Annotated in this window: 52 protein-coding genes and 1 riboswitch (1 of these 53 only partly in view); of the genes, 25 read left to right on the forward strand and 27 right to left on the reverse strand. The window is 47.3% G+C overall.

Annotation, left to right across the window (positions count from 1 at the left end):
- The first annotated feature begins 146 nt into the window (after positions 1-146).
- Complete coding sequence (locus H065_RS0119630; RefSeq protein ID WP_017814794.1) at positions 147-344, forward strand: hypothetical protein; 198 nt, start codon at positions 147-149, stop codon at positions 342-344.
- A 13-nt stretch (positions 345-357) separates the two neighbouring features.
- On the forward strand, positions 358-675 hold the full coding sequence (locus H065_RS0119635) for a spore coat protein (RefSeq protein ID WP_017814795.1): 318 nt from the start codon (positions 358-360) through the stop codon (positions 673-675).
- A gap of 192 nt (positions 676-867) precedes the next feature.
- On the opposite strand, the gene H065_RS0119640 is transcribed toward H065_RS0119635, so the two are convergent.
- The gene (locus tag H065_RS0119640) at positions 868-1,704 is read right to left on the reverse strand and encodes a YitT family protein (RefSeq protein WP_026136348.1); all 837 of its coding nucleotides are present in this window, start codon (positions 1,702-1,704) and stop codon (positions 868-870) included.
- Positions 1,705-2,196: 492 nt separating this feature from the next.
- On the opposite strand from H065_RS0119640, the gene H065_RS0119645 reads away from it, so the two are divergent.
- Together H065_RS0119645 and H065_RS26435 are read left to right on the forward strand one after the other, a co-directional pair.
- Positions 2,197-2,670, forward strand: a complete 474-nt coding sequence (locus H065_RS0119645) for a nuclear transport factor 2 family protein (RefSeq protein WP_017814797.1) — start codon at positions 2,197-2,199, stop codon at positions 2,668-2,670.
- 2 nt (positions 2,671-2,672) lie between these two features.
- Positions 2,673-3,536, forward strand: coding sequence for an NAD(P)H-binding protein (locus tag H065_RS26435; protein WP_017814798.1), 864 nt, complete (start codon positions 2,673-2,675; stop codon positions 3,534-3,536).
- A 392-nt stretch (positions 3,537-3,928) separates the two neighbouring features.
- Here the strand turns inward: H065_RS26435 and H065_RS0119660 are convergent, their stop codons facing one another.
- The 3 genes from H065_RS0119660 to H065_RS0119670 all read right to left on the reverse strand — a co-directional run bounded on the left by H065_RS0119660 (position 3,929) and on the right by H065_RS0119670 (position 6,700).
- Positions 3,929-4,522: a TetR/AcrR family transcriptional regulator gene (locus tag H065_RS0119660; RefSeq protein WP_017814800.1), complete on the reverse strand. Its 594-nt coding sequence runs from the start codon at positions 4,520-4,522 to the stop codon at positions 3,929-3,931.
- Between the two features lie 36 nt (positions 4,523-4,558).
- Positions 4,559-5,716, reverse strand: a complete 1,158-nt coding sequence (locus tag H065_RS0119665; protein ID WP_017814801.1) for an N-acetyldiaminopimelate deacetylase — start codon at positions 5,714-5,716, stop codon at positions 4,559-4,561.
- A gap of 126 nt (positions 5,717-5,842) precedes the next feature.
- Positions 5,843-6,700: a LysR family transcriptional regulator gene (locus tag H065_RS0119670; RefSeq protein ID WP_017814802.1), complete on the reverse strand. Its 858-nt coding sequence runs from the start codon at positions 6,698-6,700 to the stop codon at positions 5,843-5,845.
- Positions 6,701-6,823: 123 nt separating this feature from the next.
- On the opposite strand from H065_RS0119670, the gene H065_RS0119675 reads away from it, so the two are divergent.
- Complete coding sequence (locus H065_RS0119675) at positions 6,824-7,564, forward strand: SDR family NAD(P)-dependent oxidoreductase (RefSeq protein WP_017814803.1); 741 nt, start codon at positions 6,824-6,826, stop codon at positions 7,562-7,564.
- Positions 7,565-7,686: 122 nt separating this feature from the next.
- On the opposite strand, the gene dapD is transcribed toward H065_RS0119675, so the two are convergent.
- Positions 7,687-8,400 (reverse strand): 2,3,4,5-tetrahydropyridine-2,6-dicarboxylate N-acetyltransferase, encoded by a 714-nt coding sequence (dapD, locus tag H065_RS0119680; RefSeq protein ID WP_017814804.1) that lies wholly within the window; start codon positions 8,398-8,400, stop codon positions 7,687-7,689.
- 268 nt (positions 8,401-8,668) lie between these two features.
- Complete coding sequence (locus tag H065_RS0119685) at positions 8,669-9,610, reverse strand: NmrA/HSCARG family protein (RefSeq protein ID WP_017814805.1); 942 nt, start codon at positions 9,608-9,610, stop codon at positions 8,669-8,671.
- A gap of 187 nt (positions 9,611-9,797) precedes the next feature.
- Here H065_RS0119685 and H065_RS0119690 point away from each other — a divergent pair, with 187 nt between their 5' ends.
- Together H065_RS0119690 and H065_RS27170 are read left to right on the forward strand one after the other, a co-directional pair.
- Positions 9,798-10,385, forward strand: a complete 588-nt coding sequence (locus tag H065_RS0119690) for a TetR/AcrR family transcriptional regulator (RefSeq protein ID WP_017814806.1) — start codon at positions 9,798-9,800, stop codon at positions 10,383-10,385.
- 41 nt (positions 10,386-10,426) lie between these two features.
- Positions 10,427-11,671, forward strand: coding sequence for a S41 family peptidase (locus tag H065_RS27170; protein ID WP_017814807.1), 1,245 nt, complete (start codon positions 10,427-10,429; stop codon positions 11,669-11,671).
- 34 nt (positions 11,672-11,705) lie between these two features.
- On the opposite strand, the gene H065_RS0119700 is transcribed toward H065_RS27170, so the two are convergent.
- Together H065_RS0119700 and H065_RS0119705 are read right to left on the reverse strand one after the other, a co-directional pair.
- The gene (locus tag H065_RS0119700; RefSeq protein WP_017814808.1) at positions 11,706-13,043 is read right to left on the reverse strand and encodes a hypothetical protein; all 1,338 of its coding nucleotides are present in this window, start codon (positions 13,041-13,043) and stop codon (positions 11,706-11,708) included.
- A gap of 216 nt (positions 13,044-13,259) precedes the next feature.
- Complete coding sequence (locus H065_RS0119705; protein WP_017814809.1) at positions 13,260-13,910, reverse strand: hypothetical protein; 651 nt, start codon at positions 13,908-13,910, stop codon at positions 13,260-13,262.
- A 487-nt stretch (positions 13,911-14,397) separates the two neighbouring features.
- On the opposite strand from H065_RS0119705, the gene H065_RS0119710 reads away from it, so the two are divergent.
- Positions 14,398-14,895 carry a hypothetical protein gene (locus H065_RS0119710; protein ID WP_017814810.1) on the forward strand — a complete coding sequence of 166 codons (498 nt, stop codon included), beginning with the start codon at positions 14,398-14,400 and terminating at the stop codon, positions 14,893-14,895.
- 162 nt (positions 14,896-15,057) lie between these two features.
- The gene (locus H065_RS27735; protein ID WP_152425939.1) at positions 15,058-15,240 is read left to right on the forward strand and encodes a hypothetical protein; all 183 of its coding nucleotides are present in this window, start codon (positions 15,058-15,060) and stop codon (positions 15,238-15,240) included.
- Positions 15,241-15,354: 114 nt separating this feature from the next.
- Here H065_RS27735 and H065_RS0119720 read toward each other — a convergent pair whose 3' ends face one another.
- Together H065_RS0119720 and H065_RS0119725 are read right to left on the reverse strand one after the other, a co-directional pair.
- On the reverse strand, positions 15,355-16,425 hold the full coding sequence (locus H065_RS0119720) for a branched-chain amino acid aminotransferase (RefSeq protein WP_017814812.1): 1,071 nt from the start codon (positions 16,423-16,425) through the stop codon (positions 15,355-15,357).
- A 221-nt stretch (positions 16,426-16,646) separates the two neighbouring features.
- Positions 16,647-17,384, reverse strand: coding sequence for a cyclase family protein (locus H065_RS0119725; RefSeq protein ID WP_017814813.1), 738 nt, complete (start codon positions 17,382-17,384; stop codon positions 16,647-16,649).
- A gap of 434 nt (positions 17,385-17,818) precedes the next feature.
- Here H065_RS0119725 and H065_RS0119730 point away from each other — a divergent pair, with 434 nt between their 5' ends.
- Positions 17,819-18,649, forward strand: coding sequence for a class I SAM-dependent methyltransferase (locus H065_RS0119730; RefSeq protein ID WP_017814814.1), 831 nt, complete (start codon positions 17,819-17,821; stop codon positions 18,647-18,649).
- Between the two features lie 134 nt (positions 18,650-18,783).
- On the opposite strand, the gene H065_RS0119735 is transcribed toward H065_RS0119730, so the two are convergent.
- Positions 18,784-19,374, reverse strand: a complete 591-nt coding sequence (locus tag H065_RS0119735; protein WP_017814815.1) for a YjgB family protein — start codon at positions 19,372-19,374, stop codon at positions 18,784-18,786.
- Positions 19,375-19,806: 432 nt separating this feature from the next.
- On the opposite strand from H065_RS0119735, the gene H065_RS0119745 reads away from it, so the two are divergent.
- The 5 genes from H065_RS0119745 to H065_RS0119775 all read left to right on the forward strand — a co-directional run bounded on the left by H065_RS0119745 (position 19,807) and on the right by H065_RS0119775 (position 25,528).
- Positions 19,807-21,318, forward strand: a complete 1,512-nt coding sequence (locus H065_RS0119745) for an NAD(P)H-binding protein (RefSeq protein ID WP_017814817.1) — start codon at positions 19,807-19,809, stop codon at positions 21,316-21,318.
- 208 nt (positions 21,319-21,526) lie between these two features.
- Positions 21,527-22,756: a peptidase T gene (gene pepT / locus H065_RS0119750; protein ID WP_017814818.1), complete on the forward strand. Its 1,230-nt coding sequence runs from the start codon at positions 21,527-21,529 to the stop codon at positions 22,754-22,756.
- Between the two features lie 139 nt (positions 22,757-22,895).
- Complete coding sequence (locus H065_RS0119760; RefSeq protein ID WP_017814820.1) at positions 22,896-24,017, forward strand: 5-methyltetrahydropteroyltriglutamate--homocysteine S-methyltransferase; 1,122 nt, start codon at positions 22,896-22,898, stop codon at positions 24,015-24,017.
- Positions 24,018-24,072: 55 nt separating this feature from the next.
- Positions 24,073-24,339, forward strand: coding sequence for a YkgJ family cysteine cluster protein (locus H065_RS0119765; protein ID WP_017814821.1), 267 nt, complete (start codon positions 24,073-24,075; stop codon positions 24,337-24,339).
- Between the two features lie 352 nt (positions 24,340-24,691).
- Positions 24,692-25,528 carry a methyl-accepting chemotaxis protein gene (locus tag H065_RS0119775; RefSeq protein WP_017814823.1) on the forward strand — a complete coding sequence of 279 codons (837 nt, stop codon included), beginning with the start codon at positions 24,692-24,694 and terminating at the stop codon, positions 25,526-25,528.
- 179 nt (positions 25,529-25,707) lie between these two features.
- On the opposite strand, the gene H065_RS26445 is transcribed toward H065_RS0119775, so the two are convergent.
- The 8 genes from H065_RS26445 to H065_RS0119815 form a co-directional block, all read right to left on the reverse strand.
- A complete protein-coding gene (locus H065_RS26445) occupies positions 25,708-26,919 on the reverse strand; it encodes a GGDEF domain-containing protein (RefSeq protein WP_017814824.1) in 1,212 nt (403 codons plus the stop codon).
- 127 nt (positions 26,920-27,046) lie between these two features.
- A complete protein-coding gene (gene gntK / locus H065_RS0119785) occupies positions 27,047-28,600 on the reverse strand; it encodes a gluconokinase (RefSeq protein WP_017814825.1) in 1,554 nt (517 codons plus the stop codon).
- Between the two features lie 227 nt (positions 28,601-28,827).
- Positions 28,828-30,189 carry a GntT/GntP/DsdX family permease gene (locus tag H065_RS0119790; protein WP_017814826.1) on the reverse strand — a complete coding sequence of 454 codons (1,362 nt, stop codon included), beginning with the start codon at positions 30,187-30,189 and terminating at the stop codon, positions 28,828-28,830.
- Between the two features lie 310 nt (positions 30,190-30,499).
- Positions 30,500-31,171, reverse strand: a complete 672-nt coding sequence (locus H065_RS0119795) for a GntR family transcriptional regulator (RefSeq protein WP_017814827.1) — start codon at positions 31,169-31,171, stop codon at positions 30,500-30,502.
- Positions 31,172-31,512: 341 nt separating this feature from the next.
- A complete protein-coding gene (locus H065_RS27175; RefSeq protein WP_017814828.1) occupies positions 31,513-32,235 on the reverse strand; it encodes a class I SAM-dependent methyltransferase in 723 nt (240 codons plus the stop codon).
- A 316-nt stretch (positions 32,236-32,551) separates the two neighbouring features.
- The gene (locus H065_RS0119805; protein ID WP_017814829.1) at positions 32,552-33,649 is read right to left on the reverse strand and encodes a carbohydrate ABC transporter permease; all 1,098 of its coding nucleotides are present in this window, start codon (positions 33,647-33,649) and stop codon (positions 32,552-32,554) included.
- The gene (locus H065_RS0119810) at positions 33,649-34,749 is read right to left on the reverse strand and encodes a carbohydrate ABC transporter permease (protein WP_017814830.1); all 1,101 of its coding nucleotides are present in this window, start codon (positions 34,747-34,749) and stop codon (positions 33,649-33,651) included. The genes H065_RS0119805 and H065_RS0119810 overlap by 1 nt, the downstream gene beginning before the upstream one ends.
- 107 nt (positions 34,750-34,856) lie before the next feature.
- Positions 34,857-36,284 (reverse strand): ABC transporter substrate-binding protein, encoded by a 1,428-nt coding sequence (locus tag H065_RS0119815; protein ID WP_017814831.1) that lies wholly within the window; start codon positions 36,282-36,284, stop codon positions 34,857-34,859.
- A gap of 559 nt (positions 36,285-36,843) precedes the next feature.
- Between H065_RS0119815 and H065_RS0119820 the strand changes: the two genes are divergently transcribed.
- From H065_RS0119820 to H065_RS0119845, 5 genes are all read left to right on the forward strand, one after another.
- Positions 36,844-38,787: an immunoglobulin-like domain-containing protein gene (locus H065_RS0119820; RefSeq protein ID WP_017814832.1), complete on the forward strand. Its 1,944-nt coding sequence runs from the start codon at positions 36,844-36,846 to the stop codon at positions 38,785-38,787.
- 629 nt (positions 38,788-39,416) lie between these two features.
- Positions 39,417-42,899, forward strand: coding sequence for an immunoglobulin-like domain-containing protein (locus tag H065_RS0119830; protein ID WP_081604180.1), 3,483 nt, complete (start codon positions 39,417-39,419; stop codon positions 42,897-42,899).
- A 258-nt stretch (positions 42,900-43,157) separates the two neighbouring features.
- On the forward strand, positions 43,158-43,508 hold the full coding sequence (locus tag H065_RS0119835) for a MarR family winged helix-turn-helix transcriptional regulator (RefSeq protein ID WP_238557998.1): 351 nt from the start codon (positions 43,158-43,160) through the stop codon (positions 43,506-43,508).
- Between the two features lie 50 nt (positions 43,509-43,558).
- Positions 43,559-44,389, forward strand: coding sequence for an alpha/beta hydrolase family protein (locus H065_RS0119840; protein WP_017814836.1), 831 nt, complete (start codon positions 43,559-43,561; stop codon positions 44,387-44,389).
- Positions 44,390-44,625: 236 nt separating this feature from the next.
- On the forward strand, positions 44,626-45,561 hold the full coding sequence (locus tag H065_RS0119845) for an aldo/keto reductase (protein ID WP_017814837.1): 936 nt from the start codon (positions 44,626-44,628) through the stop codon (positions 45,559-45,561).
- A 188-nt stretch (positions 45,562-45,749) separates the two neighbouring features.
- On the opposite strand, the gene H065_RS0119850 is transcribed toward H065_RS0119845, so the two are convergent.
- From H065_RS0119850 to H065_RS0119875, 6 genes are all read right to left on the reverse strand, one after another.
- Positions 45,750-46,244, reverse strand: a complete 495-nt coding sequence (locus H065_RS0119850) for a DinB family protein (RefSeq protein ID WP_017814838.1) — start codon at positions 46,242-46,244, stop codon at positions 45,750-45,752.
- A 69-nt stretch (positions 46,245-46,313) separates the two neighbouring features.
- Entirely contained in the window at positions 46,314-47,684 is a 1,371-nt protein-coding gene (locus H065_RS0119855; protein WP_017814839.1) for a sodium-dependent transporter, read from the reverse strand.
- 152 nt (positions 47,685-47,836) lie between these two features.
- Positions 47,837-48,418, reverse strand: coding sequence for a GNAT family N-acetyltransferase (locus H065_RS0119860; RefSeq protein WP_017814840.1), 582 nt, complete (start codon positions 48,416-48,418; stop codon positions 47,837-47,839).
- A 28-nt stretch (positions 48,419-48,446) separates the two neighbouring features.
- Positions 48,447-48,770, reverse strand: coding sequence for a hypothetical protein (locus H065_RS0119865; protein WP_017814841.1), 324 nt, complete (start codon positions 48,768-48,770; stop codon positions 48,447-48,449).
- A gap of 129 nt (positions 48,771-48,899) precedes the next feature.
- On the reverse strand, positions 48,900-49,586 hold the full coding sequence (locus tag H065_RS0119870) for an oxidoreductase (RefSeq protein ID WP_017814842.1): 687 nt from the start codon (positions 49,584-49,586) through the stop codon (positions 48,900-48,902).
- Between the two features lie 133 nt (positions 49,587-49,719).
- Positions 49,720-50,133 (reverse strand): hypothetical protein, encoded by a 414-nt coding sequence (locus H065_RS0119875; RefSeq protein ID WP_017814843.1) that lies wholly within the window; start codon positions 50,131-50,133, stop codon positions 49,720-49,722.
- A gap of 118 nt (positions 50,134-50,251) precedes the next feature.
- Positions 50,252-50,421: riboswitch (cyclic di-AMP (ydaO/yuaA leader) on the reverse strand.
- Between the two features lie 385 nt (positions 50,422-50,806).
- Between H065_RS0119875 and H065_RS26455 the strand changes: the two genes are divergently transcribed.
- From H065_RS26455 to H065_RS0119890, 3 genes are all read left to right on the forward strand, one after another.
- Entirely contained in the window at positions 50,807-51,256 is a 450-nt protein-coding gene (locus H065_RS26455) for a hypothetical protein (RefSeq protein WP_017814844.1), read from the forward strand.
- 61 nt (positions 51,257-51,317) lie between these two features.
- Entirely contained in the window at positions 51,318-51,974 is a 657-nt protein-coding gene (locus H065_RS26460) for a universal stress protein (protein WP_036630416.1), read from the forward strand.
- A gap of 117 nt (positions 51,975-52,091) precedes the next feature.
- A complete protein-coding gene (locus H065_RS0119890) occupies positions 52,092-52,982 on the forward strand; it encodes a DMT family transporter (RefSeq protein ID WP_017814846.1) in 891 nt (296 codons plus the stop codon).
- A gap of 178 nt (positions 52,983-53,160) precedes the next feature.
- Here the strand turns inward: H065_RS0119890 and H065_RS0119895 are convergent, their stop codons facing one another.
- Complete coding sequence (locus H065_RS0119895) at positions 53,161-53,562, reverse strand: AbrB/MazE/SpoVT family DNA-binding domain-containing protein (protein ID WP_017814847.1); 402 nt, start codon at positions 53,560-53,562, stop codon at positions 53,161-53,163.
- A gap of 78 nt (positions 53,563-53,640) precedes the next feature.
- On the reverse strand, positions 53,641-55,215 hold the full coding sequence (locus tag H065_RS0119900; protein ID WP_238557999.1) for a DUF4153 domain-containing protein: 1,575 nt from the start codon (positions 55,213-55,215) through the stop codon (positions 53,641-53,643).
- Positions 55,216-55,523: 308 nt separating this feature from the next.
- On the opposite strand from H065_RS0119900, the gene H065_RS0119905 reads away from it, so the two are divergent.
- Together H065_RS0119905 and H065_RS0119910 are read left to right on the forward strand one after the other, a co-directional pair.
- Complete coding sequence (locus tag H065_RS0119905) at positions 55,524-57,227, forward strand: ABC transporter substrate-binding protein (RefSeq protein WP_017814849.1); 1,704 nt, start codon at positions 55,524-55,526, stop codon at positions 57,225-57,227.
- Positions 57,228-57,473: 246 nt separating this feature from the next.
- Positions 57,474-57,671, forward strand: partial view of a KGG domain-containing protein gene (locus H065_RS0119910; protein ID WP_017814850.1) — the 5' portion only. Its footprint extends 135 nt past the window's final position; the window shows 198 of its 333 coding nt (coding positions 1-198); it begins with the start codon at positions 57,474-57,476; its stop codon lies off the right edge, out of view.

Raw genomic sequence — 57,671 nt, forward strand, 5'->3', positions numbered from 1 at the left:
AATGAACGATGATCGACTGCTTATTTACTCTTCATGCTGCCCTACAGGTTGGAGCACTACCCCATTTTCGCTGATACAAACAAATCAAACAGGGTTATATACAGATAGAAAGCCTGTTAAATAATGGTTGCAAAGGAGATGTCATCATGGCCAAACAATTAGCGACTCATGAAATGCTGGAAGTGCACGAGCTGCTTACTTTCAAAACATCTTGTGTTACCAAAGCGGTAGCTATGCGCGAACTTGTCAAAGACGATAAGCTGAGACAGATTATGGACGAAGATGTTCAAGACTCCATCAAAGCAATTGAAGACCTCAGATCCATCCTGGAAAAACAAAAATAAGGAGGAGTTCATTATGGCTTCCAACAGTATGACCAAAGAAATGCTCGTTAATGCAACAGCACCACTCGATGATCTGGCAATTGCCACCGATCTGCTGATGTCTGCCAAAGCAGGTGTCCGTAACTATGCGGTCGCCCTGACCGAGACAGCTACACCAGGTGTACGCCGTACACTCAAAGCCCAAATGCAAAAAGCGATCGATCTGCATGAGAAAATCGCTAACTATATGATCGAAAATGAAATGTACCATGCGTACAATATCGACGAGCAGGTAGAACACGATCTGCAAAAAGCCGATATGGCGCTGGAACTCGCCAAAAGCAAGTCCTGAGCCTTGAACGGCTGAATCGATCGGAAGCTTCATGATCTGCCTCTGTAGTGCACTGCGTATCTGAATGCGCAGGCACACAGACAGCACATTGTCTTCCATGCCAAAAGCCACGCCTTCTCCTGTACGGGTATTCCCGGAGGAGACAGCGTGGCTTTTGGCTGTGTTTCTATTTATTTAAAAGGAGCATAGATCTTACTTGGATAGTTCCAGGAACCCTTCACCAAATACATCGCGTACATCATGAATCGTAATAAATGCATTCGGATCTTCGGTACGTACGATCTTTTTCAGGACAGATACTTCCTGTTTGCTAATTACAATATACAGTACTTCCTTCGGATTCTTGGTGTAGTATCCATGACCGGATAATACAGTCACCCCGCGGTCCATGACGGTAATGACCTTCTCCGCGATCGCTTCCTGATGGGAGGAGATGATCATGACTGCCTTTTTCGGATTCAGACCCTCGATAATAAAGTCCATGACCTTGGTACCGATATACAGCGCGATGATTGTCAGCATCAGCCGCTCTGCTCCGATAATGAACAGGGACGAGAATGCCACGATCAGGTCAAAAAAGAGCAAGCCGTAGCTGATATTCCAGTCCAGATATTTATGTGTAATTCGTGCCAGAATCGCTGTACCTGCCGTTGTGCCGCCTGCACGGATAATCAGTCCGATCCCTACACCGACCAGCACACCGGCAAAGACCGCATTGACTACGATCTCATTGGATTCAATATGCCAGCCTTCGGTCAGATGCAGGAACAGCGAGTTCAGCGCTACCGCAATAATCGTATAGATAATACTCGTTTTATCCAGGAATTTGTAACCGATCAGAATCAGAAATGAATTGATCACCAGATTGACCAATCCGGGAGACCATTGGAGCAAATAATAGATGATAATCGTAACCCCGGTCACGCCGCCTTCACCCAGATTGTTCGGGATGATGAACAGATTGACCGCCAGTGCAAACAGAAAAGCGCCTATCGTGATCAGTACCATATCATAAATGCGTTTTTTTATGCTCATGCTTCCATGCTCCTTTAATCATCCGTATCTATTGAACCGGTATAGGAATTTGCTCATGCCGAATCCATCCGAAAAGACGATTCTGCCGCTCGATCCGGGTATCTAACCATTCTTACCCGACAAATGAGTATTGTAAGCCACTGGAGACAAGCAAGTCAAAGCTTTTTTACGATACTTTGACTATTCATTTCTGCACCTGATTACCGTTAAAAAGCGGGTTGTTACATGAAAATACATACACATTTATGAATATGAAGCTGCCAAGTCAGCTTTGCGCGTTTATTCGCTATGCTCATCCTCTTTGCAAGCCCTACTTTACCCAGACAATAATCACCTCAAATTATTTTTGACTATTTAGTCCGAATATTATTGACTATTTAGTCCGGAATGGGTATAGTGGTCTTACAAGCCTTTGACAAAGCCGCTTCATTGCTTCTGTCAGGACGAATATAATCCTATTACTCATTTGAAAGCGAGGCATTTATTATGACCAACTCATCCGTTTCTTCCTCTTCTACTATTGATGTATTGAACGAACGTGCAGAACAGGCGCTGCATCTAATCAACCAGTTTGGTTCTCTGCTGCTGGATAAGGATATGCAGAGCTGGCTGGACTTGTTCGACGAGCAAATCCGCTTTGAGTTCCCTTATGCAGATGAAGGTTACAACAAGTTACTGGAGGGTAAACAGGCTCTCGCCCAGCATATGGAGCAGTTTGATGGAATGATCCGCATGAATCATTTCAGTACACCGGTGATTCACCAGACGCTGAACCCGGATATCTTTATCGCCCAGTTCCAGGGGACAGGCATCTTGCTGGAGACAGGCAAGGTCTATGCACAGGACTATATCTCCCTGATCGAAGTGAAAAATGGTAAAATCTCGCGTTATCTGGATTACTGGAACCCGCTCGCTGTAGCACGGGCTGTCACTCCGGATGCACCTACACAGGAGGTCTAATTATGAAAAATCCACAATTTCTTCTCACTGCCGGCAGCGGCAAAACATCGACCCGTATCGCCGAACTACTGACTGCCCAAGGCTACATTGTACGCAAAGCGATGCGCTCCCCACGTTCTGGTCAGCAGGCGATCCCTGAAGTGGAATTCGACTGGTACCGTCCAGAGACATTCGCTGCTGCCGTCGAAGGAATGAACACGATCTATCTGGTAGCTCCTATCATGGACATGCATCCCGAGAAGGTCATGATTCCTTTTATCGAACAGGCACTAGCTGCCGGAACACAGCGCTTGGTCATGCTGTCCAGTGCTTCGATTGAAGCGGATGGGCCTGTCTTCGGAACAGTGCAGCAGTATATTATGCAGCATGCGCCAGAATGGGCAATTCTGCGCCCATCCTACTTTATGCAGAACTTTACCGAAGCTGCACATGGCTATGCGATTCGCGCCGGCGCAGGTATTACCACAGCGACCGGTGATGGCAAGCTGGGATTTGTCGATGCCGAGGATATTGCCCGTGTGGCTGTCCATGCACTGACCGATGAGCAGCCGCATAATACCGATCATATCATCACCGGACCGGAGTCTCTCAGCTATGGAGAAGCTGCCGCTATCATTAGTCATCTGTCTGGACTGGATGTGCAGCATCATCATGTGGGCGAAGAACAATTGTACGACCTGCTGCTGACTGCCGGGATGCAGCCGGATTATGCACGCTTTTTTGCTGGACTGGATACACGTATTCGTACCGAAGGCATCGAAGATCAGGTGGCAGATACGGTGCTGCGTATTACCGGCCAGGCTCCACGTTCACTGGAAGCCTTTATCCGCGACAATCTGCACTGGTACGCACCCGTTACCAGCTGAATCCGATAATAGGGCACGAATATTTTCTTGTAGCGAACAGCGAACATTTGATTATACCTAAATATATAATTCATATAACAACAGATAAAGGCACACCTAAATTATCATACTTGGGTGTGCCTCTTTTATATAGGATCGCCAGATCATACCGGCGATCCTTCTTTGATAACCTTTATTCAAAAACTTCAACGGTACATCTGATCAAATTCACAGCATTACGCAGCCCCACTGATATGCCGTACATACCATACCAGCAACATCCAGCATACAATCACGAAAATCGCTACGATCCATGCTATTCTTTTGCCTTTTTTGCTCATGTTCATCACTCCTCATTTGATATTCAGCTATCCATGAGTTGCTTTGTTCACCCGAGCTTATCGTTGCAGTGCTCAGGCACGATGACTTCGTAACACCGACAATGCAATCTTCGTGATGCTGCGCAACTGCTGTTCATTCGCACCTGCCTTGGCCGAGAAAATAAGACCCATCCGCTCATGTGCCAGAAAGTGTGCCAACTCCTGCAAATCAAACGCTGCAGACAGCTCTCCTTCATCTGCCGCCCGCTGCAGCAGCCGGTACAATCCCTGCTCGATCTGCTCGGTATTGCTCTGCAAATAATCCCGCAGCTCTGCGTCTTGCGGTGCCTGCTCAACCGCGCTGCTAATGATAAAGCACTGCTGTGCCAGTTCCGGATCGACCAGCGCCTGGATCATCACATCGAAAATATGCTCCAGCTGCCCGATCGCACTACCGGGCTGTTCCAGCAGCTCTGCCATATCCTCGGTCTTGCCATCCATATAATGCTTGACCGCCATAATGAACAGATCACGCTTGGTGCCGTACGTATCATACAGACTCTGCCGCGCAATGCCCAGTTCCTGCAGCAAATCCGGCAAAGTCGTCCCTTCATAACCGGTCCGTCCAAACGTCTTCATCGCCCGCTGCAGCACCGCCGTTTTGTCAAAAGCTTTGGTTCTCGCCATACGTACATCCTCCTTTCGTTCGTTCTGTCTTGCTATCTATACGTGATGTAGTCCGTCCTGCTCTGCAGTTGTTCCTGATTTCCACTCGAAATAATCTGTCACGGTACGAACTGCCACCTCTATCGCGTCCTCACTCGGTTCCAGCTTGGCATGATGCAGGCCATACGGTGTATCCACACCCAGCCAGAACATGAAGCCCGGAATCCGCTCCAGCAAATAACCAAAGTCCTCTCCCGTCATCGCTTCCGTACACTCGACCAGCTGCACATCCGAACGGTCGGACAGCCACTGCATAAACTCGGCAGTCAGCTTTTCTTCATTATATACCTGCATATAGTTGGAGCCCCAATCAATCTCTGCCCGGCACTCGAATCCGGCTTCGATCCCTCGTACCAGCGCCTGAATGCGCGACTTCACCAGTACCATCGTCTCGGCTGACAGCGTGCGGATCGTGCCTTCCAGACGTGCACGTTCAGCGATAATATTCTGCTTGGTTCCGCCTTCGACTTTACCAATGGTCACAACTGCAGAATCCAGCGGATTCACATTGCGGGCGACAATACTCTGCAGCTGACCGACCAGCTGACAGCCGGCAACTACCATATCATTGGCACGATGCGGATAGGCAGCATGTCCTCCCATTCCGATCAGATCAATGAACAGCTCCGACGTATTGGCGAACAGAATACCCTGTCTTGTCGCAATAGTGCCTACCGGATACTCCGGCGCCACATGCAGTCCGACGATCTGCTCTGGCATCCAGTCCGCCAGTTCGTCGCTCTCCAGCAGCGGCTTTGCTCCACCCGGTCCTTCTTCAGCCGGTTGGAAAATCATCACCAGATCATCCTGCATCCGCTGCCGGGCGAAATGCGTCAGTATTCCCAACCCGATCGTCATATGCAGATCGTGCCCGCAGGCATGCATATAGCCGGGGTGCTCACTTTGAAAATCATATCCGGTCTCTTCCACAATCGGCAGTCCGTCCATATCGGCACGATAGCCAAACCGGCGCTTCGGTGCTGTCCCGTGCACATAGACCAGAATACCTGTTCTCCAGGTACGTATTTCCAGATGCTCCTGTGGCAATTGGGCGATATAATCCAGCAGGTATTGCTGGGTTTTGAACTCCTGGAATCCCGGTTCGGGAATCCGGTGCAGATCACGGCGGATATTAATAAGTGTTGGTGTAGTCATAGATTTCGCTCCTTGCCCATAGTTAAGGATATGTTAAAAGTCGGAAGACAGAATCATTGTATATTGAAAAGACTACCGGAATACTCAATCGGTTTCCAGTATATCGTTACGAATGAATGGCTGCTTTTAGACAGATTCGGATGGCTGATTTTGCAAAAATCGAATAAACTTTCGCAGACCTGGCGGCTGTTTCTTCGTATGCCTGATAATAAAATCGATCCTGATCCGTTCGGACAACCGCTTATGTTGCACAGTAGATAAAGCCTCGCGACCGTGAACCGCAGATGCCGGTACGATGCTCATTCCCATTCCGTCATGAACGGCCTGCAGAATAGATTCCAGCGAATCAAATTCCATTATAACCGGATGCTCCGCATGATGGACTCTGGCATATTCCAGTGTTTTATTGCGGTAGATACAGTTTTTGTCCCCATTGACGATCAGGACGGGATCATGGCTGGAATCATCTTTGCCGGGATGAGGCGAGATCAGTACTACCTCTTCCCAATAACTATGCACCGTATCAAACTGTGACGCATTATACTCGCCCTGTACAAAAGCCCCGTCCAGCTCCCCATAGGATAGCATGGATAGCAGATGCTGCTTATCGTTCGTTTTGAGCTTCACATCCATATGACGGGTATCTTGGAGGAATGACGCGAACAGCTGCGGAATCTTGACGGCAGATACGGTCTGGGGAGCACCAATGGTCAGACATTCCCTGCTTTCCTCTGGTTGCAGCACCAGGGTGACTTCGTCCATCAGCTCTACAATCCGATTGGCATAATCCAACAAAATAACGCCCTGTTCCGTTAAGGTAACGCCTCTGTTATTGCGCAGGAACAAGCGAACGCCCAGCTCATCTTCCAGGCTTTTAATGCGCTGGCTGACATTGGGCTGCACATAGCCCAGCTTTTCGGCAGCTTTGGAGACCGATTGCAAGTCAGCCACCTGTTTGAAGATCCGCAAATCGTGACTTTCCACAGACAATCTCTCCTTCACAGATATCATTTCAAATGATACCACCTTCATTATTCTGTATTATACGCCGTGGCTGGCCAAAAATATAATAAAGAGGTGGCATATACCCGAAGGAGGATGAACAAAATGCAGCTACAACTTAAAGTCGTCATTATCACAGGCGGCGGTACGGGGATTGGAAAAGCCGTCGCTCTGAAGCTGGCCGCCCAGCAGGCCAAAGTCGTCATTAACTACAGCCGATCAGAACAGGAAGCTTTGCAAGTTGTAGAGGAAATCACCCGCTTCGGCGGAACCGCAGCAGCCTGCAAAGCCAATGTCGCTATAGCTGAGGAAGTCGATGCGCTGGTACACTATACAGCATCCACATTCGGGACAGTGGATGCGCTCATCAATAATGCGAGCATTACCGCCCAGATCCCCATGAACGATCTGGATGCAGTAACCGATGACGTATGGGATTCTCTTTTCAATGTGAATGTAAAAGGAATGTTTCACTGTATCCAGGCCGTTGTTCCCTATATGAAAAAGCAGGGCTCCGGCGTTATTATCAATATGGGCAGCGTGGCTGGAACGACGGGTATCGGCTCTTCGATCCCTTATGCAGCCACCAAGTCAGCGATTCATACCATGACCCGTTCACTGGCTATTGCCCTGGCTCCGACGATCCGGGTCAACAGTATTGCCCCCGGTGCCGTCGCTACCCGGTGGTGGGCAGGCAACGAAGATAAAATGCATCAGCTGGCAGGCCATCTACCGCTCCAGCGCATTTCCACTCCTGAAGATATCGCAGACGCGATCCTGTTCCAGTTGACACAGGAATCGGTCACCGGCCAGATTTTCACGATTGATAATGGTCAGACACTATGAAGATAATGCCCGTATACCTATAATATTCAACAAAAAAGCCCGGCAGATGCCGGGCCTTTGGTGCAAGGGTCATCAGACCATTTGGTGCTGCTTGTCTGACGCTTCCTCTGTCATATATCCAATTACAGGGTACGCAGATCCTGCAGAATCTCTGTTTTGGATTTCGTTTTGTCGTCGACCTGTTTGATCACGCGTGCAGGTGTGCCTGCGACTACGGAGAATGCAGGTACGTCTTGGGTTACAACAGCTCCAGCTGCTACAACAGCGCCTTCACCGATACGTACGCCTTCCAGAACAACTACATTGGCACCGATCAGTACATCGTCTTCTACGACAACCGGCTGCGCACTAGGCGGCTCGATCACGCCAGCCAGGACAGAACCTGCACCGATGTGACACATTTTACCAACTTGAACGCGTCCACCCAGAACAGCGCCCATATCGATCATTGTACCTTCACCGATTACAACACCGATGTTGATTACTGCGCCCATCATGATAACCGCATTGTCGCCAATGGATACCATTTCACGGATAAATGCGCCCGGCTCGATACGTGCATTGATGTTCTTCATGTCCAGCAGCGGAATCGCGGAATTACGACGATCGCTCTCGATCACATGATCTTCGATCTGTGCGCTGTTCTCAGTCAGTACGCCCTGAATATCCGCCCAGTCGCCAAAAATAACACCGGTGTTGCCGGTGATGAATGTCTGCACGCCCTCTGGGAAAGTCAGACCGTCCAGCTGGCCTTTGAGGTATACTTTGACTGGCGTTTTCTTTTTGCTTGTTTTGATCAGGTTAATAATTTCGTGCGTGTTCATCTCGGTAGACATGTGCAGATGACAGCTCCTTTTTCTCAAATAATCGTGCTCCCGTATGTATAACTCTACGCTACGGTGTGCCTGTATTCATATCATATGGCATAGCCTTATGTGAATATATTCGTGTATGCTTGGTTCCAGGTCGGAACTACATCATTTATAGCATACATCAAGGATTGCCCGCAATTGATCCATGATATTTACACCAAATGTTTATACAGATAGTACATAATTCTGCAGATTATACCGTATGTGCAGCGCAGTCCAATACCTGATCCTGTTAAAAGGGAAAAGAATCCTTATGACGAGTAATCCAATCCTCCAGGGTTTGCATAGCAGGATTAAGCTGCTTGCTTTGTTCCAGATTGCGTGCCCCACAATATTCTTCTTCAAAATCGTGATAAAATTGATACGTGTTGGCCAGAATACTTAATTCCAATGCTTCTGAATGACGGAAGACACGATCCTCTACCGCATGGTAATGAACCTTTTGATTCAACACCTGGCTAAAGGCAGCTGCCATCTCTTGTCCTGTTAAATGCCCGCCTGCAATACCTACCGTTTGTCCAATATATTCATCCCCGCTTTTAAAAATTCCGTATGCGCATCGTCCAATATCTTCAGCGCCAATACCTGGCAACTTACGCTGCCCCATTGGCAGAGTTAGCGAAAGCACCCCGTCTGTATTCAAAGTCGGCCCCATACCGGGATAGAGAAAGTTCTCCCAATAGAAAGAAGTCAACAGAAATGTGGTTGGAATATTACGACGAATAAATTCATGATTCCCGGCTGCTTTCCCTTCTGCTTGAGGAAGTTTATGCTTTCCCATAACTGTAGGAATCCGTTCATCATCCAGCGATACAAGTTGGAGAGGATCATCCAGAGTCGACCAAATCACATGCTGAAGCTCTGCTTCTTTGGCAGCTTCCGCCATATTCGCAATCTGCTCCAATTCTTTTTCCGGAGTACCCAGTTCTCCAAAGTTTGTTACACAAAAAGCACCATATGCTCCCTCAAAAGCAGCTTTTATACTGGCTGGATCACTCAGGTTAGCCTGGACAATTTCTGCACCCTGTCTGCCAAGCTCCAACGCTTTTTCGGATTGTGGGTTCCGGACAAGCGTTCGCAGCCGAAAAGGGCTGTCCGGATCATGAAGAATGGCTCGGGCCAATCCTCCTCCTTGTGTACCCGTAGCACCTACAACAGCAATTATTTTTTTCATATGATTAAAACCTTCTTTCGTCATAAGATAGACCTATATAAAATACAAGTGTTGTTTATATGGCTCTTGCTCAATATAATCAAATGAATATTGCTATTCAATATTCAATATTTCGCGTTTTGAATGATAACATGCATATCAGACGAATCTGTCGTTTAACTTCAAAAATAGAAAGGAAAATTAATGTATGGTTGTTAAAACAGACCTGCGAATTGTCCGTTCCAGGCACTCCATCCGTAAAGCATTTGCTGAACTGCTGAATGAAAAAGGGTACGATGCGATTACGATTCAAGATATCGCAGACAGAGCAATGATTAACCGTAATACTTTTTATTCCCATTATCAAAATAAACCAGAGCTTCTTAATACATGTATAAACGAACTGTTAGAAAATGTAGGAAAAGCCGTTATGATTTGCCCCAATGATGAAATGCCGGTCAGTTTAAAAAGAATGGAAACCATAGCAGAACTTATTCTAGAAAATATTTCCAGCCATCTGTACTTTTATAAAGCGCTTTTAACAGAGGAAAAACAGGTTCACGGGTTTCAGACCAAAATGGAGGAGATTATACAGAGTACCATGAACGAAAAATGGGAAAATCATGAAATCTCTAAAGACTTATTAATCCAGTACACCGTATCTGCTTTTATGGGTACTGTCATCTGGTGGATTAAAAATGACCTCTGCCTTACTCCAAAACAATTGGCTTCTCAATTTTGCAGAATCTTTGCATATGGTCATTTATATGCTGCCGGTATTGCGTTAACAGAGTAAAAAGAATATACCGTCCAAAATGTGGACAGTGGAGGCGAATCATGAAGCACCCCAGTCCTGGCAAAACTATCATTAGAATCTTTTTTATCCTTCTTATACTGCTTCTACTGTCTATCTATATCCATTACAGATACTGGTACAATAACTGGAAAACCGATCTGGCAGTCATAGAACAGCAGTACATTCACCAAGATATTCAGCTGGATCATGATACGGATAGAGCGAATACTTTCATTCGTCAATTAAATACTCTCACTAACAAATTGCCTTCCTATTATCCTGATGATGATCAGGTAAAAATCGGTATTATGCAGGCATTGACCAGAGTCGGTCAGCTTCATAACTCTATCCAATTCAGCCAGACCACTAACATGCTGCCATTTCGCCTTTACCTCCAGGATAGCAAATTGTATGTGATAGCCGCTTCATCTGCCTACCAGCAGGTCATGTATACCGAACTGACCGATATCAATGGTCACCCGGCTGCCCGGATTATAGAGCAGCTCAGACCCCTTATCCCTCATGATCACGAGCAGGATTTAAGAGGACTGATTCCTTCTTATGTGCTGCTTCCGGATATTTTGCATGGACTGCATATCATTACAAACAAGCAGCAGATTCCACTCACCTTCCTGGACAAGCAAGGTACTGTCATTCACCTAACTGCTGCCCCTATACCGATAAGCCATATGAGAGAGACAGTACGTTCACCGGCGACACTTTCACCTGCTCCAGCTTCTGATCATCAGTATAATTACAGTTTTACTATAATGGATAACGAACATACCCTCTATATGAATTATAAGCTCTGCGCCGATGATCCCAGTAATCCGGCGACTCAGTTCATCATGGATGTGCAGGATCGTATTCATAATCTGGAGATATATAAATTTATTATTGATCTAAGAGGCAACTCAGGCGGAGATGAGAACGTGATGCTTCCTCTATTTGATATTCTAAAAAACTCACCATCGATCAGTCAGCGAATTATCGTGTTGGTAGATCGATATACTGCTTCTTCGGCTATGTTTCATGCAGTAACCTTACGCAATGAACTGCACGCGACCATTATCGGAGAACCTGCAATGGGCGATCCCAATGCACCCGGAGACATCCTGCCATTTACCTTGCCGAACAGCCAGCTAACTATATATTATTGTACGCAGGACTTTCAACGTGCAGCCTATTCTATTGTAGAACCGGACATTCATGTATTGTATACAGTGGATGATATGCAAAAAGGAAATGATCCTGTACTCCAAAAAGCATTACACTACGACAAATAAAGGCTACCGATTCAGCACGGTAGCCTTTGGCGTCTCAAAATGTTGTTACAGAGCGATTGGCAGCATACACATCTTGAGTCACTTCATTTGCTTGATTTCCATACACATTACCAGTTACTGAAGTGTTGGGATCTTTTCCATTAATAATCACTTCATTCACACTGACATATCTGCCTGTCGTTTTCACATGAATCTCAAATTCGTGGTAATAGCCTGGTTTGACGGGAATTGTCTCCAGATACACGATACCATCGCCGCCGGGATCACGAACTGTTGTCTTCAGCTGACCAATCGGAATGTCTCCCGTATTCCAGTCCCATCCGGACGTAATTGTATATTCATCTTCTCGCACACCGGATCGGTCCAGAGCTACAGGAGAGTACTGGGTAACAATTTGAACACTTTCTATATAGGTTGGATTGCGGAAGAAATAGAGAGAAAGCGAACCATCATCATTAGGCGGATAATTGGGATTAGTATAATACCATGACGTATAAATATCTCCATCAAAAGCATCGTTTGGCGTCAAGTTCAGATCACTGTAATACGGCCAGACGCCACCCCTTGTTCCTTCAGGCAAGGTTTTGGCGATTTTACTCGATTTGGGTACAACCGACAGTTCTTTGGAGTAATATATTTTACCCTGGACGTTGGCGGCGATTTTAAAATAATACTTCTTGTCATTCACTAGATTATATACACGCGTCCCCAGATATCCTCTCCATGGCGCAATGACTTTATCCGTGTACACGCCGGGCTGAGTTCCGTAATAGATGACGGTCTGGTTGGCAAAACCTTCATGCTCCCACGTCAAAAATGCCCCACCACTCAATTGAGAGACTGTAGCATTATCAAATGTAGGCTCTGTTCCTTGCGTCAGATAGAGTTCGTTGATCGATACAAATGCAGTATTACTGGAGTCCATCGAGATCAGGACACCGCCATACGTTCCTTCCAGAACCGGGATTCGTTCCAGCACCGTCGCCTTGCCGTCTTCGCGGTATTCTACCGTACGAGAAGCACGTCCAATTTCTTCCCAGCGGTTGCCATTCAGTCCGTAGATCAGATAGCTGAATGTACTCGTCGGATAAGAAGTCGCTGCAATCTCAATTCCGTTCATTTTGATATCCTGGTTAAAAACAAAGCTTATTACCCCGCTGTTGCGTCCTGCATTCCACGCGGTAGCCAGATTACCATCCGCAGCCATTTGGGGAGTGCTGCCCGGTAACGTGTTGTGTGCGCTGATCAGACTTTTGGCGGGTACATCGACTCTTTCGTAATCATTCTGCTCCGCGTGCACCGTTCCAAGCGGTATATAAGGCACCAACAGACAAAGCATACACAAAGCGATACACACGACACGCCAATTCATTAATAACCCCTCCTTTATAGTATAAAGATTCAATTCATTATATAGCGGTGTTACGTGAATTTAATACATTTATTTGTAAAATTTCCATAATTAATTTATACGCAGATCTGCTTAGTTAAATTATGAATAACATTGGCCTCTATAAAAAGAACTCCACATCCCTTAAAGAACAATGGAGTTCCTTTCAATTCATTTATTGTTCCCGGCTCTATACCATCAATTTATTTCAACAGCTGTCCCCGCTTCTATATTCATCAGGAAATGGATCGGTTTTAAAGGGTCTTCTCTGGCCGGCATAATCTTTTCTGTCGTGCTTACTATGTATTGATTGCTCTGATCTGTTGGTTTCATTGTGATCCAGCCTGTTTCTTCTCCTTCGGTATACGCCACTGAATAGGCAGATCCCATACCGATCGGCACTTTAATTGTCTGTTCTTCGCCAGTTGCCCTATTTTTGAGATAGACACGTTCGGAGGAATTGCGCTGTGTACCATTCACAATCTCCAGTCGGTACTCATACTTTCCATCTGTGGTTATCCTGGTCTCATCTGCACTAACATGATCTGTTAACCAGCCCACCGTGCTCGTATTACTAATGCCAACAAAGGACAACAGTAAAATGATGGCTGATATTATCACCGGAACCAGCGTACGCAGCCAATCTGTAAACACTCTTGTGTAAAACAGATTATACCCGCCGATAATAATCAGACCGATCAGCGGAATGCCTACTACGATCAACATAATAGTCTCCACCAGATCAACCGCTCCCTGAAAAGCTCCTGTTGCTCCGAGTACCATCCATAGCAGCGTCAGAATGCCAACAGCAAGCACTGCACCATACGCTATCTTCAGAATCTTCTGCATAAGCGCCTCCTTTTTCTAAATGTATAGCTATATCATATCGTCTCTTGTCCGTATAAAAAAGGGATCTGTACCAAACACTGACATCTACGATCTGAACGCATCTACGTCTGAATATATTCGATACACACGATGTTGAAACGGATGGACTACTTTTCACTTCGTATTCTGGTGCTGTTTATTGTCCTTGTCTATTTTTGCTACTGCCAGTATCAAGATCCTTTCACTCATGAAAGTTTGATACTAGAATTTATGATACTAGGTATCAACATCTATTCAATGGATACACGCTATAAACCCTTTAATAGCAAGGATTTTTAGCTATTCCATACCACACACTCTCCTTTTAATAATACTATTTTTGATACTTCATAACAGTATTAATACTTAGTATCATTAGTATTAATACTACTTGATACAGTATTAATACTGTGTTAATATATCAAAAAGAATGATGTTTAACATCCGACTTCTCCCTGGGGGTTCCATTATGTATCAGAAAAATTCCAACGCCGAGAGTATACGTAATCACGTGCTTCGTTATTTGCAAAAAGAAGGCAAAACCGGGTTCGCTGTTATCCGTAAATACCTGGAGCAGCTGCCCGAAAATTATAGTGATGGTTCGATCATTGGTGCACTGCGCACAATCGCTGATCGTGAACCACGTATCGTGAAGATCAAAGAAGGCACTGCTGCGTATTACGATCTGGCTGAGAATCAGACACAGGTACAGGCACAGACTTCTGTATCGTCCTCTTCTATTCGGGAACTGAATATATCTGTTCCGCAGGTGGAGCAGAATCCGCATACGGTGTTGATCCAGGAGATCGAACAGCTGATTATTGATCTGAATATGAAGACTCAGGAACTCAATATTCTGATGCTCGAAGGCAAAGCGAACGACCGGGATGCCTACTATATGGGACTCGCTATCAAAGCGAATGAGCTGCAGACGATCGTCCTGCAGAATAAACTGACCAAAGCATGAGAAAAAGCTTTTGACTCTATAGCGTTATAGAATCAAAAGCTTTTTGTGTTGTAAGGAACAGCTGGGAATTGTAATCAGAGGATAGCTATTATATGGTTGGGAGAAGATAAACCAGATGTAAGACCATACGATTTGTCTAATTCATCAAGGACGGGAGCGCAAATGAATAAAAAAGCGAAAAGTATTATCGCATCCATTGTAGCGGTTTCCAGTTTGTTAGCTGTAAGCTCAATACTGATCAACCAAAAGTCAGCCCCTGCACCTGCCACGTTGAATAAGACTTCACCTGATCCTGATCCTGATCAAATCGGCTTGGTCTCTTCCAGTGAACCGGCTTCTTTTTAGCATAAAAGGTAGTAAGCAAAAAAGGTAGGATTCCGCTGCTGTGAGCGAATCCTACCTTTTGCCATTCCACTTCATACGTATATCAAACCGTATTCGTTATTTCATGGTTTTGCTTTATTTTACTTCCAGTGCCCAGCCAAATGGATCTTCCACTGCGCCTTTCTGGATACCGGTCAGTGTCTCATACAGCTTGGCAGACAGTTCGCCTGTCTTGCCTTCGTTGATGATCAGCTTCTCGCCTTGCCAGTTCAGCTCACCGATCGGAGAAATAACCGCTGCTGTACCGGTACCAAAAGCTTCTTCCAATTTGCCGGAACGAGCGGCTTCTTCCAGCTCATCAATAGACAGCTGGCGTTCTTCTACCGGAATATCCCAATGCTTGAGCAGCTGGATGATTGAATCGCGGGTAATCCCGTGCAGGATACTGCCGTTCAGCGCCGGTGTAACGACGGTGCCGTCGATTTTGAAGAAGACGTTCATACTGCCGACTTCCTCGATATATTTGCGGTGTACGCCGTCCAGCCACAGCACCTGGGAATAGCCCAGCTCGGTTGCGCCTTCCTGCGCTTTGAGACCTGCTGCGTAGTTGCCGGCTGTTTTCGCCATGCCTACGCCGCCGGGAACAGCACGTACATACTTGGATTCCACGTAGATTTTGACCGGGTTAATCCCTTCAGCATAATAAGCGGCTACCGGGGACAGAATGATCATGAATTTGTACTGCAGGGATGGAGCTACACCCAGTGCCGCCTCAGTTGCAATCACAAACGGACGGATATACAGGGACGTACCTTCACCTTCGGGAATCCATTCTTTGTCGATCAGTACCAGCTGACGCAGTGCTTCCAGTGCCAGTTCCGGATCAATCTCGGGAATGCTCAGACGCTCGTTGGACAGGTTCAGACGCTCGATGTTTTTGGTCGGGCGGAACATGAGTATACGTCCATCTTCAGTCAGGTACGCTTTCAGACCTTCAAAAATCGTCTGTCCGTAGTGGAATACCTTGGCTGCAGGGTCCATGCTGATATTTTGATAAGGAACGATACGAGGATCGTGCCATCCTTGTCCATGATCGTAGTCCAGAATGAACATATGATCTGTAAATTTACTGCCGAATACCAGACCTTCTGTTACAGGTTTTGCTTTCGGGCTTGTTGTCTTTTCGATTTTGATATCGATCGTCATGGTCATGTCTCCTTAACAGGCATTACTTGGGATTGGTTTCATTAAATCATATCACTTTTTACAGAGTATCGAAAATAGCTAAATGCAATAACTTTATAGCCACCGGTTTGGCATGTGTCGTCTTCATCCATACCGGAACCGGTTTATACCTCACAGCGAACATGATTCCACTGAATTTTGACCATACATCCCTATCGATCCAGACACACTAATCCAGTCGCTTATGGCAAAATGGCAAATGAGCGCACCGGGAAGCCGGATGCTTTTTCCGCTTTGGGGACAATGTTGAAAATAACAGCGCCTGTCGGTGGAACAAGATCCAGATTATTCAATAGTTCGACCTGATATGTATCCTGATCCAGCACATAATATTCACCGAGCAGCGCTCCATTACGGGTATAATCTGCAGCGGCATCGGTATCAAACGTCTCATGACCGACCGCTTTGATCCCACGTTCCCGGAACAACAGCTCCAGTGCTTCGATCGACCAGCCGGGGGCATGGTTATTGCCCTGCTCGTCCTTGTTCTCGAACTTTTCCTGACTCGGCCAGCGCTTGCTCCAATCGGTGCGCAGTGCCACGAAGCTCCCGGATGCGATCCGTCCATGCTCCGACTCAAAGGCTTCAATATCTGCTGCAGTCAGTCTGTAATCTGCATCGGCCGCAGCTTCGGCCGATTTGTCGATCACGACCAGCGGCAGGACAAGTTCCTTGAGCTCCAGCTCTTCCAGATAACGGGCATCCCGGACAAAATGAATGGGTGCATCCAGATGCGTTCCGTATTGTCCCGCAAAACTGAACTGCTGAGCGAAAAATCCATCGTTATGATCGAACATGGTCTTGAATTCCGCCGCCGGAAATGCGGCAAAATGCGGCGAATCCGGACCAAAGGTATGGGTTAGATCCACCCATGTTTTACTTTTGATCAGCTGCATCGCTTGCAATAATTCGTTGGACATGATCGGCACCTCTTTCCTGATTTCAAGCTGCTGCGCTGGACATGATCCTGCACGTCTGTCACAGGAGACAGATTCGGAATAACTCCATCTGTCTTCCAACTTCTGGGGCAGCCGGTTTGTCCCAGTATAGCGCCGATATTTTCCAGGCGTCAATCTGCTAAGCGCCGATATATGCGAGCAGCGGCAGCTTACGTGTATCGTGATCAGTACAGGAATTCGGCGTTATCTTATTCCAGGAATCGCCTGCTAATGCTCCCTTTACACAGGTATGATATACTCGTCTCAATTTAAGAAATCAGTTCAACCTATCATCATCCCATCACCAGGTCATTCACCGATATGAATCTGCTCGGTTGTCATGGAATCAAATTGGTTTTCATTAGTAGAAGAGTATCAGTAATAAGGACCTGCGATTCGCCAAAGGAGGACTCATTATGAATATCCCGGAACACAATTCGAGGAACAATATTGACCGATTTAACGGATTTCAGGAATTATATGACCAGCATCGTCCACAGGCGCCCGGTATGGTCGTCGATCTGCTGACCAACTATTTGCAAAAACGCCCTTCTCTGGTCGTCGATGTAGGCTGCGGGACCGGTTTGTCCACGCTGATCTGGCAAGGACGCGCTGCACGGGTGATCGGCGTGGAGCCGAATGAAGACATGATCACTGTCGCCCGGCGCAAGCTGGAACAGCAGGGAGATACGGATCGTATCACCTTTGAACAGGGATATTCCAATCAGCTGCCTGTCGAGCAGGGAGCTGCCGATATTATTACCTGCTCCCAGTCCTTTCACTGGATGGAGCCGGTAAGTACACTGCAGGAAGCAGCGAGAGCGCTCACGACAGGCGGCGTATTTGCAGTATATGATTGCGACTGGCCGCCTACGATCAACTGGCAACTGGAGCGGGAATATGAGCATTTGATCCGTCTCTCCGACCGGCTGATCGAGCAGCATGCCGATCCGGACAAGACTGCCGTCAAGCGTGATAAAAGCCAGCATCTGCAGCTGCTTGAGGATAGCGGACATTTCCGCTTTACCCGGGAGATCGTCTTCCACCATACGGAGCCGTGCAGTGCGGAGCGATATACTGGAATTCTGCTTAGCCAGGGCGGTATTCAGGCAGCATTAAAACTGGGAACAGCCGCGCAGCATCTGGAATCGGAGATCGCGGTATTTCAGGCGATGGCAGACGACTTTTTCCGCGGCGGTGTTATCAATATATTGTTCAGCTACCGGATGAGACTCGGGATCAAATAACGGTGATACATCTGCAAGTCGGCATAGGTTGTCGATGAATTCAGAATATTCGAAGTATAAGCTATTCCACACAATAAAAAAGCCTGCAAACAGAGAGTATCTGCTTGCAGGTTTTTTATTAAATATCGAGGCAATCAGGCCTTAATCAGATTGATATGATCCAGATCGGTGCTGCTGTTGAAAATGAACTCCAGCTTGTAATCCCCACGGATATAGGTCATCTTGGTCTGCTTGTTCGCTCCGCTGCCGATTGTAGTTGTGGATGCAGGTGCATACCACTGCTGGCGCAGCAGCTTCATTGTGATACCGCCGATATTCGTCTGGCGCTCCACATTGGTACCAAAGTAGCGAATCTCGTTTAGTACATTGTTTTTATTATAATGAAAGGCATAACCGGGATGCCCCATATTGGCGGTGTACTGGTCGTATCCGCTGGCATTTTTGCGCGGCACTTCAGCGGCGCCCAGGCGATCCAGCACTTCATCTCTTGTCGTCTTGCCGACGGTGTATGCATTCATGTCTCCAGGGAATTTCCCTTTGAGTGCAGGCTTATAAAAGCTATTCAGGTTCTGCAGCACCAGCTTCTGCGTATAGCTGCTCTCTGCCGCTTCGGCATGATGCACAGGCGCCAGTACAGCGTATCCTGCTCCTACTGCGCCCAGCGCTGTTGTGCCGGCGATCGTCGCAGCCAGTATTCCTTTTCGTACAGATAAATGACGTAACATATTGCATTCCTCCTTGGCATTGCCTGAAATGGAGCTGCATGATACAGCAGATAGACCAACTGCTAATCATCCGGACTGCAGCTCTTGTCATGACGCGCCATCTTGTCTGGCATCGTCACAGGGTATCTGTTACAGCTATCTACTAGACGAACCCTTATCCCTAAAAGTTACCCTTCTGACGTCTAAGAATAACAGAATAGTATTCATACTTTAACATATCCGCTTCACCGCTAGCTGTCTGATCCTATGACACTTCCCGAAGTTCCGGCTGCTCTGCCTGCTTCGGTACAGCATGGTATGTATCTGAGCAATGCCCGGTTAGCACTGCCTCAAACAGGGTATTGAAAAGCAATATGTTTTTTCGTGCCGGAGTACAGTCTGGACTGTCTCCCCTGATTAATCACGGCTATTCTGAGAAACCGAGGTGTCTGTATGAATCCTGTTAACCACTCTGCTGCGGAACCGTCCTTTACTACCCGCCGTCCCAAAATCGTACTCACCGGAGCAACCGGCTATATTGGTCACAATATGCTCCAGCAGCTCGTACGTGACTATGATGTGATTGCGCTGTCCCGTCATGAGCGCAAGGACCACAATAATGAACATGTAGAATGGCGTGCCTGTGAGCTGTTCTCCATGTCTGAAGCGGATGAATGTCTGGAAGGCGCAGACTATGCCATCTATCTGGTTCATTCCATGATGCCGACCGCCAAGCTGACCCAGGCCAAATTCGAAGATATGGATGTTATTCTGGCGGATCACTTCGCACGGGCTGCCCGCAAAAATGGAATCAAGCAGATCATTTACCTGAGCGGCATCATCCCGGAAAATGTACCGCGGGAGCAGTTGTCCCGCCACTTGCGCAGTCGTCTGGAGGTGGAGCAGGTGCTAGGTTCCTACGGTGTACCGGTTACCACGATTCGCGCCGGACTGATCGTGGGACCGCAGGGCTCTTCTTTTCCAATATTGGCACGACTGGTTCGCAGATTGCCGATTATGACACTGCCGGAGTGGACTCGTACCATGACCCATCCGATTGCCCTGTCGGACGTACTGAATGCGATCCAGCAGAGCATAGGCAGTCCACAGCTGTATAACCGTGCTATTGATGTGGGTGGTCCCGATGTGATGACCTATAAGCAGATGATGGAAAAAACTGCTGAAGTGATGCACAAGCGTCGTACCTTTATCGATATTCCGCTGCTGACGATCGGTCTGTCGAGACTATGGGTCACTCTGGTCACTCAGATGCCGCGCGAGATGGTCTATCCGCTGGTCGAGAGTCTGGCTCACCCGATGGTTGCCCATAAGGACCACCATGTACCGGGCATCAGCGATGGCAAGGTGACTTTTGAAGATGCAGCCCGGATCGCTCTGGAACAGGAATCACAGGAACAGCACAAGCAGAAAACAAAGCCTGCCAAACAGGCCCAAACGTCTTCCTCATCTGCTCCGGCGGTATCGGATGTGCGCTCCATCCAGCGTGTACTTATACCCGAAGGGAAAAATGCACGCTGGGCCGGCAGTTATTATATGGAATGGCTGGGACGCTTGCTGCCGGGTATCGTACGTACCGAGCAGGATCAACCCGGTCATTACCGCGTATATGTGCGATTTCTCCGCAAACCGATCCTGGAGCTGACGTTCTGTCCGGAGCGCAGTGATGCAGGAAGTGCCGTGTATTATATTACCGGCGGCGCCTTTGCCCGTATCAAGGAGACGCATGAAGGACGACTGGAGTTTCAGCAGATTCCCGGTACTCAGGAATGCGTAATCGCAATTCATGATTATTTGCCATCGCTGCCATGGTTCCTGTACAAATTCACGCAGGCCCGTGTGCATCTGCTGGTTATGCATGCTTTTCGCAAACATCTGCTGCGCCTGGGTGCTTCGGATCGTCAGGATCATCCGGCATCCGCTTCCCAGCCGTCCAGCTCACAGTAACCATAGCCTTTAGCCAGGGATAACGCGATTCGTGTTATCCCTTTTTGGTGCAGGTTTATCGAAAGATAACAGGGGAGCTTCGCAGCCCACTTCTGCTATACGATACCATCCATGCAGTGAACTTATCCGTTACCATCATCGAACTTATGCTAAAATGACAAAATAAGATTCAACCATCTGCTACTTACCGAGAGGAGTCTGACCCGTCTTGAAAAATGAACTGATTGAACGCCTGACCTCCTATGTCCAAATCGATACCCAATCCAATGAAGATAGCGACACTTGCCCTTCCACACCCGGCCAGTGGGATCTGCTGCGCCAGCTGGTGCAGGAGCTGAACACGATCGGCATGGAGGATGTGACACTTGATGATAACGGTTATGTGATGGCTACTCTGCCGTCCAATACCGACAAGGATGTACCGGTAATCGGCTTTATGGCCCACGTGGATACAGCGACTGATTTTACCGGCAAAAATGTAAAACCACAGCTGGTTGATTACCATGGCGGAGATATCCTGCTGAATCAGCAACACGGTATTGCATTGTCTCCGCGAGACTTCCCGGAGCTGGAAGGCTATCACGGTCATACCCTGATGACGACAGACGGCACGACCCTGCTGGGCGCAGACAACAAAGCCGGCATCGCCGAGATTATGACTGCGATGCATCATCTGATCCGCAATCCGGAGATCAAGCACGGCAAGATCCGGGTCGCCTTTACCCCAGATGAAGAAATCGGACGCGGTCCGCACAAGTTCGATGTGGCTGCCTATGGCGCGCAGTATGCCTACACGGTAGACGGCGGTCCACTGGGCGAACTGGAATACGAGACATTCAACGCAGCTGCCGCTAAAGTCATCTGCAAAGGAACCAATGTACACCCCGGCACAGCCAAAGGCAAAATGATCAACGCGACCAAAATCGCCATGGAGCTGCACCGCCGTCTGCCGGTAGAAGAAGCACCTGAATTTACAGATGGTTACGAAGGATTCTATCATCTGATGTCGATTCATGGTGATGTGGAGCAGACACAGCTCTCCTACATTATTCGTGACTTTGACCGTGAAGCTTTTGAACACAAGAAAAATACACTGACCAGCATCGTGCACGAATTCCGCCAGACGTATGGAGAAGATAGCATCCTGCTGGAGATGAATGATCAGTATTACAATATGCGCGAGAAGATCGAGCCGGTGATGCATATCGTCGATACTGCTGAACAGGCGATGAAGAATCTGGGCATCCCGCCACATATCACGCCGGTACGTGGTGGTACGGATGGTGCGCAGCTCTCGTATATGGGACTGCCAACACCAAATATCTTCACCGGTGGCGAGAATTACCATGGTAAATACGAGTATGTCTCGGTCGACAATATGGTCAAAGCAACTACCGTTATTGTGGAAATCTGCCGATTGTTCGAAGAACAGGCCTAATCATTGATGCAATGTGCAGCTGAGGTTGGAGTAACCGCCTCAGCGTGCTGCTTCTGGCAGAACGACCGTTTACATCCCATGCAAACTCTGCTACCATGCAATATAATATTATTCCCATCCAGAAAGTAGGTTATGTATAATGACTTCTTCTCCATCTTCCCTGCTGCGTACGACTGCGCCTTTTCGTGCAGATCATGTAGGCAGTCTGCTTCGCACCGATAAAATCAAGCAAGCACGTCTTCAGCAATCTGCTGGTGAGATTAACGCCCAGCAGCTGCGACAGATCGAAGACGAAGAAATTCGCCGTATCGTAGCCAAACAGGAAGAAATCGGCCTGCAGTCTATTACCGACGGTGAATTCCGCCGTGCCTGGTGGCATTTTGACTTCCTGGAAAATCTGGATGGCGTTGAGGCTTTTGAGTCGGATAAAGGTATCCAGTTCCATGGGGTAACGACCAAAGCACGTGGCATCAAAGTAACCGACAAAATCGATTTTACCGGTCATCCGCATCTGGATGATTACAAATTCCTGCACAGTGTTGTCAGCCCGGATCGTACCGCAAAAATGACGATTCCAAGCCCCAATATGCTGCAATTTCGTGGTAAAATCGAATCCGATCTGTATGCGGATAGCGACGTATTGCTACACGATCTTGGGCTTGCCTACCAAAAAGCACTTCGTGCCTTTTACGATGCAGGTTGCCGTTATCTGCAGCTGGATGATACATCATGGGCAGCCTTTTTCTCCGAAGAAGCCAAAGCCAAGCTGCGTGCAGAGGGCAAAGATCCGGATCGCATGCTCGCCGATTCCGTCAAACTGGTGAATCTGGCTGTAGCTGACCGTCCGGACGATATGGTTATTACAATGCATATTTGCCGTGGTAACTTCCGCTCAACCTGGACGGCTTCCGGTGGTTATGACGGTGCAGCCGATGCCATTATGGATCAGCTGAATCTGAACGGTCTGTTCATGGAATTCGACGATGAACGCTCCGGTTCACTCGATGTACTGCGCCATGTGAAGCGCCGTGATCTGCAGATCGTACTCGGTCTGGTTACTTCCAAGCACGGAGCGCTGGAGAGCGTGGACGAGATCAAGCGCCGGATCGACGAAGCCGCCAAATATGTAAACCTGGATCAGCTGTGCCTGAGTCCGCAGTGCGGATTCGCCTCCACCGAGGAAGGCAATCTACTGACCGAAGAACAACAATGGGAAAAGCTGCGCCATGTCATCCAGATCGCCGAGGATGTATGGAAATAAAACAGTCATGACTGGCAGCCCATCCCGCATCATGAACCCGACAGGAGAGATTACGATGGAATGCCGTCCCGGCTGTGCAGCATGCTGCATTATTATATCCATATCCTCACCGATTCCCGGCATGCCACAGGGCAAGCCTGCAGGAACCCCATGTATTCATCTGACTTCCGAGCGCCGATGCGGTCTGTTTGGACAGCCGGAACGCCCGGAGGTATGTGGAGGTCTTGCAGCATCCCTGGAAATGTGCGGCACATCGGATGATTATGCCTTTGCCTATCTGGAAGAGCTGGAACGTCTGACTGCGCCAGAGATGCAGTCATAGAAGCACTACGGATGTGAATGCTGTAAATACGGCTTGGCTGCAGGCAGGATCTGCTTTTGTAGACAAGTATTGCTTTTTGAAGAGCGGTTGGACTTTGGTCTGCCGCTCTTTTTGCTTTGTATTCATAATCACAAAAACTTTTTCGCTTCCTTTATTAACGTATTTGGCATATTATTGATGCAAACAAGACGTTTTGACAGCTTATATCATATTATTACCTATTTATATTTTCATATTATGGATAAATCATACTATTATCCATATATTACTAATCGTAAGCTGCTAAATATTAATCTGTCCCTCGCCGATAAATAGAAAATGTACTGTATTCGAACGAAAAGGACGGGATAAAATGAGTATCGTTAATGCTCTGATTAGTGTAATTCCATACTTCACCAAAGGTCTGCGCGAAAAAGCTGCAGTCTCCGTATATGACCACGAGAAAATTCTGTTCTACGAACAGCTGGGAGACTTTAACCTGGGCTACTCGGCAGGCAGTCCCCTGGATCCAAGCTTCCTTAATTTTAACGGTGTAAAAGATAAACGCAACACGTCCATCTCCTTCTTCCCGGCGGAAGTATTCGGCTATCCGCTGGAAGGCATCTCGGTACCTATTATCGAAGACAACAAGCTGGTTGCCATGTTCAATGTATTCTATGAGCAGACAACAGCCCTGAACTTGGACAAAATTGTAGATGAGAGCCGCTCGATCTCCAACAGTCTGGTCGATATGGTCCAGCATGTCGCTGCCCATGCCGAAGAACTGCAGGCCACCAGCGAGCAGATTCTGCAAAACAGCAAAACTACCGTTCAAAAGTCTTCCAAAATCAATGAAGTTGCGACGCTGATCAAGGAAATATCTGAGCAGACGAATCTGCTGGGTCTGAATGCAGCGATCGAAGCAGCTCGTGTCGGCGAACTGGGTGCCGGATTCGGCGTTGTTGCGACCGAAGTCCGCAAGCTGTCCGTCAATGCCAAGCAGGCGACCGGTGATATCGAGACGGCGCTGCGCGATGTGCAGGAATCGATCCGCAATATGGAGCGGGAGATCGAACAGATCACTTCTTCCTCCAAAGAGCAGGCCACGCTGGTCAGTTCCTTTACCGATGTGATTGAGCGTCTGCATAATACGAGTGCTACGATGCAGTCACTTGCTGACAATCTGTACCACTATTCCACCAAAAAATAAATCGTTATCCTGTCTTCCAGCTATATGGTCATAGGTAGGCGCAGTTATCTGCAGGATATCCTATAGACCCACCGTATGACGGAAAGTAAAACCATACAAATACAAAAAGACGCTCTGATTCACAGAGCGTCTTTTTGTATTATACGATTGATCCATCCCACCCGATTATACGAGCTTACTTATTGATTAGACTGCTGTACAGTCTCTATCGTATCGGTCTGCGGCACATGCACAGCAACCCGATTGCGTCCGGCACGCTTGGCCTTATACAGTGCCTGATCACTCAGCACGTACAGTGTATCCAATTGAATATCGGCTGCTGCCCGTACGGTCACTACACCCAGACTGATCGTGTACGCTACTGGCAGTATGTCCGAGAGATTATCGGCAATTGTCCGTCTTAACGCTTCTGCCCATTCGGCAGCTTCACGCTCATCTGTATCCGACAGCAGCACAGCAAATTCATCTCCACCATATCGACCAAACAGGTGATTCTCGGCAGGGAAACGGGATAGGCACTCTTTGACCCGGTTTGCCATATCCATCAATACACGGTCTCCCGTAAAATGACCATATGTATCATTAATGGTCTTGTAAGCATCCACATCAAACAAAATAAATGAGACCAGCTTCCCCTGCCGGGCCAGCTTATGGATATGATTACGACTCTGTATGATAAAAGTACGCCGGTTGAACACACCGGTCATCTCGTCATAACTCGCCATCCGCAGCAGATCCGCATCGGCCTGTTCCTTGGACAACAAGACAAAACCGATGTTGCCCAGAATCATAATCAGATAGAGCGCAATAAAGGAAAATGTCTGATACAACCCCACCGTGAAGAGTCCTGCATGTGCGCCCAGCTGCAGAGCTGCTACTGCCCGTGACACCAGACTGATAGCAACTACACCGTACAGATAGCCCACCAGCCTTTTCAGCGGAGAAGCCTGCGGCTCGCGGGTCATCCGATAGACCGGATATATCAGGAACACAGTCGTCCCAATCGAAGCATAGACAATCCGTGTACTTTCGGATACACCAACCATATAAATGACTGCAAAACCAACTACACAGATGATCATATACAGGAAATGCCAGCGTCTTGCCCTGCGTGTAAATACCTGCTGTAAAATCAGCAGTGCTGCCGTCTCCATGGCTGCACCGATAAACAAAAGCGTATTGGCGAGCACGATAGACATTATCTCCGGCAGTGCACTACGGAAAATCAGCATCGCCCAGGCAATCGCCTGAAGCCATTTGGCGAGAATAAATATGTTGACCGAACGGTCCTTGACCGAAGAACGACGATAAGCAGTAATCAGAATGACAGTGAAAATATGACCAAATATCAGGGACATGAATACCGTTTTCATATCCAGATTAAAATCCACGTTACCACCACAACCTTACTGTTGTCTGACAACTATACGAGAATTACATCCGAGAATAGCTGTTTGACCCAGTATAGCATTTTCAAGAAGTCTGGATAAGAGGATTTATTATCCTTTTGGTCTATTCTCAGGCTTCACCCATACTATTCTGGAATTCGGCAATCGCGCTGTACTGCTGCTCCAGACTGCGGAAAATAGAAATATAGATCGGCAGTAGCTGATGATAGACATGGGTAGCTGCAGGTTCCGGCTCATGACTATGGGTAGAACCGATCATTCCGGAGACGATATCCAGCGATTCGATACGACCGGTACCATACAGTCCCAGTACCACGGCACCGAGACAGGAGCTCTCAATACTTTCCGGCACAATGACTTCCTGGTCGAAAATATCCGCCATCATCTGGCGCCATAATGAGGAACGAGCAAATCCACCGGTCGCATGAATACGGGCCGGACGACCGATCTGTTCTTCCATAGCCAGCATAACCGTATACAGGTTGAAAATAACCCCTTCCAGCACCGAGCGGATCATATGCTCTTTGCGGTGCTTCATCGTCAGCCCGATAAAGGAACCACGTGCATCCGGATTCCACAATGGTGCACGCTCGCCGGTCAGATACGGGTGGAACAGCAATCCATCCGAACCCGGACGTACCTGCTCGGCGATCCGCGTCAGCACATCATAGGAATCGATACCAAGGCGCTTGGCCGTCTCTACTTCCGAAGCAGCAAATTCATCGCGTACCCAGCGGAACAGCATCCCGCCATTGTTAACAGGACCACCGATAACCCATTTGTCCTCGGTCAGTGCATAACAGAAAATGCGGCCTTTGGGGTCAGTTACCGGCTGATCCACTACAGTACGAATCGCTCCGCTCGTGCCGATCGTTACTGCAACCACTCCCGGTTCGATAGCGCCTACTCCCAGATTGGACAATACCCCGTCGCTGGCACCCACGATAAATGGTGTTGTTAGCCCCAGCTTCATCTCGGCTGCAGCCTCTGCATGCAATCCCTCGATCAGATGGGTTGTCGGTACGAGTGTAGATAGGCGATCCGCTGTAATACCAGCCAGTTGCAGCGCCTCTCGATCCCAGTCCAACTGCTTGAGATTGAGCATGCCGGTACAGGATGCGATAGAATGATCGACAATATACTGACCGAACAGACGGAAAAATACATATTCCTTGATCGAAATAAATTTGGCGGTCTGATCAAAAATCTCGGGATGTTCTTCTCGCAGCCAGATCAGCTTGGTCAATGGAGACATTGGATGAATCGGTGTTCCGGTACGCATGTAGATCTCGTGTCCGTTCCATTCTTCCTTGAGCTTGCGGGCATAGGGAGCGCTGCGATTGTCCGCCCAGGTAATGCAGCGAGTCAGCGGTGTTCCATCCGAATCGACAGCAATCACACTGTGCATCGCCGAGCTAAAAGAGACTAACAGAATATCGTCTGCGGCTGTACCACTCTGTTCCATGACGCCGGCAATGGTATGCAGTACGGCCCGGTAAATCTCATCCGGGTCCTGTTCCGCCGTTGCTGTAGTAGGCGTATGCAGCGGATAGCCGATATTCGCTGAAGTTACGACGGTTCCATCCTGTTCAAAAAGTACCGACTTGGTACTGGTCGTTCCGATATCTACACCGATCATTCGTTTCATTGTGGAGTCTGTCATGGTTATCAACCTCTTTTCTTGTAAATGGGTGCCTATGAGAGTAGCAATGGCACCAGTGCATGGAAGGTGTCTCTGCTTATGCACGAGAGATGTGCATGGTAGATAGCCGAACAGATAAGGCTAGCGCCTATACGCAGTAAAGCAGAACGGGGAGAATGTATCTTCCCGCTCTGCTTTCTGGTTGGCTTTTACATAAGTTCCGGTACTGCAATCATTAGGTGTAGATGTTAGACAAATACACTCAGGATCATGATGAAGATCAGGCCAACGACGGACAGGATGGTCTCCATGGCGGTCCAGGATTTCAGAGTCTGACCGACGGTCATACCGAAGAATTCCTTGATCATCCAGAAGCCTGCATCGTTGACGTGGGACAGGATCAGAGAACCTGCACCGGTCGCCAGTACGACCAGTTCGATATTGACACCGCTGCTCACAGCGAGCACTGGTGCAACGATACCGGCAGCTGTAGTCATGGCGACAGTAGCCGAGCCGGTCGCGATACGGATCAGTGCTGCTACGAGCCATGCAAACAGGATCACGTTAATATGAGTCTGACTGGCGATATCAGCAATTGCACCGCCCACGCCACTATCAATCAGTACCTGCTTGAAGGCACCACCGCCACCGATAATCAGGATAATGCTGGCTGTAGGAGCAAGACATTCACTGGTGAATCGGGAGACATCTTCTTTGCTGAAGCCGCGGGCAAAGCCCAGTGAGAAAAAGGCGAACACCGCCGAGATCAGCAGCGCAATCACTTCATGTCCAATAAATGCTGCTACGTGAGTGAAGCTGTTCACTCCCTGCGGATCTACGATATCAGCAATCGATCCGATCAACATCAGGATAACCGGCAGCAAAATAGTGAACAGGGTAATACCGAAGCCTGGCAACTGGCGATCTTCCTTGGAAGCGAATTGATCTGCCAGTTCCTGCGGCGGATGTACAACAATACGGTTACCGATAAATTTACCAAAGATCGGGCCGGCGATAATTGCAGTTGGCAAGCCGACGATCAGGGAATACAGAATCGTTCTGCCCAGATTGGCATTATACGCTTCAATCGCAATCATCGGTGCCGGATGCGGAGGTACCAGTCCGTGTACAGTCGACAGACCTGCCAGAATCGGAATACCAATTTTGAGCAGGGACATCCCGGTCTTGCGGGCAACCAGGAAAATAATTGGAATCAGCAGAATGACACCGACTTCAAAAAATACCGGAATTCCGACGATAAAACCGACAATCATCATCGCCCAATGGACGCGTTTAACACCAAAACGGTCGATCAGTGTAGTGGCGATACGTTCGGCACCACCGGATTCAGCCATCATTTTACCGAGCATGGTTCCCAGACCGATAACGATCGCTATCGTTCCGAGCGTACCGCCCAGACCGCCAGTGACGGATTTGATCAGACCCTGCGGATCCATGCCTGCCAGCAGGCCCAGCATGAGTGCAGACAGCAGCAGTGTGACAAACGGGTTCCATTTAAACTTTGCAATCAATACGATCAGAAATACGATCGCAATCAGTGTCCAGATAAGCAATGTTGCATTATGACTGAGTCCAAATAATTGATCCAATGCGAAAACCTCCCTGTTTTCCTGCCTGAAGCCGGATGACTTCGGCTCTGTTCGTTATGAATTGAAAACTTTCAAATCACTTTATGAAAATTTGAAATATTTTACGAAAAATTATAGAGCGCTTTCACACATGATGAACACGTGTTGGAGAAACTGATTGTATACTTGTCGACAAGTTAAAGGTAAAAATATAATTCATTTTCGATAATTGATAAGATCGGGATAATGTCACTGCAGTTCATGACTGCTGTATACATACTGGCCTGTCATAGGGTGACATCTATCATTACGACCCGAGCCAGCCTGCCAATCAGGGCAGGCTGCGTATCAATGTCTGGGCAGAATCTGCAAAATAACTGCTGACTACCTTGTGAATGACTTCGGGATCATGGGAACGCAGGCCTTCGAGGATCATGTAATGCTTGTCCGCGACCCAGTTCATGCGTTCTTCCCCGGTCTGAAATCCCTTTTCGGTCGTAATCAGAATGACCGTCATCACAATCTGGCGAATACTGTTCCAGAGATGGATCATTCGTTTGTGCTGGGCATGCATCACAATAGCCTCATGGAATGTAAAGTCCTGATAGGCAAAATCGACGTAGTCACCATGTTTGACAGCCAGCTTCATTTTGTCGATAATCCGGTCCAGCTGGGTGACCAATACTGCATTATCCTGCTGTGCCAGCTGCTGCTGGGCAAAGCTCTCGATCAGATAACGCACATCATACAGTTCTTTGACATCTTCCAGATTCAATCCCAGTACAACAGCGCCCATCCGTTCCAGTCGGATCAGTCCTTCACCCGATAGCGTCTTGAGTGCATCCCGCACCGGAGAGCGGCTCGTTCCAAAGTCGGCAGCGACCCGATTCTCGGAGATGATCTCTCCCGGCTTGATCTGTTCATTTATAATTTGCAGCCTGAGCTGGCAGGCGATGGCTTCCCCGCGGGAAGCTCCCTGCATCCAGGCAGATGGATATTGCATGATCCAACGTCTCCTCTTATGCATAATAGGCAATTATCCAACCGGTAAGCAGCATTATGTAGATGTTCCATCCGATTGTAGCAGCGTATGCCACTTCTTATAATTTTAGCATAGATTCATTCGCGGGATGCATTGTCTTGCTGATGAATAGCGTATTCAGGCCTCACTTCCTTACCTCGAATTATCCTGTAAAGAAAACAGATAGCTGCTGTTTCTTCCTATCGGTATACTTGTATACAACTTTGACTATTATCTTACTACTCCCGATTTGCATTTGTAAAGAATAAATTGTAAGCGTTTCATAATTCGGGAGAATGACAGACTTTAATCTATACCCTTTTTTACACATTATAAATCCGGCTGCCTGTACGATAGATATAAATTCTGGTACGGTGGACATCGCGGCAGGTAATCACCTGCTCTGCTTCCCAGTCCGGCAGCGCAAAGTAGACACTGATAATATAGGTGCCCGGTCGTGTCTGTTCACGAAAAATCGGACTCAACCGGGTCATCGCACCCGGAAATAAATAACAGACAATCAGATCAGCCTGCTCATAGTGATACCTGTACATATCCCCATGCACCAGCTTTATAGAATGGCTGCCCGGTAGACAGGCCAGCAGTCTCGAGACCATTAGTGGTACTACTGAATTCTCAATGCCTACTACCCTGCACGACTGGCAGTAACGTGCCAGATGCAGCGCCATCGTACCCCACCCGGAACCGGCTTCGATAATCAACGGACCATCCGACTTACCTGTCTCTCTTCTATGTATACTCTTCCTAACTGTCGCTTCAGCTCCATCTGCGGCAGTGGATATAGACTCTACTCGAAAGGAATGCATTGCAGAAGGGACTGCATTTGCTGTTTCTCCGGTAAACCCATAACGTCCGCTCTCCTGCTGAACAGCAGATAATCGTTTCACTTCCTGCTCCACCTGACGACGTAGCAGCAAAGATGAAGGCAGCGGAGAAATGCCATTGCGCCAGGTGTAATAGACGATAGAGATTACGAGTACCAGTGCAATCGTAAGCAGAAGCATGGACAGTACAGCAGATACCATATGCCTTTCTCCTTTCGGTTTCGTGTTCTTGATTATATTGCTATTATTCCTACCACTCTTTGACTATGCGTTCTCACTGAATGTATCTTATGTATAAAAAGTGGCGGCGATTGCATTGCTTGATTAGGCCACTACAGATCATTACCCATTTTATTCCTTTTTCCTGCCGAATTCGCCAGCTCTATAAGCAAATGCGAGCCAGCAGTCGTATTATTCATCATTCCTAATGTAATCACACAAATAAAATCCGCCTCCCGAGCAGGAAGGCGGATCATATCTACTTTGAATACTAAAGCTTATCCGATAGCTTTTATGCTTAACCTTTGACCGATCCACCCAGCAAACCGCGTACAAAGTACTTTTGCAGAGCGAAGAATACAGCCAGTGGCGTCAACATGGAGACAAAGGCTGCTGCCGTAAGCAGATGCCAGTCGCTACCACGCGATCCGACCAGGTTGGCGATACTCATCGACAGCACCTGTACTTCCGGCTGGGAGCCGAGGAAGATAAGCGATACCAGATAATCGTTCCATACCCACAGGAACTGGAAGATACAGATCGATGCCAGTGCCGGTACCGACAGGGGCAAGATCAGTTTGGAGAAGATGGTAAAGTTACTCGCTCCATCCATAAAGGCAGATTCGAACAGATCCTTGGGCAGCTGACTGATCGAGTTGTACATAAAGTATGTGATCAGCGGCAGACCAAACGCGGTATGCGCCATCCATATCCCAAAGTACGTCCCGTTCAGTCCGAGCGCCGTATAGTCACGCAGGATTGGAATCAGTGCCACTTGCAACGGAACGACGAGCAGTGCAATCACGACGATAAAGAATGCTTTGCGCCCCTTAAATTTCAGCCAGGCAAACGCATAGGCTGCAAATGAGGCGATAAAGATCGGAATGACTGTCGATGGTACAACGACAGCAATCGTGTTCCAGAAGGAACGGCCCATCCCGCTGCCCTGCTCCGTCTGCACGGTACCATCCGGCTGGGTGATTTTGTACTCTTTGCCCCCGAGTACGGTCTCATAGTTCTGCAGGGTAAAGTTGGTCGAAGAACCCCATTTCTTTTCCTGTACATCTACTGTACGGGCACGGCGGTTCTCCCAGATCAGACGCTGATCGCCTACTTCTACACCTGCTTTGAGTTGATCATCTGGAAACGACTGTCCATTGACCTCAATCGGTTTGCGAAGATCCGTGTCGCGGTCCAGCTTGATCTGACTGACCGTCTCCCACTGACGATGCGGGATAACAGTCCACCAGCCAGTCTGCAAAATATCTGCAGCCGGACGAACGGATGAGATCAGCAGCCCCAGTGTGGGGATAAACCAGACAACGCAGATAATGCCCAGAATAAGATTGACCAGCCAATGACCTTTACGGCGTGGAGCTTTGACTTTTTTGCGCATTAGAGGTTGCCTCCCTTCTGAAGCTGACGAACGTTCAGAATAATCACCGGAATAACGGCGATCAGCAGCACGATCGCGAGTGTCGAACCGTAACCAGCATTCTGGTACATGAACAGCTGACGATAGAATTCGGTCGCAACGACCTCGGTACCGTACTGTCCACCGGTCATAATCATGACCACATCGAATATTTTCAGTGTAAATACAATAATGGTTGTTGTTACGGCAAGCACGGTACCCGAGATGACTGGCAGCATGATTTTGAAGAAGATGCGAATCTCACCTGCACCATCCATTCGTGCGGCTTCCAGCATATCTTCCGGGATCCCCTTGATAGCAGCCGAGAAAATAACCATGGCAAATCCGGTCTGCATCCAGACGAGGATGACAATCAGGAAGAGGTTATTCCACGGCTGCACCATACTGAGCCAGCCCTGTGGCTGGAATCCCAGCTGGATAATAATCGCATTCAGCAGACCAATCTGCTCGTCGCCCGGCTGGTAGTAATAGATAAACTTCCAGATAACCCCGGCAGCGACAAAAGAAATTGCCATCGGCATAAATACAATTGCTTTGGCGAGACGTTCAAAGCTGCTGCGATCCGCCAGTACAGCGACCAGCAGGCCCAGAATTACGCAAGCCAACGTACCAATAACAACCCACATCAGATTGTTGCGCAGAGCAGTCAACAGCAGTCGATCCGTAAAGACCGCTCCGAAGTTCGCCAGTCCGACAAACTTGGTGGAATCGGCATTGAAAAAGCTTAAGTACAGCGTACGCAGCGTCGGCAGGAACAGCAGCCAACCGAGCAATAGCACGGCAGGTCCAACGAATACGTAAGGGGTGACTCTTTCTTTCCATTTATCCGGATACTGCTCAACTACCCAGTTAAGCGTAAAGTAAATGGAATAAATACCGAAGATTCCCCAGATCACTGCCAGCAATGCATTAAACATGGGAGGAAGACCGGATTCACGGAAGAACAGGAATATTAGCGTATGCACTCCCAAATTAAGTAAAGGAACGAGGATGGATAACAGAATCAGGCGCGGTGTGAAGCGCTGTTTGCCCCTTACATTGATTTCATTGCCTGCGTCCATTTGCTTTCCCCCTTTGGCATTTGCAAAAATGCTCCCTTAATCACACCAAACGGACCGATCAATACCGGTCCGTCTGACGTGTTGATCTCATGTTGTATAAAGGCCAGTTACTTTTTCCAGCCGGATTGGATTTCCTGCATGGCCTCATCCAGATTGGCTGTACCGCTCACATAGTCGGTCATGCCTTTCCAGAATGTACCTGCACCAACAGAGCCTGGCATCAGGTCAGAACCATCAAAGCGAATCGTGTCTGCAGTCTGTACAAATTCGGACATGCGGCGTTCCTGGTCATTGGCGAACCAGTCATCCGGTGTACCGTTCATAGGAGGCGTTACACCGCCGGATTTAATCCAGCTTTGCAGGGATTCTGCAGTCGTGAAGAATTCCATAACGGCACGTACTTCCGGACGATCATTGAACATGGCGTAGATATCGCCGGAGATCAGAGCCGGTGTACCGTATTTTGCATCAATGGATGGGAACGGGAACCAGTCATACTGGTCAGCTGGCAGTCCTTCAGGGAAGAACGATACGATAAATCCAGCTTGACGATGCAGCCATGCTTTTGGAGGATCCGTAAACAGTGGTTTTACTGCATCCCCAAAGTTCGTTGTTACGATCGAACTGCGTCCGCCGTATACATAATCTTTGTTGAACCAGATATCGGACATTTTGGTTACTGCATTTTTAACGATAGGATCAGTGAAAGGAAGTTCGCCTTTTACCCACTTATCGTAGTTTTCCGGTGTAGTGGTACGCAGCATGATATCTTCCAGCCAGTCAGTAGCCGGCCAGCCTGTTGCCGCGCCGCTCTCGATACCTACGCTCCATGCAGGATCGCCATCAGCAGCGATCTGCTCGGTCAGTTTCATCATTTCGTCCCATGTTTTTGGAACGGTATATCCTGCTTCGTCAAAAGCTTTTTTGTTGTACCAGACCAGACTTTTCACGCTGCTGCGTGCCCAGACGCCAGCAGTGATGTCTTTGTTTTCCGGACCGGCCATTTGTGCCATATCCAGCCAGCTTTCTTTGTACTGCTGCTTCAGGTAATCAGCAGGCATAAAGGAAGCGACATCAATAACTTTGCCCGATTTCACGAAGCCTTCCAGCAGACCTGGCTGTGGGAAGTCAGCGATATCCGGGGCATTGCCGCCGTTAACGCGTACGTTGACAGTTGCTTCAAATTCCTTGGAACCTTCATAAGCGATATCAATACCTGTTGCTTCTTCGAATGCCTTGATACTGGCATTGAATTTCTGCTCATCCGCATCGACGAATGGACCGTACATTGTTACTTTTTTGCCTTTATATTCACCATTTAGCGCCTTTTCCAGTTCAGATCCTGCCGGTACTTTGGCAGTCTTGATCAGGTCAGCGCCTGAAGTCGTTGTCGCTGCCGGTGTTCCTGTTCCCTCGGTGCCAGTCTGCGAACTGTTGGTTGTTCCAGAGTTGCCGGAACATGCACTCATTACTACGGAGAACAACAAGACCATCATCAAAGTCATAGAACCGTTCTTCTTCCACTTGCGTTTCATAGACTCAACCCTCTCATGATATACTGGTTTACTTGAAATAACAGCTACAAATAGATAAATTTTACTTTTATACCATTCTCTTATTTTTGGCATGAAAAGTAAACAAGATTTTGTTAGCGGTTGCAATTTATTTATCAAATTCTCGCCGCTACCTCTGGCTGTTTAACCCCCTGATTCAAAGTAAGTTAATTATCTATTTGAAAGCGTTTACAGATGGCTGCAAGAACATTTTATTCCATCGCTACCTGATAAGCAATCCTTTTTTTGTACATTTCAGACAATTTTTTTATCCATATCTTTCCTTAATAGATATATTGAATATTAATAATTACAAAGATTATTTTGTTTAGGGCATTCGTTTGCACAGTACACAAGGTTTTTCGTCAATATAATATTATCTTTATAAATATGGAATGCGGGATTCTATTTCAAGTCTGTATTTCTCAAAATGAAATATTCCAAATTGAAAAACATTGCTAAGTGCCTATATAGCGTAGACAGCTTATACTGTTATATTAGGTTGGTAGCAACAGATTTGCCAATAAAAAGGAGGTTTATAATGAAAAAGTTTATTTCTACCTGTCTGGCGTTTTCCCTGGTGATGCCAGGAGTGACAGGGAACGCTGCTTTTGCAGCAGAAAGCACCCCTACCGATGTTCCAAACGCTATACCATTTAAAATAACACCAGAAACAAGTGTTTCTCCGACTAACGTACATAACAATGTTTATGAAATGACCTCTGTTCCTACGTCTGCCAGCAGCAATACCTATCAGTTGGAAAGCATTAATATTCTTACTCCTCTGGGCATGGCTTATTATAATGGCTATGTTTACATCACACAGGGAAACAATGGATTGTCCAAAATAGACGTAGCAACGCAAACAGTCACCAAAGTGGTTTATGGTTCTCCTACTTCTCCTATGCATACCATCACTGCCGATACAGACGGAACCCTGTATTATGTAGTTCCTGATAAACTGAATAACGAATATTCATATATCAAAAAAATAAAGCCTTCTTCTCTGAACCAAACGCTCACTACTGAACAATTCCTTGCCGCAAGTGTAGATTATGCACATATTCCAGCAAGCCATATCAGCAGCATCGCTATGGATAAAAATAATCAGTTGTATATTTCTCTCGACAAAGGATGGGATCTAGACCCTGGCTTGCTTCGTTGGAGCAACACATCCAAAACGCTGACTCCTGTCTCGGAAGAAGCTTCCATGATTACGGCTATCACTTTTGATAATCAGGGTAACCTTTATTTCAAAACTCCAAGTCCGCAATCGTATTATTCCTATGCTGCCGGCATTGTCAAAATTAGTGCTGCCGATCTGAAGGGTACACTGCCTGTTGCAGACGAAAAGCTGATTTCTTATAAACAAGATGTACTTCGGAATGAACCCTATAACGGATTGTTGTTCCTTTCTGACGGAACATCCTATTTCAGTAACGGGCAAAGTCTGAAGCGTGTATACCCTGAATCTCGCCCGATCGTGACTTTAAAAGGTTACTCGGATGCTGTTGTCCAGGGAGACATTTATACCGATCCGGGAATTCGAGTTATTGAGGATGAGAAGTATTCCAAATTTGATATCAAAGTAACGTATTCCTTTAATGGTGAATTTGTTCCTAGCCTGGATACCAGTAAAGTCGGAACATACACCATCCATTATGTAGCCGTAAATCCAGCTGGTACCGCTTCTCTGGAAAAAACGCGTGAAGTGACCGTCAAGCCGACTCCAAGCCAACTAACAGACTGGTACATCACAGGAATCAACAGTATGGATGCGGATAGCCAGAATCTGTATCTGACTAATTATTCGTATAAGGATAATCCCAACTATGGCCTGTACAAAATCTCTTTACAGACCATGCAAAAAACGAGATTGGCAGCAATCAATGATATAGGCGCTGTAGCGGTGAACGCATCAGGTGACCTGTTCTTTACACGCTATGATATGGATAACATGATTTTCAAGATCGAAGCCAAACATCTACAGAGCGGCAAAGCCCTTACCGCAGATCAGCTGATGAAGCTCAGCCGTACGTACATGCCTTTTACAGCCAAAGAGGCCAGCGCAGCTCCGCTTAAAATCAATGGTCTTGAGTTTGATAAACAGGGCAGATTGTATGCTGCTGTAAACGTCTACGGCAAAACAAGCGTCACTTCCAAAATCGTTCGTTTGACAGGAAATGATTGGAACAAATCCACCTTGGTTACCGAACTGCCTGTCAGCTCCAATGATATGGATTTCTCTCCTGCCGGAGATCTGTATATTTCTACACAGGAACTATATACCACCTGGAAAAAAGATACGTACAAGGTTACCCTCCAGCAGCTGAATACGCTACCGGTACTGAGTGATAGCTTGACGAAAACCCCTTATACCGAAGGGGATAAAGGTATTGCATTTTTGGCGGACGGTACAGGATACGTAAGTAGAACAGATGATTTCGAAAAGCGTAAACAGACGATCTTGAAGTTTAATTATTAAATTCCCATACAACTATCATCGATAATACTGATTGATAACATACAAAATCCTCTTTGTGTACTACATGCAGAGAGGATTTTGTATGTTAAAAATATAAGAAAGTACCTGACAATAGTGTCATTCCAATCTAGTGCTAACATAACTAAACTTTCTTCTTAAATAAGATAAGGCTATTGAGTATTAGCGTATCTATCACTGATTCGCCTGATCCGGTGAAAAAGTATTAACACTGCTTCAATATTAGCATAAAGTAAGCTGTTTTAATCATATATAACATCATACGATGATGTTATATTATTATTGAAATACATTTTTTCCAAATAAAAGGAGGTAAATAATGCGTAAATTTATTTCACTTTTTTTTGATTGTCATCCTGTTACTAGGAACTACAACAGGAACTACTGTTCACGCACAACCGGAAACAACTGCAAACGATTTCATTCCCAACTCCTTAACGTCTGATTCATTTTCTGCCGTCCCTGGTCATGTACAGCAGGATGTATACGGACTATCACCAAGCACTGCTTCCTCAGTCACTTCATCGGTATACCAGGACGTATATGAGTTAGACCAGTTAGGTCTCAATAGTGTATACCAAACAGCAATATATAATCAGGAATTATATATTGTGAAGCAGCAGGGGGAGGGTTTAGCCAAGGTATCCCTTGTTACTGGAAAAGTAACGACAATTATTACACGAACCAATCTCGAGTTTAACGCTGTCGCTTTTGATTCCCATGGGGACTTATACTACACCCTCTATTTAAAACCCTCTATTAAAAAAGTAAGTGCTCGAGCACTTCAGAATCTTCCTCTTACTACCCAACAACTGGAGGATGCCAGTACCGATTATGCTGTTTATTCCCCTACTTCTCCCACAAACAAAATTTCAATAGTGAATATGGTTTTCGATTCTAATGACCAGCTTTATATTTCTATTTACAATAAGGATTCCGACAATATGCAACCGGGACTGCTGAGACTGGATAAGACTTCCAAAAGCTTTGAGCCTGTCTTGGCACAAAGCGGACAAAGTATTACCGGAATGGGGTTCGATCCACATGGTAATTTGTTCTTCAATATACATTCCTCTTCCTTCCCTGTAACGACAACCGACTTGGGTATAAAGAAAATTCCAGCAGACGCCCTGCGTTCTTTGCCTGTTACAAGTGATAAGGTTAAAAATCACAAACGTGGCTTTAATAAGTATAATCCAGGAGTTTACAGTATACTTTTTTCATCAAAAGGAGCTACCTATATAACTACAGGAATAAGTATAGAGCGCCTATTCCCACATGGACTACCTATTATTACGCTTGAGGGTGAGCCTGAAGTGACTGTGAAATATGGACACACCTATGAAGAGACCGGAGCGTATGTTGAAGATGATAAGTACTCTAATCTGGATATACAAACCAGTTATTCACTGGGAGGCATACCTGTTGAGAAGATTGACGAAAATGTACCAGGGAGCTATCAAGTTCATTATAATTCTACAAATCCCGATCAGTTACAGGCAAGGGAGGTAATACGCAGAGTCACTGTCGAAGGCAAACCTGCCAGCCTTGATGGACTAAATTTAACCAATCCAGGAAACATGGATTATGTGAACGGTTTTGTTTATATTACTAATCCTGCAAATTCTACTACTCAGGAGAGCGGCATTTATAAAGTCTCCGTCGAGGATTACAGCTATCGACTTATCGCTGAGCTGCCGTCAATTCTGGCAATTGCTGTTAATGATAATGGTGATCTTTACTTCTCTCTCCAAGATGACTTCAATCGAATTTACAAATTGGAGGCCAGATATCTGAATACATCAAAAACCATGTCCGAGTCCGACATTATGAATCGGGTCACCTATATACAGCCTTTCACTCCGCAAAATACTGACTTAAAGTCCCTGCAAATTAGTGGGCTCGATTTTGATAATCAGGGAAGACTATATGTTGCAGCCAATCAGACCGGCACAGATAAGCATGCCTGGATAGCACGGTCAACTGAAGTCGGTTTGGAGAAATTCCAGTTTTTCGCTGAAGGAGATGAGCGGATCAAGCTGGCAATGAATAATATTCAGGATATTGAAATCAGCCCTGGTGGTAATCTGTATGCCAATTTTGCAGGCACCGAGATGGCTAGTTATCATACTATTCAAATGCTTCCGGCTGCTGCACTGACAGAAGATACGCCGGTACTGATTTATGATCATTTCAAGGAAAGCAATGATCTGTACAGACATAATATAGGGATAACGTTTCTGGCAAACGGCGATGGATATATTAGCAAACCAGATACCTCGCCTAAAAATATTATAAAGCTTCCTTTTACCGATCCTGCTCCTTCCAGCCCGGTTGTCGAAGATACCTATCGGCTGGAAAATCTGAATATCCAGACTCCCTATACTATGGATTACTACAATGATCATGTATATGTATCGCAGGGAAACAATGGATTATCCAGCATTTCCTTGTCTACCCGAACTGTAACCCAACTTGTCTATGGCTCTCCTGATTTTAATTTCGGCGGTATTACTATCGATTCCAAAGGTTGGTTATACTATGAAGTTCCCGATATTCCGGAATCGGAAAGTACCTATATCAAAAGGATAGATACCCGCGCTTTTGATCATACTCTCACTGTAGAACAAATGCTGGCGAAAAGTATGAATTACGCCTATCTACCGATTGATAATATTACTGGAATGGACATGGATCCAAATAATCGTTTATATGTGACAGGTAGTGAACTTGGATTAACACGATGGCATGCAAGTTCCAAAACTTTAATTCCTATTGTGAACGAAGGGAAATCAATCAATGCTGTTAAGTTTGATGCCCAGGGAAACCTGTATTTTAGAGGTCTTTCTCTTCATGGAAACTATTCATTTACTCCGGGTATTGTTAAAATCAATGCTTCTGATCTGGATAAAACCCTACCTGTTCCTTATGCCAAAATGACTTCTTACAGCATTTATTATGATTATATAAGCCGGGTATACGATATGGTTTTCCTTCCGGATGGCAAGTCCTACTTCAGTAACCGCAATTCTATTAAGCGAGTCTTCCCTGAATCCCGGCCAGTTGTTCATCTCAAAGAAACGTCTCAAAAAATATTACTTCCGGGAGACCTTTATGTAGATCCCGGTATCGAAGCCATTGAAGATGAAAAATATTCCGATTTTGATGTAAAGATAAGTTATTCACTTAATGGCAAGCCTGTGTCTTCTTGGGATACCAGTATTCCCGGCGTATATACCATTCACTATACAGCATGGAATCCAGCAGGTATTGCTTCTCTGGAAAAAAGAAGGGAATTTATAGTCCAGCCAGCGCCAGTTAAATTAACTGACTGGAACATTCCTAATATTAAAGGCATGGATACCGACCAAAAAGATGTATATATTGCAAATAGCGGAGAAGTCGACAATCCTAACAATCCTAACTTTGGACTTTACAAAATTTCCATGAAAACGATGAAGCGAACTCAACTGGCCATAATAAACGATCTCACGGCTGTCGCTGTCAATAACAAAGGAGATGTATTTTTTACACGCAGCTACAAATACAATATGATTTTCAAAATTGAAGCCCGTTATCTTCAAAGCGGTAAAGTCCTCTCAGCCGATGAGTTGATGCAGCGAAGTCGCACATACACCCCCTTTACTGCTGGAGAAAATCATCTGCAAAAGCAATATATTACTGGTCTTGATTTTGACGCAAAAGGCAGGCTGTATATCTCCTCCATAGCTTATGATGTTAACAATACATCTTCAAGAATTATGCGTGTAGAAGCGCCCAACTGGGATCACCCTACTCTTATCGCAGCCATCCCTCTCAGTGGCTTAGATATGGAAATAACAAAGAAAGGCAATCTGTATATTAACGTTTATGGTCCTGCTTCTGCTCCGTTCTTTAATAAGCAGGGAACGTATAAGATTTCATCAGAACAGCTAAATCAGCTTCCTGTACCATTTAATGAAATAGTCGAACTACCCCAGAATCAGGGGGATTATGGAATTGTATTTTTCGATGATGGAACTGGTTATGTAAGTAGAACTTGGGATAGACAATATAATGAACAGACTATTCTCCAACTGCAGGAAAAAGATTAAGGTATAGGAAACTCAGTTTCCAACTACTAATGATAGCTGCCGGAAACAACAATGAACTTCCGTAATTTTGATCCGGCAGGTATGTATAGTAGGCAGCAGATGCTCCCCTGTAGATTACAATCAGCGGAGCATCTGCTGCCTACAAATAAATTTGACAATAGTTTGATATCAAATTATATTGTTTTTATGAAAACAACAGATGCTGTATCACTAATATCCAAAATCAGAGAACAGGTGAACCGGTTTATCATAGCCGAAATGGCAGAACAAGGCGTTGAGGGCATTGCTACTTCGCATGGAGATATTATTTATACCCTTGCCGGCAAACCGCGTATGACTATGGCCGAAGTATCCAGATCAATCCGCAAAGACAAGTCTACTGTCACTGCACTGGTGGACAAATTGATCCGTCTGGAACTGGTACAAAAGGAAAAGGATGCAACCGATACTAGAATTACCTTTGTATCATTGACACCAAAAGGAGAAGCACTCAAGCCTGTTTTTGAAGAGATTTCTCATAAGCTGATGGACTCTTTTTATACCGGCTTTTCTGCAGAAGAGAAAAAAGAACTACTGCGGCTGCTTATGAAGGTACACCAGAATTTCTAATTTTTTTGGATTAATAGTTTGATATAAAACTAAATGTAGAGGTGAAAAAGATGACCGATTATACAAAACTGCTCCCTGCTCATACTACAAAATATGTAGGTGACTACGATCTTTATCTGGAAATGTACCCTGAGGAACGACCGACAAACGAGACTTCGGGAAGGCCTCCCCTGCTTTTTGTTCATGGCGCGTATACCGGCAGCTGGATGTGGAGCAAGTATATCCCTCATTTTGTCGACAACGGCTGGACGTGCTATTCCATGAATTTGAGAGGGCATTACAGAAGCAGATCGGTTGATATGAGCAAGGTTACGTTTGAGGATTATCTTGAGGATATTCGTACGATTCTTGATGAATTCGAACGTCCCCCTGTACTGATCGGGTTCAGTATGGGTGGTATTCTGAGTCAGAAAAAAGCCGAATCAGCTTCCCTTGCTGGCCTAGTCGTGATCGATTCCAGTCTGAGCCGGGAAGTACATGAACAGGCTCCTTATCCAGATCTGATTCCCGAGCTCCCCGGCCTTGTTATTCCTCCGCCGATCCGGGATGAAACAAGTAGTCTGGATGAATCGGAGGAAGATATTGCTTTTCAGCGAAAATACCTATCCATGGAAGCGTCTCATGCATTCGGCAAAGTCTCTGTAGCCTTTGGAGCACAGGGAGGCATTCCCATCCAGCATCATCTCATTACCATTCCTTCTCTTGTCATCAAGGCGGTAAACAATGATACTGAGCAGCGGCAAGGACAATTGACCGCCAAGCAGCTGGATGCAGAATATACTGCACTGCAGGGCACTACTCACACCGGTCTGCTGGTCGGGCAGAGATATCGAGAAGGTGTAGACCGGATTCTGGCATGGCTGGAACGATTCGAAGGCTGAATGAAATGAAGATAACGAAAAACGAATCCGATCGGTGAGTACTGCTGGATCCTTATGGCATACGTTCATTATCTCGATCTTGCAAAACGTTCAAGTTCATTAGTTGTGACCGACAAGTTTCACTTTATGCTTTTCTGGTCCAATATGTACTTAATGTCTTATTATTCCGATCATTTCACTTTAGTATGATTTCTGCTACACTATAAGGCACATTACGCAAAAGGAGATGAATGACTATGACTAATCAAACACGTCTGGGCAAAAGCGATCTGCTGGTGAACCCCATCGGACTGGGTGCCAATGCTGTCGGCGGACATAACCTGTATCCGAATCTGGATGAAGAAGCAGGCAAGGATGTTGTACGCACTGCGATTGCCCATGGAATCAATCTGATCGATACCGCATTCATCTATGGTCCAAAGCGCTCGGAAGAACTGATCGGTGAAGTGCTCAAAGAAACCGGCAAGCGCGATGAAGTCGTAATCGCTACCAAGGGTGCACACAAATTTACCGAGCAGGGCGACGTGATCTATGATAACTCTCCAGCCTTTCTGCGTGACAGCGTAGAAGGCAGTCTGCAGCGTCTGCAGACCGACTATATCGATCTCTACTACATCCATTTCCCGGATGAGCATACGCCCAAGGATGAAGCTGTCGGCGAACTCAAAAGGCTCAAGGACGAAGGCAAAATCCGAGCTATTGGTGTATCCAACTTCTCCCTGGAACAACTGCAAGCCGCTAACAAAGACGGCTATGTAGATGTACTGCAATCCGAATATAATTTGTTCAAACGTGAAGCCGAGCAGGATCTGCTGCCTTATACCGCACAGAACCAGATCAGCTTTATTCCGTATTTCCCACTGGCTTCCGGTCTGCTGGCAGGTAAATACGATGCCAATACTACCTTTGATGATCTGCGGGCGCGTGATCCACTGTTTACCGGTGAAGCATTCACCCATAACCTGCAAAAGGTCGAGATGCTGCGTCCGATCGCCCAGGCCAAAGGTGTCGAAATCGCCCACCTGGTACTAGCATGGTATCTGACACGCGACTCCATCGATGCCATTATTCCGGGCGCCAAGCGTGGAGATCAGGTACTGGATAATCTGAAGACACTGGATATCCAGCTGACTCCGCAGGAGATCGAGCAGATCAGTCATATTTTTGTCTAATATGCCTTCTTTATCGAATACAGACCGAATAGCGTAACGGTTCCGGCACAGCTATGAGCTGAATATATCCAAAAAAAAGACACAGGTTCCGCGAATAACAGCGGAAACCTGTGTCTTTTTGTATAGGGTGATTTTGTGAGTACTGCCATACGTGCACGGCAGTCACTATTTTTACAGTGCCTGTTGGTTCAGGCTGGATAGCCTCCACCCGGTGGCGGCCATTGGCCTGCCAATCGACGCAGGATCACTATCTCACCGAGATGATACGTATTATGCGAAGCGATATTGCGCAGCAGTCCGGCTGCCGTCTCTCCCGGGAAATGCTTGAGTCCGGCAGACAGATCGACGGTACCGGCAAGCTCACAGGCTGTATCGATTCCATGCAGGAAATCATCCAGCAGCTGCTGCCAGGTGGTTTCGTCTTCTGCCATAGCTTCGCGGGGCCAACTCTCGCTCACATCCTGCGGACGTTCCGGCTGTTCACCATGCAGGTGAGCCAGCATGTACTCCTGCCAATAATTCATATGACTGACCAGCTGATAGATGCTATAAGGGACACCTTCGACTATCCGGCCAGACAGTTCCAGATCAATATCCGACAGTGCCTTGGCAATCGGCAGATGCCCGCGCTCGCCAATCAGGGACTGGATCAGTGCTTTGGCAAAATACTGCTGTTCTGACATCGTCCTTCAACTCCTCCCGTTTCTAGTCTACAGTATACCAGATCGGGAATCGGTAGCGTACCGGACGGTCTATTCGCCGAGGTTCAGCAGACCGACAGAGTATAGGAAGATCAGAATGATCAGAATCGGTGCCACATAGCGGATCAGGAACATCCATATTCGGTACCATACACCGTTCAGACCTACTTCATCGCCTACACGTTTCCAGGCATAACCGGTAAACAGAGTCACGATCAGCCCGCCAATCGGCATCAGTATATAAGAGGTAACAAAGTCAAACAAATCGAATATGCTCTTGTCGGCAAAGCTGATAAAGCTCAGTACTCCACCTACAGACAGTGCTGCCGGTACACCGATAATAAAGGAAGCTACCGATACGATAACCGCAGCTTTTTTGCGGCTCCACTTCCACTCTCCCATCGCATAGGCGACAGGTACTTCCAGGATCGATACACAGGAAGTCAACGCTGCAATCGCCAGCAACAGGAAGAACAAACCACCAAACAGGAATCCGAGCGGCATCTGGGCAAAAGCAGCCGGCAGCGCCATAAATGCCAGACCTACGCCTGATCCTGGCTCAATACCGTACGAGAAAATAGTCGGGAAAATGATCATACCTGCAATAAAGGCATAGATCAGGTCACCCGCACCAATTGCCAGTGTAGCTTTACCCAGGGATTGGTCCTTTTGTACATAGGAGCCATAGGTCAGCATACATCCCATACCCAGAGACAGGGAGAAAAAGGCATGTCCCAGTGCTGTTAGCGCAGAAACCGCACTTAATTTGGAGAAATCAGGGGCAAGGAAAAATTCTACGCCTGCTGCCGCTCCCGGAAGAGTCAGGGCACGAACCATCAGAATCACCAAAATAATCAGGAAGCCGGGAATCAATACTTTGTTGAATTTCTCAATACCGCCCGAAATCCCTTTGGCAATAATAATTCCGGTAATCAGCATAACGATAGCCTGCCAGAGCAGCGGCATATATCCGCCTGCGAAGTCGGTGAATGTCTTCGTATAATCTGTACCTGGCTGGTATAACCCGCCGCTAAACGAGCCTACGGTGTAATGCAGCGTCCAGCCTGCTACTACACCGTAGTAGGACATGATCAAGAACGCGGTCAATACTGAAATCACGCCTACCCATTTCCATTGCTTTTTCCCTGTAATGTTGAAAAGCGACGAAGCAGCATTACCCCGTCCACCGCGGCCAATAGCCATCTCCGCAAGCAGAATCGGTAGCCCTACAACAATCAGACAGATGATAAACAACAGAAAAAATGCCGCGCCGCCGTATTTACCGGTAATATACGGGAATTTCCACATATTTCCGAGACCGACCGAGCTGCCGATCGCCGCCAGAATAAAGCCCGACTTGGAGAAGCCGTCCGTTTTGGGACTCAACGATGCCGGTCCCGGATTTGAAGACTTTTTATTCATATATACACTCCTGTTCATGGATGCAGCGGTCAGCTGCCGGGCACTGTCCCTGCGGACACACGGCCCGGGCATCAGCCGGCAAAATTAATTATGCTTATGTTACACAAATTGTGAGTCGCTGTCCATGAAAAAGAAATCCAGAATAAAAAAATTCATATTTTACGATTATCAAACCGAAATGACAAAAATTGTTCATTATCCGGACCGTCAATCAGCTGCCGGGTATATTCATTATGTGTGTAGTCCATCAGCAGCTGCTCCCAGAAGCGACGAGCATGAACATTGCGCTCTGTCGGGTTGGTATGAAGCTCCCATGAACCACGAAATTGACCGAAAATTTGACGGGCTGCCTGGGCGGCCAACCCCTGTCCACGAAATGGACGCATCACAAAAAACTCGTGCATAAAATAGTCGGTTTTCTCATAGGATGGAATATAAGGAGGGGTCGATACAAGGGCAAATCCGGCCGGTATTCCGTCAACACGGATCACATAAGGAAACAGAATACCAGGATGCTGCCACCAGATCCAGAACACTTCACTCTGCTCTGCCAGCGTACGATAGCTGTCTTCCTCTTCAAAAACGCCATGCCGATTCGGCTGGCGTTCCCAGATTTCCGATAGATCATACAGATAGAATGGATACAGATTCAGGATCGTATGTGACTCTTCTACCGGGCACAGGGCAATATCCAGCGTTCCCTGTGCAGGCAGGAAAGGGTCGGGCTGATTCATGGTGTTCCACCTCAATTATGACGTGATCTTATTTCTGCAGAAAGCTCGCGGCAAATTGAAGAGCTGCCATGGATTCTTTGACAAAAACGCGGTTCTCCGGTTCCCATTCATTGGCATCATCCATAAAAGAGTCTTCGATAAATTCTTCAAGTGCAGCGGCGACTTTTTTACGCTCTCCTGGAGCGGTTGGTCCTTTGCCTCGCAGCGCCTGAATAGCTGTCCGCATCTGGCGGCAGGAAGTCTGGATAAATGCATAGTCATCTTTATCCCAGGCTTTTGCATTATCCATATCATAAAAAGAAATCCAGCGTTCGATCATTGACGCCGCTTGTTTGGCATCCAGTTGGGGCATGTGAATGTACTCCATTCTATAATTGAAATTCACGTCCGCTTCTACGTGTTACGGACCTGCTTTTACATTATACTTGCTTCTGTACATTTTACCATGTCATCCGGTATAGAGCATGATGAATAATATCGGCTAGCGGGTAGCAGGACGGGCAGCGACCTGCAGCTGATTGGACAAATAGACTACCGTCCCCTGGGGTTTGCGCTGCGCAATCCGGTACATGCCCTCGGCCACAATCTCGGCGGAAATCGCTTTGTACTTGTTCATTGGACCGATGAACAGCGGGGCTAATCCTCGCGCCAATATGGCACCGGTACGTTCACCCAGCCGGAACTCTCTGCGCTTGCCGAGCAGCAGGGATGGCCGCACAATAGATAAGGACTCATACCCGATCTGTGCCAGCTGTTGTTCCATTTCCCCCTTGATCCGGGAGTAAAAGACCCGGGAATGCGAGTCTGCACCCATCGCACTGACTACCAGAAACTGGGTAGCTCCCTCTTCGCGGGCAATACGCGCCAGTTCCAGCGGATAAGTTACATCGATTCGATACATATTCTCCTGCGTCTTGGCTTGGCGAATGGTCGTGCCCAGACAGCAGTATATATCATCTGCCTGCAGCTCGCGGCGCTGCTGCTCCAGATGCTCATAATCCACAATCACCTGCCGAAGTCCGGTATGGTGCTGCCAGCGCTCCACCGGCTTCCGTACCAGTACAATCACTTCCCTGTATTCAGGAGCCTCAAGCAGCAGCTCGGTTAACACCTGACCGACCAATCCGCTGGCTCCTGCAATCAATGCTACTTTCTGTTTCAATGCCATCATCTCCACCTCTAAAGGATCGCCCGGCTGCAACGATAACGGGTTAGCAACCTATTACCCATTTCGGGACATGCAAAAGCGGCGATTCGGCCGGATTCATGATTTTTCCGGCAATATGGAGATGCCAATATATTCACAGTAAAAAAGCGGCACTGCCGCCATTGGTATGGATAATATAATTCGCCCCCAGCCCTTTGTAGATCATGCGTGAATTGCTGCCTTCGGTAATGACATAGACTGGCTGGCTCGTCCATGAACGACAGATCTGAATGTAACGGCAGCAGAGCGGCAGACTGCGCTCAAACAAGTAAACTTTGCCGATATTAAGCTCCGGCATGATCCATAATTCCTGACGCTGTGTATCCAGCAGGATCACATGTTCAAAGCCCATTCCTTCAAAACGCACCTTCTCCGCATAGCTATTCACAATAAGGGCAAACGGGATTTTTTTTACTTTTAACAGCTGGATAAACTGCTCTCCAGCCCGGGTTGCCGGCGATACCAGTATATATTCTTCCGACAAATGATGTTCCTGCTCCAATTCCATTTCTCTTCTCCTCCAGTAGTATAAAGGCAACAAAAAAGAAGCCGAGGAAGAGGTGGTCTTCGTCAGCTTCTTCGACATCCGCGCAGAGATATCCCTGACGGATGGCATGACAATTGTCGCCTCTCTTATTTTCAGCTTACGAGGTTAGCTGCCGGATTCGGGAGTAAGAGTCTCCCTACAGACAGACAGGCATCCATCATATCCTGTCGTCCGATTCACCCCTGAAAAGAAACCGCTATGGCTCTTCTCGATGGTTCCCCCGCTCTCTGTATACAGCATGGCTGTATCACAAAAACTCAGCTGGTATGTGTGCGCTGCGATCAGCGCTGTCTTATGAACTTGAGACGAATCATACTCCCGCTGCTGAACGTTGTAAAGGCTACTCAAGCCGTGTAAAAAGCTACTATACCGAATAAATGTGGAGTAACAGATAGGATACGCTGTATAGCGCTCGTTTCCTCTTGTTTTCGCCATTTTATTTACAGAAAATGAAAATCGAAGCATACGCCAGATTTTGGTAGGCAGCGATAAGATTACCTGGAATGAATACGATTACATGAGGTATTCCTGACAAATATGAGCTGCCATGATGCCAGATGTCAGTTTACGTTCAGCCGAATCCCCCTCTATGATAGCTGACAACTACCATTCCCCCCTGAGGAGCGTGCCTTTCATGCAAAATGTATTATCGGTCCCTGCGCCACTAAATATTCCTGCAATCCCGGCCACCTGTATCGGCTCCCTGGAAATCTATCTATATGATCATCACTGTTTGTCCTTGCCGGATAGCTGTATGATGCTGCATTGTGGTCTGCTGCGTATCTCACTGGCGGGCGGATCCGGCTGGGCCGAGTATGAATTCTCCGATGGACAGCGTCGATTGGATCTTGTGCGCTGGGCTTCCGTATTTCGGCGGCTCAAAGGGCTGACCGTACAGCAAGCACTGGTGTATGTGGAGATTCACCGGCAGGTCTGGGGCCATACCCGTGCCCAACTGGCGATCGAAGCACTGCATAATTATACGATTCGGCAAAATGAAGCTGAGGATTCGGCTCCTTTCAGACAGCCTCTGACAGAGCGTCAATTTCTGGGCGATTATGCACAGGCTTATTATTCTTTTTGAGCGAAGCTGGTTAAGAGTTCATTATAGATACAATAATACGTACCGAACAAAGGAGAATCCGATGATGAATGACGAGAAAATTATGGTCGGGGTCTACTACGGCCCTAATGGCGAGCGACTGATCAGGCGGGGTATTCGGCTAGCAGAGCTGCTTCAATCTCCGCTATACGTCATCACCGTATTGAATGAACCGGTTAGTGAACTGGATATGCAGCAGGAGAATTATCTGAATTCATGGAAAAAGTTGACGGAGGAAGCCGGCGGTACATTTATCATCAAGGTCGATGAAGAAGATGAACCGGCAGATATCATTGCCGAAGTCGCGCGTCAACAGCAGATCACCCAGCTCATTATTGGTCAGTCGGCGCAGTCCCGCTGGCAGGAAATTACCCGTGGCTCTATCATTAATGATCTGCTGGAAAAAATGGGGGCAGTCGATATCCATATCGTGGCTGTGCAGCGGATGAAAGCACGTCTGGAAGAAACTCATGAAGACGGTGTAGAAGTTGATGTTATCCGCACACCTTCTGGCTACCAGATTCGTTACGAAACCGATCAACCTATCGTAACGCAGGGAATCTTTTTTAAGGATCAGCATACCGACTTTGATAATGGACTGCTGAAGCTGCTTATGAATGGCGAGTACAAATACTTAAAGGTGTTCAAAGGTAGAGTCATTGATTTACCTGAAGACGTAATTCAGAATACAGGCTCATAATGAATAGTTTCGTAGAAAGGACACTGCCAAAAATCTGCAGCGTCCTTTTGTTTGAATTTCCGCATTAAAAGGCGTATGATCAGAAATACTGCTTGGATATACAGAAAGGAAGACATTATGAACACCTTGACACCACTCAAACGGACGGGGCTGATCGCTGCACTGGTATTTCTGTGGGGCATCTCCTGGTCCATCTATAAATTGGCGCTGGATTATACACCGCCACTGTTATTCGCCGGTCTGCGTACATTGGGAGGCGGCGTACTGCTCATGTTGATCCTGCTGCCCCGGCGGCGGCTGATTCGCTGGCATGCCAACTGGAAAGCCTATGTCATTTCCGCAATTCTGAACGTTGTCCTGTTCTATGGACTACAGACATTGGGTCTGCTCTACATGCCATCCGGTCTGTTCTCTGTACTCGTCTATCTGCAGCCAGTATTGGTCGGGCTGTTTGCCTGGATGTGGCTCGGCGAATCCATGTCTCCATTGAAAATCATCGGGCTGATCCTTGGCTTTGCCGGTGTCATCTCGGTTAGTGCAGGCGGCTTCTCCGGACATGTCGCTGTGATTGGCGTCGTGCTGGCGCTGGTGACTGCACTCAGCTGGGCACTGGGTACCGTCTATATCAAAAAGGCCAATCAAAAAGTCGATGCGCTGTGGATGGTTGCTTTTCAGTGTACACTGGGCGGACTGGTGCTTACAGCCTCCGGCTCGGCGACGGAGAGCTGGGCCGCTATTACATGGAATGCGCCTTATCTGATCGGACTGATCTTTGGCATTATTTTCGGAATTGCCCTGTCGTGGATTATCTACTTTACTCTGGTCGGTGCCGGAGATGCGAGCAAAGTCGCTTCCTATACCTTCCTCGTACCGCTGTTGTCGGTATTTATCGGTACCCTGGTTCTGCATGAGCCGTTTACCTGGTTCCTGCTGCTCGGTCTGGTACTGATCGGTATCAGCATTTACCTGGTCAATCGTAAGCCGAGAATGCTAAATATGCGGTCGTAAATAAAACTGGTTCACTTAAGTTAAATCGCCTGTCACTTCAGTTATATATGTACAAAGCAAAAGCACACCGCTATCGAAACGGTGTGCTTTTGCTTTGTACATATAAATCATATTCTCTGGGCGAACAGAAATTGGCGATCTACTATAATATCGCTCCCATACTGAAAAATGACAGATGTTAATACAGCTGTACATCCCTGTAAGACTGCCAGCTGTCCCATTCATTACCGTGCTCCATAGTCCGGTCCTGCAGATACCGGTACGGGCTTAATGGAAAACGAGGCCCTTCCAGCAGTACAATTTCTCCGAGATCTCCATGATCCCACAGCGTAAATACATCTCCTGGTTGCAGGCCGGATTCGGGTACCATAGATGCGGGAATCCGTACTTGTCCATACGTATTCCATGAATCGGGGATCTTACTGACAATACGAATCTCCAGACCTTCGACAGTATCTTCCTCCGACTCAAACTGCGGTGGACAATCTTCCTGTAGATCACTCAGTTGCTGCAGCCATTCTCCTACCAGCAGATCAGCCGGGTCACTGTTCCAGCGAATCATTGCCTGTAACGTAAACATGTGTTCATTCCCCTTTCCTGTTCTGGTTATGATGTCTTCGAAATATGGTTATCCAATTAGGGTTATCCGTAGACTCCATTAATGGTGGTTATCCTGACGCAGTGCCCGGATCGCCAGATAGTCGCTCAGATTGATCGGCTGCCATCCTCTGTCTTCTGTGAACAGATAAGCCCAACGCTCGTGCAGACCCGCTCCCAGACCCGGCACTTCATGCTCACGGCTGAATTTCAACAATGACGGTACCGCATCGGCGGACAATCCGATCAGGTAATCCATATCCAGCTGCCCGGTCTGTTCATAACGCTCCATATTACGGCTCGCGATCTGGCGGTCCATACCGGCATAATTGACCAGAACGTAGGCAACCAGTGCCAGAATAATATAACAGCGCGCCAGCGGCAGACGACGAAAATGTATCCGCAGTCCCGCCACAATCAGCAGGACGCCAAGAAATATCATAAAAGCATGCACGAGAAAGCGGATCGTCGTATAACCATACGCCTGCTCATATAACAGAAGACGGGTAAACGCCGAATATAACATCACGCCGGAACATAATACGAGTACATACAGCAGTCCATTGTTCAGACGCTGCAGTCCTTTTCCCGCAGGACCGGCATAGAGCAGTCCGCATAGCATAATCACAAAGTTCAGCGCAGTCACCAGCACCAGCTCTGCAAATCCACTACGTGCATATTCGGCATACGTACTGCCATCCGGCAAATTGCCCTGCGGCGCTCCGAACAAGTAGGAGAACTGCAGGAAAACAAACAGCACATACACGATATTGATCAGCACCAGCACCGTTCCGAGAATAATCGGATCGATCCGTACCGGGTTGGCAGTCTGTACAGGCAGCGCAGCAGGATGAGGCATTGAAGCATTTATACTATGCTGCTCTGTTGAATTCATGCCTTGCGGCGGAGTGGCAGAATCCGTCCCCGGCGGCGCTTGCCAGACAGGCGGGGTATAGATGAAGGGCTTCACAAATCCCCATAGGTAACCAAACAGGATAAAGCCCATGATCACTACCCAGACCAGCCGGAATGTGCCCTCGCCAGGCGACAGATTCATAATCCAGCGCGGCATGGTGCCCAGCAGCTCGTTAAACATGCGATCTGCAGACGTTAGGAGCGCAATAATAATGAATAGCAGCGGCAGGGCTGTCAGCACACCCAGCATGATTTTGCGGAATATCGTACGCTGACCTTCCTGCATCCGCTGGGACGCTTTATTTTTTAACATGGCAAACGGAGTAATAAAATGACGGAACGTCTGTGGAATCAGGTGATCCAGTGCATCGATGATCAGCGCCGGCTGATTCCAGTCCAGCCGTCTGCGGCTCAGCATATACGCCAGATGCAGAAAAATCAGACACGGGATAAACAGACCATTCAGCACCCGAAAAAACTCATTTCCGAATAATCCGTACGTACAGGATAGCAGTAAAATAATGACCATGACCAGTCTGCTGAACCATGATCCCTGCCGCAGCCGGTCACCCGCATACGTATACATATAGAGATAAAACAAAATGACAAAGACCGGATAAGAAATGCCAAAGTCGTGTCCATAAAACAAATATTGATGAATGACCGCCAGAACAAAAGCACTGATTAGTGCAATCCATCCCCGCTGGGGTACTACAATCAACTTCTCGTACAATGCTCTCTCCTCCAGTTGGATTCTTGTATTTACTGGTAGTTTGGTTATGCTCAACTATAATTTTGCTTTCGATCAGGAGTTGGGTTTGTGGTTATTTTTATTGTAGATGATAAAATAAGAAAATAAATAGAAGAAATAAACTGGAAAATTTCCTATTTTATTTGGAGACAATCCCATCAGAAATAGCATTGGAGAAAACGGATTGCCTCTTAGCGTCATGTGGATAAGCACTACTGAAAAAGCATAAATATACAGGATTATAAAAAGGTTCCTACTGGAACAAAGGGAGGAATAACATGAAATTACATCGGCAATTCCTGCTGCTGCACTCCCAGTATGGAGCACAGAACGAGCAGAATGTCACACTGGATGAATTGGCAGAAGTACTGGAATGTACACACCGAAATGCACTGAATATTATTACTCGCATGAGCGAGCAGGGCTGGATTGGCTGGCAGTCCCAACGGGGACGGGGACGTCGCTCACAGCTCACTTTCATCGCGTCTCCCGAGCAGATCGCCATGGAGTCGATGATGCATACGATTGAGCGCCGGGATATCCGGGACAGCATGGAGCAGATCCGTCTGCACGCACGGTCGCCGGTTGTGGAGGAACAGCTACAGGACTGGCTGCTTAGCTATTTTGGCCCGCATTCGGAGATTCAGCGTGACCGGCAGATTGACCAGCTGCGGCTGCCGATCCGACAGCGCATCCATACGGTAGATCCGCTTTATATGAATCTGTTAGCCGAATCGTTTGTATCCAGCCATATTTTCGACGGATTGGTTCGCAAATCAGGTGCAGATGGCCTCATCACTCCGCACCTGGCGCATGCCTGGGAGATCGACGAGCAGCGGACAGGGTGGACTTTTTATCTGCGCAAGGATGTGCTATTCCACCATGGACAGATTCTGACTGCCGAGGATGTTGTGTATACTTTTGAGCGGCTGATTCGTACTTCACGCCGGGCGCTGTACCGGTTTGTATTCAAGCAGATTCAGTCGGTACGTGCGCTGAATTCCACCACCGTTCATATTCAGCTGCAGGAACCAAGCGAGCTGTTTTTGCCTTTTTTGTGTACCAGCCGGGCCGCGATTGTGCCAAGGGGATTGAATCGGCGCAATGAGCAGGAATTTGGTCTCAAGCCGAGTGGTACCGGTCCTTTTCGGATGGTGGAGCAGAGTGAAGAGCGCTGCGTACTGGAAGTGTTCAAGCCTTATTTTCAGGGACGCGCCCATCTGGACCGGGTAGAGATTATTCATATTCCATGGTCGGTTAGCGGGAACCGGGCTGATCCGGCCGATCCGGTCTCTCCTTTTCACCTGATCCCCAATCCTTCCGTGCCGGATGACCATTCCTGGAGTCAGCTGCCTTCGCCGGTATCGGTACGCAAGTTCATCACGTTCAATACGCAAAAGGAAGGCCCGCTGCGTGACCCTCATATTCGCGCCCATATCTGCAACTGCTTGCAGGGTGTAATCACAGAAAACGCCATACCGACGTCTGCAGCAGATACCGAACACACCCTTACACCGCTACGGATTCTGACGATTCCGCAATACCGCCGGGATGCGCGCGAGATTGCCGAGACACTGCAGCAGCATTACGACTGTGAAGTCGTTTCTCTGCCGATCGAGCAGTTTCAGGGCCCGCTGCGAATGGAGTCTGATCTGATCGTATTCTCGCTGACCCGTGATCAGGATGAGCAGCTGCGTCTCTATGATCTGTATCTGACCCTGTCTCAGCATCTGGATACCCATACACGAATCGATATTGAGCATGCCCTGATCAATATTCGTCGCCAGTCTGATTCCCGGCTGCGAGATACGCTGTTCCAGCAGATCTGGGAGCGGCTCGCTGCGGATCACCAGCTATATGTACTGTATGAGAAACCTGTTCAAACCGCGTATTTGCCTACGGTACGCGGGATTACGTTTAACAGTCAGGGATGGGTCGATCTGCGGCATATCTGGTTCCCTTCACCGTCAGTGGATTTATAATAATCCCCAAAAAAATCAACAAAAAATAACCTGCCGGATCATCTGTTTGGCAAAATGGGAGAAGTACTGTCATGATGGGGATCAAGCGATTTGGCGAGGAACAATATGAAGCAAGGCAGTGATTTAGCACTGACTGTTCTGGGAGAATTGGGGTGTTTATTCTATTTTCGGACGGGTAATACAATACCGTGGCGCTGATCATAACAGCACACATACAACTAGAAAATTCAGAGGAGTGAGTAGAAAATGGCAAACAACAACAGCACTAACAACAACGGCAAAATGAGTAGAGAAGAAGCAGGTCGTCTGGGTGGAAAAGCCACTTCTAAAAATCACGACAAAGAATTTTATCAGGAGATCGGTCAAAAAGGCGGCGAATCGACATCTGATTCCCACGGCAAAGCATTCTACCAGGAAATCGGCCAAAAAGGTGGTCAATCCACT

It is taken from the genome of Paenibacillus shenyangensis (genome assembly GCF_000346635.1).
Lineage (GTDB): Bacteria > Bacillota > Bacilli > Paenibacillales > Paenibacillaceae > Saccharibacillus > Saccharibacillus dauci.

Bases quoted from the DNA above. Each gene is read 5' to 3' on its own strand.
- H065_RS0119630 (WP_017814794.1), top strand. From the start codon at position 147: ATGGCCAAACAATTAGCGACTCATGAAATGCTGGAAGTGCACGAGCTG.
- H065_RS0119635 (WP_017814795.1), top strand. From the start codon at position 358: ATGGCTTCCAACAGTATGACCAAAGAAATGCTCGTTAATGCAACAGCA.
- H065_RS0119645 (WP_017814797.1), top strand. From the start codon at position 2,197: ATGACCAACTCATCCGTTTCTTCCTCTTCTACTATTGATGTATTGAAC.
- H065_RS26435 (WP_017814798.1), top strand. From the start codon at position 2,673: ATGAAAAATCCACAATTTCTTCTCACTGCCGGCAGCGGCAAAACATCG.
- H065_RS0119660 (WP_017814800.1), bottom strand. From the start codon at position 4,522: ATGGCGAGAACCAAAGCTTTTGACAAAACGGCGGTGCTGCAGCGGGCG.
- H065_RS0119665 (WP_017814801.1), bottom strand. From the start codon at position 5,716: ATGACTACACCAACACTTATTAATATCCGCCGTGATCTGCACCGGATT.
- H065_RS0119675 (WP_017814803.1), top strand. From the start codon at position 6,824: ATGCAGCTACAACTTAAAGTCGTCATTATCACAGGCGGCGGTACGGGG.
- dapD (WP_017814804.1), bottom strand. From the start codon at position 8,400: ATGTCTACCGAGATGAACACGCACGAAATTATTAACCTGATCAAAACA.
- H065_RS0119685 (WP_017814805.1), bottom strand. From the start codon at position 9,610: ATGAAAAAAATAATTGCTGTTGTAGGTGCTACGGGTACACAAGGAGGA.
- H065_RS0119690 (WP_017814806.1), top strand. From the start codon at position 9,798: ATGGTTGTTAAAACAGACCTGCGAATTGTCCGTTCCAGGCACTCCATC.
- H065_RS27170 (WP_017814807.1), top strand. From the start codon at position 10,427: ATGAAGCACCCCAGTCCTGGCAAAACTATCATTAGAATCTTTTTTATC.
- H065_RS0119700 (WP_017814808.1), bottom strand. From the start codon at position 13,043: ATGAATTGGCGTGTCGTGTGTATCGCTTTGTGTATGCTTTGTCTGTTG.
- H065_RS0119705 (WP_017814809.1), bottom strand. From the start codon at position 13,910: ATGCAGAAGATTCTGAAGATAGCGTATGGTGCAGTGCTTGCTGTTGGC.
- H065_RS0119710 (WP_017814810.1), top strand. From the start codon at position 14,398: ATGTATCAGAAAAATTCCAACGCCGAGAGTATACGTAATCACGTGCTT.
- H065_RS27735 (WP_152425939.1), top strand. From the start codon at position 15,058: ATGAATAAAAAAGCGAAAAGTATTATCGCATCCATTGTAGCGGTTTCC.
- H065_RS0119720 (WP_017814812.1), bottom strand. From the start codon at position 16,425: ATGACGATCGATATCAAAATCGAAAAGACAACAAGCCCGAAAGCAAAA.
- H065_RS0119725 (WP_017814813.1), bottom strand. From the start codon at position 17,384: ATGTCCAACGAATTATTGCAAGCGATGCAGCTGATCAAAAGTAAAACA.
- H065_RS0119730 (WP_017814814.1), top strand. From the start codon at position 17,819: ATGAATATCCCGGAACACAATTCGAGGAACAATATTGACCGATTTAAC.
- H065_RS0119735 (WP_017814815.1), bottom strand. From the start codon at position 19,374: ATGTTACGTCATTTATCTGTACGAAAAGGAATACTGGCTGCGACGATC.
- H065_RS0119745 (WP_017814817.1), top strand. From the start codon at position 19,807: ATGAATCCTGTTAACCACTCTGCTGCGGAACCGTCCTTTACTACCCGC.
- H065_RS0119760 (WP_017814820.1), top strand. From the start codon at position 22,896: ATGACTTCTTCTCCATCTTCCCTGCTGCGTACGACTGCGCCTTTTCGT.
- H065_RS0119765 (WP_017814821.1), top strand. From the start codon at position 24,073: ATGGAATGCCGTCCCGGCTGTGCAGCATGCTGCATTATTATATCCATA.
- H065_RS0119775 (WP_017814823.1), top strand. From the start codon at position 24,692: ATGAGTATCGTTAATGCTCTGATTAGTGTAATTCCATACTTCACCAAA.
- gntK (WP_017814825.1), bottom strand. From the start codon at position 28,600: ATGACAGACTCCACAATGAAACGAATGATCGGTGTAGATATCGGAACG.
- H065_RS0119795 (WP_017814827.1), bottom strand. From the start codon at position 31,171: ATGCAATATCCATCTGCCTGGATGCAGGGAGCTTCCCGCGGGGAAGCC.
- H065_RS27175 (WP_017814828.1), bottom strand. From the start codon at position 32,235: ATGGTATCTGCTGTACTGTCCATGCTTCTGCTTACGATTGCACTGGTA.
- H065_RS0119805 (WP_017814829.1), bottom strand. From the start codon at position 33,649: ATGCGCAAAAAAGTCAAAGCTCCACGCCGTAAAGGTCATTGGCTGGTC.
- H065_RS0119810 (WP_017814830.1), bottom strand. From the start codon at position 34,749: ATGGACGCAGGCAATGAAATCAATGTAAGGGGCAAACAGCGCTTCACA.
- H065_RS0119815 (WP_017814831.1), bottom strand. From the start codon at position 36,284: ATGAAACGCAAGTGGAAGAAGAACGGTTCTATGACTTTGATGATGGTC.
- H065_RS0119820 (WP_017814832.1), top strand. From the start codon at position 36,844: ATGAAAAAGTTTATTTCTACCTGTCTGGCGTTTTCCCTGGTGATGCCA.
- H065_RS0119835 (WP_238557998.1), top strand. From the start codon at position 43,158: ATGGCAGAACAAGGCGTTGAGGGCATTGCTACTTCGCATGGAGATATT.
- H065_RS0119840 (WP_017814836.1), top strand. From the start codon at position 43,559: ATGACCGATTATACAAAACTGCTCCCTGCTCATACTACAAAATATGTA.
- H065_RS0119845 (WP_017814837.1), top strand. From the start codon at position 44,626: ATGACTAATCAAACACGTCTGGGCAAAAGCGATCTGCTGGTGAACCCC.
- H065_RS0119850 (WP_017814838.1), bottom strand. From the start codon at position 46,244: ATGTCAGAACAGCAGTATTTTGCCAAAGCACTGATCCAGTCCCTGATT.
- H065_RS0119855 (WP_017814839.1), bottom strand. From the start codon at position 47,684: ATGAATAAAAAGTCTTCAAATCCGGGACCGGCATCGTTGAGTCCCAAA.
- H065_RS0119860 (WP_017814840.1), bottom strand. From the start codon at position 48,418: ATGAATCAGCCCGACCCTTTCCTGCCTGCACAGGGAACGCTGGATATT.
- H065_RS0119865 (WP_017814841.1), bottom strand. From the start codon at position 48,770: ATGCCCCAACTGGATGCCAAACAAGCGGCGTCAATGATCGAACGCTGG.
- H065_RS0119870 (WP_017814842.1), bottom strand. From the start codon at position 49,586: ATGGCATTGAAACAGAAAGTAGCATTGATTGCAGGAGCCAGCGGATTG.
- H065_RS0119875 (WP_017814843.1), bottom strand. From the start codon at position 50,133: ATGGAATTGGAGCAGGAACATCATTTGTCGGAAGAATATATACTGGTA.
- H065_RS26455 (WP_017814844.1), top strand. From the start codon at position 50,807: ATGCAAAATGTATTATCGGTCCCTGCGCCACTAAATATTCCTGCAATC.
- H065_RS26460 (WP_036630416.1), top strand. From the start codon at position 51,318: ATGATGAATGACGAGAAAATTATGGTCGGGGTCTACTACGGCCCTAAT.
- H065_RS0119890 (WP_017814846.1), top strand. From the start codon at position 52,092: ATGAACACCTTGACACCACTCAAACGGACGGGGCTGATCGCTGCACTG.
- H065_RS0119895 (WP_017814847.1), bottom strand. From the start codon at position 53,562: ATGTTTACGTTACAGGCAATGATTCGCTGGAACAGTGACCCGGCTGAT.
- H065_RS0119905 (WP_017814849.1), top strand. From the start codon at position 55,524: ATGAAATTACATCGGCAATTCCTGCTGCTGCACTCCCAGTATGGAGCA.